This window comes from Campylobacter sp. BCW_4321 (assembly GCF_001763075.1).
Taxonomy (GTDB): Bacteria; Campylobacterota; Campylobacteria; order Campylobacterales; family Campylobacteraceae; genus Campylobacter_D; species Campylobacter_D jejuni.
The window spans coordinates 1-57,671 of sequence record NZ_MJYA01000026.1; the positions used below are offsets into that span (position 1 = coordinate 1).

The 57,671-nt window shown below is 30.0% G+C and carries 52 protein-coding genes and 1 pseudogene (1 of these 53 running past the window's edge); 28 read left to right on the top strand and 25 right to left on the bottom strand.

Features of this window, described 5'->3' with window-relative positions; translation table 11 throughout:
• The 12 genes from AJN58_RS04435 to AJN58_RS04490 form a co-directional block, all read left to right on the top strand.
• Window positions 1–1,727: DUF2972 domain-containing protein (locus AJN58_RS04435; RefSeq protein ID WP_070292030.1), on the top strand; the 1,727-nt coding region annotated here is incomplete at its 5' end.
• 63 nt (window positions 1,728–1,790) lie between these two features.
• On the top strand, window positions 1,791–2,576 hold the full coding sequence (locus AJN58_RS04440; RefSeq protein WP_044779512.1) for a class I SAM-dependent methyltransferase: 786 nt from the start codon (window positions 1,791–1,793) through the stop codon (window positions 2,574–2,576).
• A gap of 14 nt (window positions 2,577–2,590) precedes the next feature.
• Complete coding sequence (locus AJN58_RS04445; RefSeq protein ID WP_044779513.1) at window positions 2,591–3,361, top strand: class I SAM-dependent methyltransferase; 771 nt, start codon at window positions 2,591–2,593, stop codon at window positions 3,359–3,361.
• 15 nt (window positions 3,362–3,376) lie between these two features.
• The gene (locus AJN58_RS04450) at window positions 3,377–5,716 is read left to right on the top strand and encodes a PEP-utilizing enzyme (RefSeq protein WP_070292032.1); all 2,340 of its coding nucleotides are present in this window, start codon (window positions 3,377–3,379) and stop codon (window positions 5,714–5,716) included.
• On the top strand, window positions 5,707–6,309 hold the full coding sequence (locus tag AJN58_RS04455; RefSeq protein WP_044779515.1) for a gamma-glutamyl-CDP-amidate hydrolase: 603 nt from the start codon (window positions 5,707–5,709) through the stop codon (window positions 6,307–6,309). Before AJN58_RS04450 ends, AJN58_RS04455 begins: the two co-directional genes overlap by 10 nt.
• 1 nt (window position 6,310) lies before the next feature.
• Entirely contained in the window at window positions 6,311–7,072 is a 762-nt protein-coding gene (locus tag AJN58_RS04460) for a CTP:phosphoglutamine cytidylyltransferase (RefSeq protein ID WP_044779516.1), read from the top strand.
• Window positions 7,062–7,574, top strand: a complete 513-nt coding sequence (locus tag AJN58_RS04465) for a cytidine diphosphoramidate kinase (RefSeq protein ID WP_044779517.1) — start codon at window positions 7,062–7,064, stop codon at window positions 7,572–7,574. Before AJN58_RS04460 ends, AJN58_RS04465 begins: the two co-directional genes overlap by 11 nt.
• Window positions 7,571–9,640, top strand: a complete 2,070-nt coding sequence (locus AJN58_RS04470) for a capsular polysaccharide biosynthesis protein (RefSeq protein ID WP_070292034.1) — start codon at window positions 7,571–7,573, stop codon at window positions 9,638–9,640. The genes AJN58_RS04465 and AJN58_RS04470 overlap by 4 nt, the downstream gene beginning before the upstream one ends.
• The gene (gene kpsS / locus AJN58_RS04475) at window positions 9,637–10,821 is read left to right on the top strand and encodes a capsule polysaccharide modification protein KpsS (RefSeq protein ID WP_044779519.1); all 1,185 of its coding nucleotides are present in this window, start codon (window positions 9,637–9,639) and stop codon (window positions 10,819–10,821) included. The genes AJN58_RS04470 and kpsS overlap by 4 nt, the downstream gene beginning before the upstream one ends.
• Before the next feature lie 71 nt (window positions 10,822–10,892).
• Complete coding sequence (locus tag AJN58_RS04480) at window positions 10,893–12,014, top strand: hypothetical protein (RefSeq protein ID WP_044779520.1); 1,122 nt, start codon at window positions 10,893–10,895, stop codon at window positions 12,012–12,014.
• Complete coding sequence (locus AJN58_RS04485; protein WP_044779521.1) at window positions 12,011–13,372, top strand: cytochrome P450; 1,362 nt, start codon at window positions 12,011–12,013, stop codon at window positions 13,370–13,372. Before AJN58_RS04480 ends, AJN58_RS04485 begins: the two co-directional genes overlap by 4 nt.
• Entirely contained in the window at window positions 13,369–13,788 is a 420-nt protein-coding gene (locus AJN58_RS04490; protein ID WP_002862076.1) for a hypothetical protein, read from the top strand. Before AJN58_RS04485 ends, AJN58_RS04490 begins: the two co-directional genes overlap by 4 nt.
• Here AJN58_RS04490 and acpS read toward each other — a convergent pair whose 3' ends face one another.
• Both acpS and fliL read right to left on the bottom strand, forming a co-directional pair.
• Window positions 13,789–14,136 (bottom strand): holo-ACP synthase, encoded by a 348-nt coding sequence (acpS, locus tag AJN58_RS04495; RefSeq protein WP_044779522.1) that lies wholly within the window; start codon window positions 14,134–14,136, stop codon window positions 13,789–13,791.
• On the bottom strand, window positions 14,136–14,672 hold the full coding sequence (gene fliL / locus AJN58_RS04500) for a flagellar basal body-associated protein FliL (RefSeq protein WP_002855429.1): 537 nt from the start codon (window positions 14,670–14,672) through the stop codon (window positions 14,136–14,138). Before fliL ends, acpS begins: the two co-directional genes overlap by 1 nt.
• 102 nt (window positions 14,673–14,774) lie before the next feature.
• Between fliL and pgmL the strand changes: the two are divergent.
• Together pgmL and AJN58_RS04510 are read left to right on the top strand one after the other, a co-directional pair.
• Window positions 14,775–16,164, top strand: a pseudogene (gene pgmL, locus AJN58_RS04505) (phosphoglucosamine mutase PgmL).
• A gap of 47 nt (window positions 16,165–16,211) precedes the next feature.
• Window positions 16,212–16,589: a DUF1090 domain-containing protein gene (locus AJN58_RS04510; protein ID WP_070284087.1), complete on the top strand. Its 378-nt coding sequence runs from the start codon at window positions 16,212–16,214 to the stop codon at window positions 16,587–16,589.
• Window positions 16,590–16,619: 30 nt separating this feature from the next.
• Here the strand turns inward: AJN58_RS04510 and rsfS are convergent, their stop codons facing one another.
• Both rsfS and nadD read right to left on the bottom strand, forming a co-directional pair.
• Entirely contained in the window at window positions 16,620–16,946 is a 327-nt protein-coding gene (gene rsfS, locus AJN58_RS10325; RefSeq protein ID WP_002855339.1) for a ribosome silencing factor, read from the bottom strand.
• Between the two features lie 27 nt (window positions 16,947–16,973).
• Window positions 16,974–17,519 (bottom strand): nicotinate (nicotinamide) nucleotide adenylyltransferase, encoded by a 546-nt coding sequence (gene nadD / locus AJN58_RS10330; protein WP_044779525.1) that lies wholly within the window; start codon window positions 17,517–17,519, stop codon window positions 16,974–16,976.
• A 59-nt stretch (window positions 17,520–17,578) separates the two neighbouring features.
• Between nadD and gap the strand changes: the two genes are divergently transcribed.
• Genes gap through AJN58_RS04545 form a run of 5 tightly spaced genes read left to right on the top strand, consistent with a single transcriptional unit; the run spans window position 17,579 to window position 22,775 of the window.
• Window positions 17,579–18,577, top strand: a complete 999-nt coding sequence (gap, locus tag AJN58_RS04525; RefSeq protein WP_002868484.1) for a type I glyceraldehyde-3-phosphate dehydrogenase — start codon at window positions 17,579–17,581, stop codon at window positions 18,575–18,577.
• Window positions 18,578–18,579: 2 nt separating this feature from the next.
• Window positions 18,580–19,782, top strand: a complete 1,203-nt coding sequence (locus tag AJN58_RS04530; RefSeq protein WP_044779526.1) for a phosphoglycerate kinase — start codon at window positions 18,580–18,582, stop codon at window positions 19,780–19,782.
• A complete protein-coding gene (locus tag AJN58_RS04535) occupies window positions 19,779–20,450 on the top strand; it encodes a triose-phosphate isomerase (protein WP_044779527.1) in 672 nt (223 codons plus the stop codon). Before AJN58_RS04530 ends, AJN58_RS04535 begins: the two co-directional genes overlap by 4 nt.
• A gap of 3 nt (window positions 20,451–20,453) precedes the next feature.
• Window positions 20,454–21,278, top strand: a complete 825-nt coding sequence (gene fabI, locus AJN58_RS04540) for an enoyl-ACP reductase FabI (protein WP_002870612.1) — start codon at window positions 20,454–20,456, stop codon at window positions 21,276–21,278.
• Window positions 21,279–21,281: 3 nt separating this feature from the next.
• Window positions 21,282–22,775: a hydrogenase small subunit gene (locus tag AJN58_RS04545; RefSeq protein WP_070210767.1), complete on the top strand. Its 1,494-nt coding sequence runs from the start codon at window positions 21,282–21,284 to the stop codon at window positions 22,773–22,775.
• Here the strand turns inward: AJN58_RS04545 and feoB are convergent.
• The 7 genes from feoB to AJN58_RS04580 all read right to left on the bottom strand — a co-directional run bounded on the left by feoB (window position 22,772) and on the right by AJN58_RS04580 (window position 30,622).
• Complete coding sequence (gene feoB, locus AJN58_RS04550) at window positions 22,772–24,613, bottom strand: ferrous iron transport protein B (RefSeq protein ID WP_044778873.1); 1,842 nt, start codon at window positions 24,611–24,613, stop codon at window positions 22,772–22,774. The two genes, AJN58_RS04545 and feoB, sit on opposite strands and share 4 nt — an antisense overlap.
• Window positions 24,610–24,834 carry a ferrous iron transport protein A gene (locus AJN58_RS04555; protein WP_002779147.1) on the bottom strand — a complete coding sequence of 75 codons (225 nt, stop codon included), beginning with the start codon at window positions 24,832–24,834 and terminating at the stop codon, window positions 24,610–24,612. Before AJN58_RS04555 ends, feoB begins: the two co-directional genes overlap by 4 nt.
• Before the next feature lie 81 nt (window positions 24,835–24,915).
• Window positions 24,916–26,256, bottom strand: a complete 1,341-nt coding sequence (locus AJN58_RS04560) for an MmgE/PrpD family protein (protein WP_070292036.1) — start codon at window positions 26,254–26,256, stop codon at window positions 24,916–24,918.
• A 7-nt stretch (window positions 26,257–26,263) separates the two neighbouring features.
• The gene (purB, locus tag AJN58_RS04565; protein WP_002862063.1) at window positions 26,264–27,631 is read right to left on the bottom strand and encodes an adenylosuccinate lyase; all 1,368 of its coding nucleotides are present in this window, start codon (window positions 27,629–27,631) and stop codon (window positions 26,264–26,266) included.
• 9 nt (window positions 27,632–27,640) lie between these two features.
• The gene (locus AJN58_RS04570) at window positions 27,641–28,804 is read right to left on the bottom strand and encodes a trans-sulfuration enzyme family protein (protein ID WP_002862062.1); all 1,164 of its coding nucleotides are present in this window, start codon (window positions 28,802–28,804) and stop codon (window positions 27,641–27,643) included.
• A gap of 12 nt (window positions 28,805–28,816) precedes the next feature.
• Complete coding sequence (dcuC, locus tag AJN58_RS04575) at window positions 28,817–30,256, bottom strand: C4-dicarboxylate transporter DcuC (RefSeq protein WP_044778871.1); 1,440 nt, start codon at window positions 30,254–30,256, stop codon at window positions 28,817–28,819.
• A gap of 3 nt (window positions 30,257–30,259) precedes the next feature.
• A complete protein-coding gene (locus tag AJN58_RS04580) occupies window positions 30,260–30,622 on the bottom strand; it encodes a RidA family protein (protein WP_002862060.1) in 363 nt (120 codons plus the stop codon).
• 167 nt (window positions 30,623–30,789) lie between these two features.
• On the opposite strand from AJN58_RS04580, the gene AJN58_RS04585 reads away from it, so the two are divergent.
• The gene (locus tag AJN58_RS04585) at window positions 30,790–31,446 is read left to right on the top strand and encodes a transcriptional regulator (RefSeq protein ID WP_002859670.1); all 657 of its coding nucleotides are present in this window, start codon (window positions 30,790–30,792) and stop codon (window positions 31,444–31,446) included.
• Here AJN58_RS04585 and AJN58_RS04590 read toward each other — a convergent pair whose 3' ends face one another.
• Together AJN58_RS04590 and AJN58_RS04595 are read right to left on the bottom strand one after the other, a co-directional pair.
• A complete protein-coding gene (locus AJN58_RS04590) occupies window positions 31,447–31,917 on the bottom strand; it encodes a Cj1386 family hemin-binding protein (protein WP_044778870.1) in 471 nt (156 codons plus the stop codon).
• 56 nt (window positions 31,918–31,973) lie between these two features.
• Window positions 31,974–33,398, bottom strand: coding sequence for a catalase (locus tag AJN58_RS04595; RefSeq protein ID WP_044778869.1), 1,425 nt, complete (start codon window positions 33,396–33,398; stop codon window positions 31,974–31,976).
• A gap of 170 nt (window positions 33,399–33,568) precedes the next feature.
• Here AJN58_RS04595 and AJN58_RS04600 point away from each other — a divergent pair, with 170 nt between their 5' ends.
• From AJN58_RS04600 to fldA, 3 genes are read left to right on the top strand one after another with little or no spacing between them, the layout of a single operon-like run.
• Window positions 33,569–33,883: a DUF2325 domain-containing protein gene (locus tag AJN58_RS04600; protein ID WP_002855637.1), complete on the top strand. Its 315-nt coding sequence runs from the start codon at window positions 33,569–33,571 to the stop codon at window positions 33,881–33,883.
• 2 nt (window positions 33,884–33,885) lie between these two features.
• Window positions 33,886–34,581 (top strand): hypothetical protein, encoded by a 696-nt coding sequence (locus AJN58_RS04605; RefSeq protein WP_044778868.1) that lies wholly within the window; start codon window positions 33,886–33,888, stop codon window positions 34,579–34,581.
• On the top strand, window positions 34,581–35,072 hold the full coding sequence (gene fldA, locus AJN58_RS04610; protein ID WP_002855629.1) for a flavodoxin FldA: 492 nt from the start codon (window positions 34,581–34,583) through the stop codon (window positions 35,070–35,072). The genes AJN58_RS04605 and fldA overlap by 1 nt, the downstream gene beginning before the upstream one ends.
• A 44-nt stretch (window positions 35,073–35,116) precedes the next feature.
• Here the strand turns inward: fldA and AJN58_RS04615 are convergent, their stop codons facing one another.
• Genes AJN58_RS04615 through selA form a run of 4 tightly spaced genes read right to left on the bottom strand, consistent with a single transcriptional unit; the run spans window position 35,117 to window position 39,536 of the window.
• Window positions 35,117–35,647 (bottom strand): hypothetical protein, encoded by a 531-nt coding sequence (locus AJN58_RS04615; protein WP_002930951.1) that lies wholly within the window; start codon window positions 35,645–35,647, stop codon window positions 35,117–35,119.
• A 5-nt stretch (window positions 35,648–35,652) separates the two neighbouring features.
• On the bottom strand, window positions 35,653–36,363 hold the full coding sequence (locus AJN58_RS04620; RefSeq protein WP_002855861.1) for a thioredoxin fold domain-containing protein: 711 nt from the start codon (window positions 36,361–36,363) through the stop codon (window positions 35,653–35,655).
• 48 nt (window positions 36,364–36,411) lie between these two features.
• Window positions 36,412–38,217, bottom strand: coding sequence for a selenocysteine-specific translation elongation factor (gene selB / locus AJN58_RS04625; RefSeq protein WP_002893949.1), 1,806 nt, complete (start codon window positions 38,215–38,217; stop codon window positions 36,412–36,414).
• Window positions 38,214–39,536 carry an L-seryl-tRNA(Sec) selenium transferase gene (gene selA / locus AJN58_RS04630; RefSeq protein WP_044778867.1) on the bottom strand — a complete coding sequence of 441 codons (1,323 nt, stop codon included), beginning with the start codon at window positions 39,534–39,536 and terminating at the stop codon, window positions 38,214–38,216. Before selA ends, selB begins: the two co-directional genes overlap by 4 nt.
• Window positions 39,537–39,613: 77 nt before the next feature.
• On the opposite strand from selA, the gene AJN58_RS04635 reads away from it, so the two are divergent.
• Window positions 39,614–41,275, top strand: a complete 1,662-nt coding sequence (locus tag AJN58_RS04635; RefSeq protein ID WP_044778866.1) for a 4Fe-4S dicluster domain-containing protein — start codon at window positions 39,614–39,616, stop codon at window positions 41,273–41,275.
• Here the strand turns inward: AJN58_RS04635 and AJN58_RS04640 are convergent.
• Both AJN58_RS04640 and AJN58_RS04645 read right to left on the bottom strand, forming a co-directional pair.
• On the bottom strand, window positions 41,268–42,077 hold the full coding sequence (locus AJN58_RS04640; RefSeq protein ID WP_044778865.1) for an alpha/beta hydrolase: 810 nt from the start codon (window positions 42,075–42,077) through the stop codon (window positions 41,268–41,270). The genes AJN58_RS04635 and AJN58_RS04640 overlap by 8 nt on opposite strands.
• Complete coding sequence (locus tag AJN58_RS04645) at window positions 42,074–43,369, bottom strand: MFS transporter (RefSeq protein WP_044778864.1); 1,296 nt, start codon at window positions 43,367–43,369, stop codon at window positions 42,074–42,076. The genes AJN58_RS04640 and AJN58_RS04645 overlap by 4 nt, the downstream gene beginning before the upstream one ends.
• Before the next feature lie 166 nt (window positions 43,370–43,535).
• Here AJN58_RS04645 and rdgB point away from each other — a divergent pair, with 166 nt between their 5' ends.
• Window positions 43,536–44,138 (top strand): RdgB/HAM1 family non-canonical purine NTP pyrophosphatase, encoded by a 603-nt coding sequence (gene rdgB, locus AJN58_RS04650; RefSeq protein WP_044778863.1) that lies wholly within the window; start codon window positions 43,536–43,538, stop codon window positions 44,136–44,138.
• Window positions 44,139–44,169: 31 nt separating this feature from the next.
• Here rdgB and AJN58_RS04655 read toward each other — a convergent pair whose 3' ends face one another.
• Genes AJN58_RS04655 through mqnE form a run of 6 tightly spaced genes read right to left on the bottom strand, consistent with a single transcriptional unit; the run spans window position 44,170 to window position 50,814 of the window.
• The gene (locus AJN58_RS04655) at window positions 44,170–46,641 is read right to left on the bottom strand and encodes an efflux RND transporter permease subunit (RefSeq protein ID WP_044778862.1); all 2,472 of its coding nucleotides are present in this window, start codon (window positions 46,639–46,641) and stop codon (window positions 44,170–44,172) included.
• Window positions 46,641–47,210, bottom strand: a complete 570-nt coding sequence (locus tag AJN58_RS04660; protein WP_002862046.1) for an ABC transporter substrate-binding protein — start codon at window positions 47,208–47,210, stop codon at window positions 46,641–46,643. The genes AJN58_RS04655 and AJN58_RS04660 overlap by 1 nt, the downstream gene beginning before the upstream one ends.
• A 9-nt stretch (window positions 47,211–47,219) precedes the next feature.
• Complete coding sequence (locus AJN58_RS04665; protein ID WP_070233721.1) at window positions 47,220–47,918, bottom strand: VacJ family lipoprotein; 699 nt, start codon at window positions 47,916–47,918, stop codon at window positions 47,220–47,222.
• Between the two features lie 44 nt (window positions 47,919–47,962).
• A complete protein-coding gene (locus AJN58_RS04670; RefSeq protein ID WP_002870634.1) occupies window positions 47,963–48,406 on the bottom strand; it encodes a phosphoribosyltransferase in 444 nt (147 codons plus the stop codon).
• A 14-nt stretch (window positions 48,407–48,420) separates the two neighbouring features.
• A complete protein-coding gene (locus AJN58_RS04675) occupies window positions 48,421–49,740 on the bottom strand; it encodes an NCS2 family permease (RefSeq protein ID WP_044778860.1) in 1,320 nt (439 codons plus the stop codon).
• A gap of 9 nt (window positions 49,741–49,749) precedes the next feature.
• Window positions 49,750–50,814, bottom strand: a complete 1,065-nt coding sequence (gene mqnE / locus AJN58_RS04680) for an aminofutalosine synthase MqnE (RefSeq protein WP_002862042.1) — start codon at window positions 50,812–50,814, stop codon at window positions 49,750–49,752.
• Between the two features lie 143 nt (window positions 50,815–50,957).
• Between mqnE and AJN58_RS04685 the strand changes: the two genes are divergently transcribed.
• The 3 genes in view from AJN58_RS04685 to AJN58_RS04695 are tightly spaced (at most 4 nt apart) and all read left to right on the top strand, a layout consistent with a single transcriptional unit that may run on beyond the window.
• Window positions 50,958–53,306, top strand: coding sequence for a nucleotidyltransferase (locus AJN58_RS04685; RefSeq protein WP_044778859.1), 2,349 nt, complete (start codon window positions 50,958–50,960; stop codon window positions 53,304–53,306).
• Window positions 53,307–53,310: 4 nt separating this feature from the next.
• A complete protein-coding gene (gene glmS / locus AJN58_RS04690) occupies window positions 53,311–55,107 on the top strand; it encodes a glutamine--fructose-6-phosphate transaminase (isomerizing) (protein ID WP_002871078.1) in 1,797 nt (598 codons plus the stop codon).
• Between the two features lie 2 nt (window positions 55,108–55,109).
• Window positions 55,110–57,671: the 5' portion of a S8 family serine peptidase gene (locus AJN58_RS04695; RefSeq protein WP_002871079.1), read on the top strand. It continues 564 nt past the right edge of the window; 2,562 of the gene's 3,126 nt are visible here — the first part of the coding sequence; it begins with the start codon at window positions 55,110–55,112; the stop codon falls past the right edge of the window.

Below are 57,671 nucleotides of genomic sequence, written 5' to 3' on the forward strand. Positions count from 1 at the left end.
GGGGGGGGTACATAACATTATTTAAAAAACTTTATAAAATTAAAAAACAACACAAAAAAGAACAAAAAATTTATCAACAAAGCATACAAGTTTTTCCTCAACTCAAATATCCAAGTTTAGAAACATGCAGTGATTATGAGCAAGCTTTAAGATATAAATTTCATTTATCCTATATGCTAGGTGAAGTTTTAATCAAGGCTGATAAAACCTGGTATAAAGGAAGTGGATTTAAACTAAAAAATGATATTGAAAAAGCTAAAAAAGAATTCCAAATTTTTAGAGAAATTTTTAAAGAATTCGATCAGATTAGCTCTAGCATCCTTGAAGGATTGATAGATAATAAACAATTATTTTTAAAAAAATTTCTAAGAATAAAAAATATATTAAAAATTCATCAAGACTATAAAACAATATTAGATAATATCTTTCACAATTTTAATTATTTTATACAAAATTTTGATCTTATAGAAGAATGGTTGTTATCAGATGATTTTAATGAAAGATATAAAAAAGGAAATCATCCTTACCCTTCTTTACTTGATCCTAAGAAACTAAATGATGAAAATGAAAAAATCAATTATCATAACATACCTGCTGAACTTGCATGGGATATGAATTTACCCTTACCTGATGGGTATAAGTTTGTGTTTATAAGATTTAGTTTATCTGGTGGTGCAGCAATGTTTTCTTTTTTTGATAAATGTAAAGTTGATACATGCGTGTCGAGTGTAAAATTAAATTTTATTAAAAATTTAACATATAAAGATATATATAATAAATTCAAATGCATTAAAGACGATTATTGTATCAGTATTTTTGATGATATAGCATGTAAAACCATTGAAAGATCTAAATTATTATATTTTATAAAGAATGATAAAAAAATTTTAATACTTGTTAGAGACCCTATAGAAAGATTAAAACACGCTATTAATCATGGAGATTATAAATATGACCACCAAAGATTTAATGAAAATATAGATACTAGAAAATCTATAGAAGATGAAATAAATAGATCGTTTTATTTTTTTGATGATAAAAATTGTAATTTTTATGATTTTGTAAAAGGTTGTATAACTTGGCCTACATATAATTATAAAAAAATAATAAACCCTATTTTAAATACGAATGAAATTTTATACTTAGATATGAAAGATATTATGCCAGATAAAGCGTTTGACACAATGTTAGAATTGTCTAAAATTTTAAATTTTAATCCTCCAAAGTTAAAAGATAAAGATTTTTTTCAAGGAATAAAAAATAGTGATTATAGGTTTCATATACCTGTTTCATTATGTTTTTATAAAAATAATCATATTTTCTTTAAAATATATGTATGTTTAAAAAGTAATGATAGTAAAAGTTTAATAAATATTAATAAAGAATTAATAAAAGTTAATCATATATTGTTAAGAGATCTTTCTTTTTTAATAAATCAAGAAGATATTCATAAAATAGATAAATATTATAAACACATAATTACGCAATATCAGATAAATTTTTTAAATATTTTAGAAAAAAGAATAAAATATATTCAAAAAAATAAAATAACAGCCGAACAAGTTTTAGTTTATCTTCATAAAAATAGTGAATTAAAAAAAATATTAAAACAAATTTTAGATGAAGAATTAATTCATATTAAGCAACATTGTCCAGATATAATAGCTTCTTGGAAGTATTATCAAGAATTTGAAAAAATGTGTAAGGAGTTAGATGGTAATATTTAAGAGATTTGTAAATTAATAAAAAAAAAGATATAATTATGTTTTAATTTAGAGAAAGGAATCAATATGAAACAAGGGGATTTTACAGATGTTGCAAAGCATTATCATAATAGACCTGCTTATAGTCCGTTTTTGCTTGAAAAACTTGTAGCTTGTATCAATGATAAAAATAAAAATTTAAGAGATTTGAATATTGTTGAAGTAGGAGCTGGAACCGGAAAACTTACTAAGATGCTGGGAGAAATGTTTGGATGCCAAATTAGTGCTGTGGAGCCAAATGATAATATGCGTAAAGAAGGGCAAAAATTTACACAAAATTTATCAAATATTTCTTGGCACAAAGGAAGTGGTGAAGAAACCTGCATGAGCAATAATCAAGCTGATTGGGTCATCATGGCTAGTTCTTTTCATTGGACAGATCCTAAAAAATCTCTCCCAGAATTTAATCGTATATTGACAGGGGGGGGGTATTTCACTGCGATTTGGAATCCTCGCCACATTGTAGAGGGTTCGGTTTTTGATGAGATCGAAAAGGAGATTAAACATATTGTTCCAGAGCTTGCTCGTGTAAGCAGTGGGGTACAAAATGTTAAAAAATGGGAAGAAATCTTGGTAAGTACTGGAGATTTCAAAGACTGCTTTTTTATGGAGTGTGACTACAAAGAGTTTTGGGATAAAGAGCGTTATCTTGGAGCTTGGCATTCTGTAAATGATATACAAGCACAAGCAGGTGAAAAAAGATGGAAGGAAATTTTAGAGATGATAGAAGCTAAAATTTCTCATATGCAAAGTATAGAAATTTTTTATAAAATAAGAGCGTGGACAGTTGTAAAAAATAATAAAAAATCTTAAACAAGGAAGATGTTATGATAAAAAATGAAAAACTAGTAGAACAAGTGTGGGATTATACCAAGCATGCTAAATTTTATAGCTATAGACCAAATTATGCTCCAAAAACTATAGATATGCTTATTAGTTTAGTTGGAAAAAAAGATATTAAAGTCGCTGATATCGGTGCAGGAACAGGAAATTTAAGCATTATGCTTTTAGAAAGAGGATGTAAGGTAGTATCTGTAGAACCAAATGATGCGATGCGTGAGATCGGGATAGAAAGAACTAAGGATCAAAAGATTGATTGGGTTAGGGCAACAGGCTTAAACTCAACACTCCAAAATAGTGAATTTGATTGGGTGACTTTTGGTAGTAGTTTTAATGTAATGGATAGAAATGAAGCCTTAGAAGAAGCGCATCGCTTATTAAAATCAGAGGGATATTTTTCTTGTATGTGGAATCACAGGGATTTAAACGATCCTGTGCAAAAAATAGCTGAAGATACTATTGTAGAATTTGTACCAAATTATACAAGGGGAACAAGAAGAGAAGATCAAAGACCAATTATAGAGAGTCGAAAGGATCTTTTTGATAATATTGTTTATATTGAAGAGGATTTTTATTTTCATCAAAGTATTGAAAATTATATTAATGCATGGAAAAGTGTTAAAAATCCTTACTGGGATTTGGAGACTGATGAAGGAAATGAACTTTTTAATAAAATTAGTGATAAAATTTCACAAAGACTTCCTAAGGAATTTAGCATAAAATATACCACTCGTTGTTGGAGTGCTAAAAAAATATAAAACTAAGGAAAAAACATGGCGGAGTTAAATTTTAAAACCAAAGCACAAAATTTAAAAAATTTACAAACAAAATTAAAAAAAGCAAAAGTTCTACCTTTGGTTTTAACTTCGCTTGAAGAATTAATATCAAATGAAGATAAAGTTTTACAGGACATTCAAACTTTAAAGGCTAATAGACTCATTATAAGAAGTTCTTCTTTAAGTGAAGATAGTATGAAAAACTCCAATGCAGGTGCTTTTCTTTCTTTGGCAAATATTAAAGCTGATTCTAAAGATGAGTTATTAAAAGCTTTATATGAAGTTGCCAATTCTATGCCATCAAAAAGTGATGAAATTTTAGTTCAACCTATGCTTGAAAACATTACTCTTTGTGGAGTTGGTTTTAGTGTTGATAAGGATAATTTTTCCCCTTATTTTTGTCTTCAATATGATGAAAATGGTTCAAATAGCTCTATTACAGATGGAAGTAGTAAGAGTGCAAAAACTTACTATCATTACAGAGATTATTTAGAATTTAAAGATATTAGACTTCAAAAAATTATAGAACTTATAAAAGAATTAGAAGTTTTATATGACTGTTGTTTTTTAGATGTTGAATTTGCATTTGCTGTTCAAGATGATAAGGAAGAACTTTTTTGCTTACAAGTGCGTCCTTTGGTTATGCATGAAAAAAATAATTTATTTCATTCTTTACCAAAAGAAGCTTTATATAGATTTTATAAACGTTTTGAGTCTTTAAAAGAATCAAGATCTAGAGTTTTAGGAGATAAAGCCATTTTTGGGGTAATGCCTGATTGGAATCCAGCTGAAATCATAGGGTTAAGGCCTAAGCGTTTAGCTTTTAGTTTATATAAAGAAATCATTACGGATAATATCTGGGCGTATCAAAGAGATAATTATGGTTATAGAGATCTAAGATCCCATCCTTTAATCCATTCTTTTTTAGGCATTCCTTATGTAGATGTAAGATTGTCTTTTAATTCTTTTATACCAAAAAAGTTAGATGAAAATATCGCGCAAAAACTTGTCAATTTTTACTTAGATAAGCTTAATAAAAATCATGAATTGCACGACAAGATTGAATTTAATATTGTTTATTCTTGTTATGACTTTAATAGTTCCAAAAAATTAGAAGAACTTTTAAATCATGGTTTTAATGAAAATGAAATCAAAAGATTAGAATTTTCGTTATTAGAACTTACAAATAAGATTATTAATCCTAGATCAGGGCTTTATTTAAAAGACATACAAAAAGCTTATAAGCTAAAAGAAAGATATGATAGCATTATTAATTCTAATTTTTCTTTAATTGATAAAATTTATTGGCTTATTGAAGAATGCAAGCGTTATGGAACCTTGCCTTTTGCGGGAGTGGCTAGGGCTGCATTTGTAGCAATGCAACTTTTAAATTCTTTAGTTGAGATTGATTTTATAACTAAAGAGGAAAAAGATGATTTTTTAAATTCACTCAATACAGTGAGTAAAAATTTAAGCAAACAAACAAACCATCTTAATTTTCACAACAAAGATCAATTTTTGAAAGATTTTGGACACTTAAGAGCAGGAACTTATAATATTTTATCTCCAAGATATGATGAAGATTTTGAACTTTATTTTGATGTGGATCAAAAAGATAGTAAAGTTTATTTACAAGATAAAGCTTTTGTTTTTTCAGAAGAAAAGACAAAAGCTTTAAATGCTTTACTTAGAGAACATGGGCTAGAGATTAATGCTTGTGAATTTTTTGATTTTTTAAAGCAGGCTATCGAGGGTAGAGAGCTCGTTAAATTTGAATTCACTAGATTGCTTTCTAAGGCTATAGTTTATATAGAAGAATTAGGCAAATATTATGGTATTGAAAAAGAAGATTTGGCTCATCTTGATATAAAAAGCATTTTAAATCTTTATTCTAGTCTTTATTCTATAAATCCAAAAGAGCAGTTCATGGAAGAAATTAATCGTAATAAAAAAGAATATGAACTTACACAAGCTATAAAACTTCCTTCTTTGCTTTGCAATGCTGATGAAATTTTTTCTTTTTATAATCATAGTATTATTCCAAATTTCATCACACAAAAGAGCATCACTGCATTTACGGCGAAAGAAAATGATAAAGATTTAGAAGGAAAGATTGTTTTAATTTATGCAGCAGATCCTGGGTATGATTATTTATTTACAAAAAATATAGCAGGACTTGTTACATGTTATGGGGGTGCTAATTCACATATGGCTATCCGTGCTTCAGAACTTGGAATGCCTGCTGTTATAGGAGTTGGAGAAGAAAATTTTGAAAAATATTTAAAAGCTAAAAAAATCAATATAGAATGTGAAAGTGAGCAAATATTTTGTTTATAGGTATTACTCAAAGACTTATTTGCAATGAAAATTATTATGAAGAAAGAGAATGTTTGGCTTTGGATTGGGGAAAATTATTTAATAAAGATTTATTTAAAAATTTTACTCCTCTTCCTCTTAGCTATGAAATAGATTTTTCTCATTATAAACATCTAATAAAAGCTGTGATATTAAGCGGTGGTAATGATTTAAGTTTTTATAGTCCTAATGTTTTATCTAAAAAGAGAGATTTATACGAAAAGCAAGTTATAGAAATTTGTTTAAAAGAAAAAATACCACTTTTAGGAATTTGCAGAGGAGCTCAGATGATAGCTCATTATTTTAACAGCCATATAAGTCCTTGTGAAAATCATATAGGCAAACATGAAGTATTTTTCTCAAAAGAAAAATTTATAAGTAATTCTTTTCATAATTTTGCTATTGAAAAATTAGGTGAAGATCTTGTAGAACTTTGCTTAGCAAAAGATAATACTATAGAAGCTTTTAAACATAAGTATGAAAATATTTTTGGTATAATGTGGCATATTGAAAGAGAAAATGGGCTTAATAATATTCAAATTTTAAAAGAGTGGTTTAGTTTAATCAAGGAATAATATGAATGCAATTATCTTAGCAGCAGGTTTTGGATCAAGGCTGATGCCTTTAACAAAAGATCAACCAAAGTGTATGGTTGAGTATAAGAATAAAAAAATAATAGATTATGAAATCGAAGCTTTAAAATCAGCAGGTATAAATGAAATAGCTGTTGTGGGTGGATATTTAAACGATGTGCTAAAAAATTATCTTAATAAATATGATATTGAGCATTTTTTTATTAATTCAAAATATGATAAAACCAATATGGTTCATACTTTTTTTTGTGCTAAAAATTTTATGTTAAAATGCATCGAAGAAAAACAAGATTTGATTATTTCTTATGCAGATATCGTTTATTTTCAAGATTGCGTGCAAAAGCTTATAAATGCCAAAGAAGAATTTGCTATAGTAGTTGATAAGTCTTGGCGTAAGCTTTGGAGCAAACGCTTTGCAAATCCTTTAGAAGATGCTGAAACATTAAAGATGGCAAATGGTTATATTATAGAACTTGGAAAAAAAGCTAATGCCTATGATGAGATAGAAGCTCAATATATAGGACTTTTTAAATTTTCTTATCAATTTCTTTCCGAAGTTATTGCTTTTTATGAAATGCTTGACCGAGATATTTTATATGATAATAAAAATTTTGAAAATATGTATATGACAAGTTTTTTGCAGGCTTTAATTGAAAAATACAACAACGCAAAAGCAGTGAAAATTGATGGCAATTGGTGTGAAATTGATTTTATGAGTGATTTAGAGGTGCAAATTGAAAAATAATCCTTATATTATTTGGCTTACTGGTTTAGCTGGAAGCGGAAAAACAACTATAGGTCAAGCTTTGTATGAAAAATTAAAACTAAAATATAAAAACCTTATTTATCTCGATGGAGATGAGTTAAGAGAAATATTAGGACATTATGCATACGATAAACAAGGTCGCATAGATATGGCTTTGAAAAGAGCTAAATTTGCAAAATTTTTAAACGATCAAGGTATGATAGTTATTGTCACTACGATTTCAATGTTTAATGAGATTTATGATTACAATAGAAAGCAATTAAAAAATTATTATGAAATTTATATAGAATGCGATATGCATGAATTAATGCAAAGAGATCAAAAAGGACTTTATACTAAGGCTTTAAATAAAGAAATTGATAATGTAGTTGGTGTTGATATAGAATTTGATAAACCAGAAGCTGATTTAGTGATCAATAATTCTTGTCGAAATAATTTAGAAGAAAAAGTTGAATTTATAATAAAGAAATTGGCATTGTGAAGTATTACTCAATATCAAAAAAACTTATCGCTAATGCTAGGAATTTTTACAGTATTTTTTTATATAAGAGAAATTTAAAAATCAACAAAGATGATCTTTTCTTTGGCTGGGGACGCAAAAAATCAGGTTTAAAAGCTATGAATTTAGCAAAAAAACATAAGGCTAAATTCATACTTTTAGAAGATGGATTTATTCGCTCATTAAATTTAGGAGTTGAAAATAGCCCAAGTTTTTCTATAGTTAAAGATAATATAGGCGTTTATTATGATGCAACAGCACCTTCAAAGCTTGAAAATCTTTTAAATACTTATGAATTTAAAGATGAAGAAATCAAGCAAGCTAAAAAAGCTATAGAGCTTATCAAAAAATATAAAATTAGCAAGTACAATAACAATCTTGATATTCCAGATGATTATTTTCAAAAAGATGAAAAACGCGTTTTAATCATCACTCAAACAGCCAATGATGCCTCTCTTGAATTTGGTTTTGCTAAAGATTTTAAAACTGTCGATATGATAAAAGATGCCATAAAAGAAAATCCTGATTCTAAAATTTATATAAAAATCCATCCTGATGTTTTAAGCGGTAAAAAACAAAGTGATTTAGTTATAAATTTCTTGCCTAAAGAATGTATTTTAATCACTGAAAATTTTAATCCCATAGCCTTGCTTGAGTTTTTTGATAAGGTTTATACCAAAACTTCTGGTATGGGTTTTGAAGCTTTGATACAAGAATGTGAGTGTATTTGTTATGGCATGCCATTTTATGCAGGTTGGGGTCTAACAAAAGATAAATTAGAGTGTAAAAGAAGGATGCAAAAAAGAAGTTTAGAAGAAGTTTTCTATGCTGCTTATATACTTTATAGCGAGTATTTTAATTCTTATTTAAATCAAAAAAGTAATATTTTTGATACTATTCAAACTTTAGCAAAATATAAAGATATAGAAAAGGTAAATTCTAACAGGCTTTTTATGCTAGGCTTTACCTTATGGAAAAGGCATTTTATCAAGCCTTTTTTTAAGGCCAAAGATAATGAAATTATTTTTTTAAATTCTATTAAATCTTTAGTTAGATACAAGCTTAAAGAAGATGATAAATTTTTTATTTGGGGTAGAAGGATAGATTATAATATTCTTAAAAGCACTCTTATAAAAAAAGCGCAAGATGAGAATTTATCTCATTTTACTCCTAAAATTTCTTTAGTAGAAGATGGTTTTATTCGTTCGATTTCATTGGGTTCTGATCTTACGCGCCCTTTTTCTTTAATCGTTGATGATAAAGGACTTTACATTGATCCAAACAAACCAAGTAAACTAGAAGAGCTCTTGCAAAACGAAATCTTTGATGAAAATATGCTAAATAGGGCGAAAAATATTATAAAAACCTTACTTGAGAACCGCTTTTCAAAATATAATGGTTTAAAGCATGAAGACTTAAAAATCAATGCCAAAATAGGACAAAAGATTATTTTAATCCCCGCTCAAGTTGAAGATGATGCTTCGATGATTTTAGGAGGTTTTGGTTTATCTACTCTTGATTTGCTTAAGGAGGTGCGTGCTAAAAATCAAGATGCTTATATCATCTTTAAACCTCATCCCGATGTGTTAAGTGGCAACCGTGTGGGTTTAAAAGATGAAACACTCATCTTGAAATTTTGTGATGAGATTGTAAAAGATTGCAGTATTGATAGTGCTATAAAAATTGCCGATGAAATTCACACTATTACTTCTACAAGTGGTTTTGATGCTCTTTTAAGAGCTAAAAAAGTTTTTACTTATGGCATGCCTTTTTATGCGGGCTGGGGTTTAACAAAAGATAAACATAAATGCAAAAGAAGAACAAGAAAACTAAGCTTAGAAGAGCTTGTAGCAGGTGCTTTGATCACATATCCAAGATATATAAATCCTAAAACAAAAACTTTATGTGAAATTGAAGTTTGTTTAGATATAATGCTAAATTTACAAAAAGATTATTTTTCAAAAAAACATACAAAATTGGCAATAGATTTTAAAACTTTTATGCTTAGAAAAATAAGAAGATTTTATGAATTTTTAGCAAAGAAATGAGATTTAGCACTAAAATTAAAAAAGAATTTAGCGGTAAAAATGTTTTACTCTTGCAAGGACCTGTGGGAAATTTTTTTCATCATCTTGCAATGAAAATGAAAAAAAACCAAACCAAAGTTTTTAAACTCAATTTTAACGGCGGAGATTTTTTTTTCTATCCTAGTGGAACGAGGTGTAAGTGTGATGAAAAAGATCTTGAAAATTTCTATAGGGATTTTTTTCAAAGTAAAAAAATCGATACTATTTTAATGTATAATGATTGTCGCATTATACATGCTAAGGCTATTAAAGTGGCTAAAGAATTAGAAATTGAAGTATGGATTTTTGAAGAAGGGTATTTAAGGCCTTATTGTATTACTTTGGAAAAAGATGGAGTGAATGCAAATTCTTCTTTACCGCGTGATAAAAATTTTTATCTTTCTCAAAATATTTTTACCAAAGAAAGTATAAAAGAAATTCCAGGTGGATTTAAATTTATGGCTTTTGATGCTTTTTTGTATTGGTTGTTTGCTTTTATTTTGGCTCCATTTTTTAACAACAAACTTCATCATCGTACTTTATATCCTTTTGAATTTTTATTTTGGTTTAGATCTTTATATAGAAAATATCTTTATAAGATTACAGAAAAAAAACTAAATGAAAAGATTTATAATTTAGAAAAAAAGTACTTTTTGGCGATTTTACAAGTTTATAGCGATACGCAAATTAAATATCATTACAAAAAAAGCATAGAGCACTTTATAGAGCAAACCATACTTTCTTTTGCAAACCATGCAAGAGCTAAATCTTATCTAGTTTTTAAACACCATCCCATGGATAGGGGTTATAAGAATTATTCTAAACTCATAAATGATTTAAGTCAAAAATATCATGTAGAAGGAAGGGTTTTATATGTTCATGATACCCACTTGCCAGTTCTTTTAAGAAAGGCTTTAGGTTGTATTACTATAAATTCAACAGTAGGTCTTAGTGCTATTTTAGAAGGCTGCCCGACTAAGGTTTGTGGCAATGCTTTTTATGATTTTGAAGGCTTATCTTATCCAAAGAAGCTTCAATTTTTTTGGCGTGAAGCTCATGCTTATAAACCTAATCCTATTTTGGTATGTAATTTTAAGAAATACCTTTTACAAACCAATCAATTCAACGGCAATTTTTACAAAAATTTCTTTTTAGACAAATAAGACTAAAAAGCTTTGATTAAGAGAGCTTTTAAAGCAAAGTTGTTATAATTAAAAGTAAAAAGAAATATTGTATGAATAGGGAAGTATTTTATATAGCAGGATATGATCCTAAAAGTTATAGATTTTATTATGATTTATTTAAAAAAAACCTAAAAGATTATTCCCATGCTTTTAATATTAAAGCTGATTTAAGTAAAATTGAAAAAAAAGAGCAATTTCCTTTTTTTCAAATTTCTTGCGAAGGAGTACAAACTAAGTATCATTTTTTAACATGGAATGATATTGTTAAAAAAAATTGGTCAGAAAATTATAAAGATGCCTTAGCGGATTGTTATAGCTTTTTTAGAATTTATACCATTACAGGACTTTTTATCAAATTTGGCAAAGAGTCGATTTATCAACTTATCACAGGTTATTATCCTTTTTTTTATGTGTTATTTTCTTTACTATTTTCTTTGGTTTTGGCTTTTGGAAGTTTTGCTTTTTTTCAAAATTATATGCATTTTTCTTTAGCCATCATCATAGGATGTTTTTTAGGGTTTTTACTAAATCATTTTTTATTTAAATTAGGTAAGAAATTAGCTGTATTTTGGATAGCAAGAATTTGTGCTTTTTGTGCTACTTGGCAAGATAAAAAAATAGGCATTATGCAAGAAAGAATCAAGCTTTTTGCAAATGTTATAGTAGATAAGCTAAAACAAAACGAAAGCAAACAAGATTATGAGCTTATTTTGGTAGCACATAGTGTTGGAACTATAGTTTGTATAGAAGTTTTGGAGTATATTTTGAGACAAAATTTAGATTTATCTTTGCTTCGTAAATTAAAAATTCTTACTTTAGGAGAATGTATACCTTTAGTGAGTTATCAAAAAAAAGCAGATGAATTTAGAAAGAAGCTTGAATTTGTTTCAAGGTTTGATTTAAAATGGTATGATTACACATCGATTATTGATGGAGCATGTTTTCCTCAAGTGGATTTTTTCTGCACGAGTGGTGTAAATGCTAAATTTACACCCCCATTTTTAAGTACTAAATTTCACACTTTATATGAAAAACATGAGTATAAAAAAATAAAAAGAGATAAAAACAAAGCGCACTTTTTATATCTTTATAGTATTAGTGTTAAAGGTGATTATGATTTTTTTTCTTTCATCATAATGCCTAAATTTTTAGAAGAAAAGGTAAAAATATGAGTGAATGTCCCTTTTTTCCAAAACCTTATAAAAATAAAGCTTCTACACTTTTAACTTTTTTGTTAAAGCGTAGATCTTGGCTTGATGGGCTTTATGAGCGTAGTTATAAAATGCAAACAGGCTATGTGAAGATGCCAAATTTTGATCTTTATGTTATAAATGACACTAAAGAAGTTAAAAGAATGATGGTTGATGAGGTTAGAGAATTTCCTAAAAGTGCATTTTTGCATGAGCTTTTAAGTCCGCTTTTAGGGGAGAGCATTTTTACTACAAATGGTGAAGTTTGGAAAAAGCAAAGAGAGCTTTTGCGTCCAAGTTTTGAAATGACTCGTATCAATAAAGTGTTTAATCTTATGAGTGAAGCTGTGGCAGATATGATGGATCGTTTTAGCAAGTATCCAAATCATGCTGTTATCGAAGTAGATGAAGCTATGACTTTTATTACCGCTGATGTGATTTTTCGCACCATTATGTCTTCAAAACTCGATGAGGAAAAAGGTAAAAAAATCTTAAATGCCTTTGTGACTTTTCAAGAGCAAAGTGTGCATACAGCCATGCGTCGTATGTTTCGTTTTCCAAAATGGCTTTCTTATGTTTTAGGAGATCGTAAGCGTGCTAAGGCCGGAGATGTGATTAGGCAGGTTTTAAGTGACATCATAAAGCCAAGATATGATATGGCAGATAATGCAGAATTTGAAGATATTTTAGGATCTTTGCTTTTAGTAGTGGATGCGGATACAAATAAGCGTTTTTCTTTTGAGGAAATTTTAGATCAAGTGGCTATGCTTTTTTTAGCAGGACATGAAACCACAGCAAGTTCTTTGACATGGACGCTTTATTTGCTTAGTCTTTATCCTAAGGAGCAAGAAAAAGCTTATGAGGAGATTACTCAGGTTTTACAGGGTGGAGCCATTGAAATTTCGCATCTAAGACAGTTTAAATACTTAACAAATATTTTTAAAGAATCTTTAAGACTTTATCCTCCTGTTGGATTTTTTGCAAGAGAGGCAAAAAAAGATACCCAAGTTAGAGATAAGCTTATTAAAAAAGGTTCTGGGGTGGTGATTGCTCCTTGGCTGATACACAGACATGAAGAATTTTGGACAAATCCACATGGATTTAATCCTTCTCGTTTTGAAAGAGAATACAAAAAAGATGCTTATTTGCCTTTTGGTGTAGGGGAAAGAATTTGCATAGGACAAGGTTTTGCTATGCAAGAAGCGATTTTGATTTTGGCTAATATTTTAAAAACTTACAAACTAGAACTTGAAGAAGGTTTTGTACCTGATGTAGTAGGCCGTTTAACAGTGCGTTCGGCTAATGGTATGAGGATAAAATTTAGCAAAAGAGAGTTATGAAAAGAGTTAGAACTAAAATTCGTGCCAATTTTCGTCGTCGTGTAAAACGCACTTTAAAAGGAAGCTTAAAAGAAAAATTAGCAGGGACTATTCTGCTTTGTGCAATAGTACCTTTAGCAGTTTTAGGATATCTTTTTATCGTGATTATAGGAACTTTTTTTAATACCGCACGAGCAAGACAGGGTGTTAGAGCCTTAGATCATTTTGTAAATGCAAGCTTGTTTAATGGCTATGCTTGGGAGAGCGTTTCTTCTCATGCGTGGCGTGAAAGAAATCGTAAAAAATGGGCAAGGATTGTTATAAAAATCACAGATTTTTTTCAAAAAGATCATTGTAAAAGAGCAAATAAAAGAGAACAACCTGTGGTAGATTTCATACTTTCAAGAAATTTAGACAAGCAAACTATAGGAAAATAATCAAACTATAGCCACTATGGCTATAGCAAAACCATTATCATGAGAAATGCTTAGGGAAGTTTGAGTGATATTAAAATTTTTTGTAATTTTTTGAGAATATTTTAATTTAGGCGCGTTTTTTTCATCTTTTGATATTTCAATATCAAAAAAACTGCATAATTCACAAATTCCAATACCCAAAGCCTTGCTAGCAGCTTCTTTAGCAGCCCAAAGACCTGCTAGAGTTGCTGGATTTTTAATGAGTATTTGTTCTTTTGGGCTTAGAAATTTATCCAAAAAATTTTTGCCATGTCTAGAATGAATTTTTTCTATCCTAGAAATGGCGATGATATCACAGCCTACACGCATTAAGAAACTACAAAATCCGTAAAATAAACATTTTTAATAAAGCCATCGGTTAAAATTTCATTGATTTTTCCAACTAGCTCATCTTTTAAACGTTCTTTGCCTTTTTGTGTACTTACTTCTTCAAAAGTTTTAGCTGTTAATGTACGAATAATAATATCACGAATCACCGGGACTTTTTTATCAAGTTCAGGTTTTAAAAGTTCGCTATTTTGTTCTAGTTCTATAGTGCATTTTACATATCTTGAGCCGCTATCGCTAAGTAAATTTAGGGTAAAAGGATCAAGTGGGTACATAGGACCTATATTAGCAAAATCACTACCTCGCTGAGTAGGAGCTGAAACTTTAGGTTTATCAGCTTTTGCTTCTTCTTTTGGAGCTTCTTTGACTTCACTTTCATCACTTGAACTGCTTGAAATAAGCCAAGCAATCACTCCCATAATACTAAGAAGTAAAACAAAAAGTAAAATAACAATAATAATTACAAGTGAACCGCCTTTTTTCTTTTTCGTTTCTTCGTTTTCTAATTCTTCATCCATAAATTTTCCTTCATTTAGTGAAATTAATGTAAAATTGTAGCAAAAATTTCTTTTCTATCCAAATTTGCTTTAGAAAAACGATAAATTTAGGTCAAAGAAGAGATGAATTTAAAGGAAAAAAATGTTAGATGTGATTTTTAGAGAATATGATATAAGAGGGCTTTATGGCAAAGAACTGAATGAAAAAAGTGTTAAGGCTATAGGTTTTTGCTTGGGACAAACCATGCTAAATAAAGGCTGTAAAAATGTAAGTGTGGGCTATGATGCAAGATATAGTGCAAATGAACTTTTTAATTATCTAGTGAGTGGACTTAACAAAGCAGGGATAAAAATCTATGATATAGGGCTTGTGCCAACTCCATTGGGATATTTTAGTCTCTATGAGGGCTTGAAATTTGATGCAAATGTTATGATAACAGGCTCTCATAACCCAAAAGATTATAATGGTTTTAAAATCACTATCAATAAAGAAAGTTTTTTTGGCGTGGAATTAAAAGAGTTTTCAAAAGAAGTTTATAAGCATTTAGATGATGAGATTGAAGAAAATTTAGAAGTAGAAAAATACGATATTTTAAGCCTTTATGTGAAATTTATGTGCGAGCAATTTAGTTTTTTAAAGGATTTTAATTATAAATTTGGTGTTGATTGCACAAATGGTGCGGCTGGAGTGGTGATAAAGCCTTTAATCAAGGCTTTAAATTTAAAAGCTTATATAATGTTTGCAGAGCCTGATGGACAGTTTCCAAACCATGCTCCAGATCCTACAGAAGAAGAAAACTTAAGTGCGATTAGAGAGTTTTTAAATCAAAATCAAGATTATTCTTTAGCTTTTGCTTTTGATGGGGATGCTGATAGAATGGTTGCTTTGAGTAAAACTCATGTATTTTGTGGGGATGAGCTTTGTTATTTGTTTGCTAAAAATATTCCTAATCCACGCATTTTAGGTGAGGTAAAATGTTCTAAAAATCTTTTTGATGAAGTGGCTAAATTTGGAACTATTTTTATGGGAAAAACAGGACATTCTAATATCAAAAAAATAATGAAAGAAAAAGATATTGATTTAGCTGCTGAAGTGAGTGGACATATTTTCTTTAAACATAGATATTTTGGTTATGATGATGGAATTTACGCATTTTTAAGAGCCTTAGAACTTGTTTATAAAGGTTTTGATTTAGAAAGTATGATTAAAGCTTTACCAAAACTCTATACTACACCTGAAATTAAAATTCCTGTAAATGAAGAAGAAAAATTTAAACTTGTGGAAGAATTTCAAAAAGAGATTGAAAAAGGAGCTTTAAAAGGTGTTAAAAGTCTTTGTGAAATCGATGGAGCTAGGATAGATTTTGGCGATGGATGGGCTTTGCTTCGTGCATCTAACACCAGCCCTTATCTTATCACACGCTTTGAAGCAACTTCTTTAGAAAGAGCAAAAGAGCTTGAAAGTATGGTATTTACTTTATTTGATGATATAAAAGCTAGGCTTAAGAATTGATGAGATAATATTTTGCGATTTAAATTTATTTTAAAAAGGAATTAAAAATGAAAAAAATACTTGTTTTACTTTCGTTATGTGCCTTTGCTTTTGGTGCAAGTGAATGTGATAGAAAAATCGATCGTATCAATAAAGAAATCAGTTTTTCTAAAGCGCATAATGATACAGCTAGAACCTTAAGCTTAGAGCTTGCTTTAAAACAAGTACAAAATGATTGTACTAAAGATCCTATGTTTTATGATAAAAAGTTAGAAGCTAAAAAACTTAAAGAACAAGAAGTGGAAAAAATCGAAAAAGAACTTGATGCTTTAAAAAAACAAAAAGATTATATGAGTAAGGCTGAGTATAAAGCTAAAAAAGAAGCTTTAAAAGAACAAAAAGAGAAAATCAAAAAAGAAATTAAAGAATATATTGATAATCTCTAAAAATTAAAAGGCTAATTAAATTTAGTCTTTTTAAACCCTACCTTTTTTAAGATTTTCTAATAATTCTTCTATATTATAAATTCCTCTGTGTTCTGGTGTTAAAAGATGGATTAAAATATCACCAAGATCAATCACGCTCCATTCTTCACTACTATCTATGTTTAAAAATTCCTCACCTTTGGCTTTAAGTTGTGTTTTAAGCTCATCGATCAAAGATAGAGCGTGTCTTTCTCCTAAAGTAGCTGCGATAATGACATATTTTACAAAGTATTCTTGCTCGCTCATGTCAATGGTTTTGATATCTTCAGCTTTTTTTTCATCTAAAATTTTAACGATTAAATCTATTCTTTCTTGCATTATTTTCCTTTAATTTTTGAAATTGTATCAATTTTTTTGTAATTTTTCATAATATTTTTTTACTTCATCTTTAATTTCTTCACAAACTTCATTTGTATTTAAAGTATTGCGTATGAAAGAAGAAGCGATTTTTTTATCGGTTTTTAAATCTTTGAAATTCTTAGGAATTTCTATATCATTGCGATTAGCAATAACAAATTCTACCAAAGAATTAAGTTTTTCAAAATCATGCCAAAGATGAAGTTTTTCTAAATGATCAGCACCAATTAAAAGATAAAATTTACTAGGATTATAAAACTTATAAAGATACTTAACACTTTCTATGCTAGGAACAGGGCGTTTTTGCTTGGTTTCAAAATCACAAATTTCAACTTTTGGCAAATGCCCCCAAAGTTTTTTAACCCATAAGAATCTTTGCTTTTCATCAGCACTAAAACTTTGTTTAAAAGGATTGATATAAGTAGGCATAATAATAAGCTTATCAATATCTAATTTTTCCAAAGCCTCTAAAACAACGCTATTATGACCATTATGCGGCGGATCAAAACTGCCACCAAAAAGTGCTATCTTCATTAAAATTTTAACCTTTTTTTTGTAGAATATTAACATTATATTTTGCAAAAGGAAATTAAATGGCTGTAAAAGTTGCTATAAATGGTTTTGGACGCATAGGCAGATGTGTTGCAAGAATCATCTTAGAAAGAAATGATATTGAGCTTGTGGCGATAAATGATACTACGGATATTGAACTTACAAAATACCTTTTTAAATACGATACAGTACATGGTGAATTTAAAGGCAGTGTTGATAGTGAAGGCGATGATTTAGTGGTAAATGGTAAAAAAATCAAAGTATTTAAAAGTCGCAATGTAAAAGATCTTGACTTTGCAAAACACGGCGCACAAATTGTTTTAGAATGCACAGGGGCGCATTTAACTATGGCAAAATGTCAAGAATTTATAGATATGGGAGTGCAAAAAGTGATCATGAGTGCTCCTGCAAAAGATGATACACCTACTTATGTTTTAGGAGTAAATTCAGAACTTTACAAGGGTGAAAGCATTATTTCTAATGCAAGTTGTACAACAAATTGTTTAGGTCCTGTTTGTCGTGTTTTACAAGATAATTTTGGCATAGAAAAAGGACTTATGACAACAATACATGCTTATACAAATGGACAAAGTATTATTGATGCTAAAGCTAAAGATAAACGCCGTTCTCGTGCTGCAGCACAAAATATCATTCCAACTTCTACAGGTGCAGCAAAAGCTATGAAACTTGTTATGCCTGAACTTAATGGCAAGCTTCACGGACAAAGTATGCGTGTGCCAGTGATTGATGTATCAAGCGTGGATTTAACTGCACAACTAAGCCGTAAAGTTAGCAAAGATGAAATCAATGAAGCTTTTAGAAAAGCTGCAACTACAAATTTAAAAGGCATTTTAATGGTGGATGATGATGAAAGAGTTTCAAGCGATTTTATCACTTGTTCTTATGGAGCTATTGTGGCAAGCGATTTAACTCAAGTGATTGCGGATGATTTTATCAAGGTAATTGCTTGGTATGATAATGAATGGGGCTATTCAAGTCGTTTAGTAGATATGGCAGTATATATTGCAAATAAGGCTTAATCATGAGTGATATTATTTCTATAAAAGATATTGATTTAGCTAAGAAAAAAGTTTTTATAAGATGTGATTTTAATGTTCCTCAAGATGATTTTTTAAACATCACTGATGATAGACGCATAAGATCAGCTATTCCTACGATAAGATACTGTTTGGATAATGGTTGTAGTGTGATTTTAGCCTCTCATTTAGGGCGTCCAAAAGAAATTAGCTCTAAATATTCTTTAGAACCTGTGGCTAAGCGTCTTGCTAGACTTTTAGATAAAGAAATTATTATGGCAAAAGATGTTATCGGCGAAGATGCAAAAACCAAAGCTATGAATTTAAAAGCGGGTGAAATTTTACTTCTTGAAAATTTGCGTTTTGAAAAAGGCGAAACTAAAAATGATGAAAATTTAGCCAAAGAACTTGCTTCTATGGTTCAAGTTTATATCAATGATGCTTTTGGAGTATGCCATAGAGCACATTCTAGTGTGGAGGCTATTGCTAAATTTTTTGATGAAAAACACAAAGGTGCAGGATTTTTACTCCAAAAAGAAATTGATTTTGCAAGCAATCTTATCAAACATCCAGCACGTCCTTTTGTAGCTGTTGTTGGAGGTTCAAAGGTGAGTGGAAAACTTCAAGCATTGACAAATTTATTGCCAAAGGTAGATAAATTAATCATAGGTGGAGGTATGGCATTTACTTTTTTAAAAGCTTTAGGTTATGATATAGGAAATTCACTTTTAGAAGAAGAACTTTTAGAAGAAGCTAATAAAATTCTTACCAAGGGTAAAAATTTAGGAGTGAAAATTTATCTTCCAGTAGATGTTGTAGCCGCTCCTGCGTGCTCACAAGATACGCCGATGAAATTTGTTCCAGTACAAGAAATTCCAAATGGTTGGATGGGTTTAGATATAGGACCTGCAAGTGTGAGACTTTTTAAAGAGGTGATTTCTGATGCGCAAACGATTTGGTGGAATGGACCTATGGGTGTTTTTGAAATTGATAAATTTTCAAAAGGTAGCATTAAAATGAGTCATTATATCAGCGAAGGACATGCAACTTCTGTTGTTGGAGGCGGTGATACGGCTGATGTGGTTGCGCGCGCAGGTGATGCAGATGAAATGACTTTTATTTCTACTGGAGGTGGCGCTTCTCTTGAACTTATAGAAGGTAAAGAACTTCCAGGTGTAAAAGCTTTAAGATCTAAGGAAAATGAATGATCTTTGCTGCAAATTTAAAATGCAATCACACAAGAGCAAGCTTTAAAATTTATGCTGAAATTTTAAATAAAACTATGGGAGCAAAATGTGATGATATTATCGTTTTCCCACCTAGTGTAGCATTTTTAGAAAATGAAAATAACTTCATACAAGGAGCCCAAAATTTTTATCCTTGTGTTAATGGAGCTTTTACAGGCGAGCTTGGAAAAGAGCATTTGGACGAATTTGGGATCAAATGTGTTTTAATCGGGCATTCTGAAAGAAGAGCTTTAGGAGATGAAGAATTTATTAAGGCTAAATTTGATTTTGCTAAAGAGCATGGTTATAAAATTGTTTTTTGTATAGGTGAAAATTTAGATACAAAAAATTCAGGCAAGACTTTAGAGTTTTTAAAAAAACAACTTGAAATTATTGATTTAAATTATGAAAAACTCATTATTGCTTATGAGCCTATTTATTCTATAGGAACGGGAGTGAGTGCACAAAGTATAGATATCGCTAAAGTGCTTGAATTTTTAGCGAGTTTAACCAAGGCGCCTTTGCTTTATGGTGGAAGTGTGAATGAAAATAATATCAAAGAAATTTTAAGTGTAAAATATTGTGGCGGAGTTTTGATAGGCTCTGCAGCTTTAAAAGTAGAAAATTTTATAAAATTAATCAAAGGATAAAAGATGATTATGAAGGGTAAAAAAGGCCTTATTGTAGGGGTTGCGAATAATAAATCTATCGCTTATGGCATAGCAAAAGCATGTTTTGATCAAGGAGCCGAGCTTGCTTTTACTTTTTTAAATGATGCTTTAAAAAAACGCGTAGAACCTATAGCACAAGAGTTTAATTCTAATTTTGTTTATGAGCTTGATGTAAATAATAACGAGCATTTAGATTCTATCGCTGAAAAAATCAAAAAAGATTTAGGTGAGATTGATTTTGTAGTGCATGCGGTTGCTTTTGCTCCAAAAGAAGCTTTAGAAAATTCTTTTTTAGAAACTTCAAAAGAAGCTTTTGATATAGCTATGCAAACTTCTGTGTATTCTTTACTTTCTTTAACACGTGCGCTTTTACCTATTTTAAAAGATAAGGGTTCGATTTTGACTTTAAGTTATCTTGGTGGGGTTAAATATGTACCTCATTATAATGTTATGGGTGTAGCAAAAGCTGCACTTGAAAGTTCTGTGCGTTATCTAGCAAGAGATTTAGGGGTAAAAGGAATCCGTGTTAATGCTATTTCAGCAGGTCCTATTAAAACTTTAGCAGCAAGTGGAATAGGAGATTTTAGAATGATTTTAAAATACAATGAAATTAATTCTCCTTTAAAACGCAATGTTAGTATAGAAGATGTAGGAAATTCGGCTATGTATTTACTTAGCGATTTAGCAAATGGTGTTACAGGTGAAATACATTATGTTGATGCAGGATATAACATCATGGGTATGGGTGATGTTGAGAAAAATGAAGAAGGGCAAACTGTTCTTTGTTGGGATAATCAAAAAGGATAAAAAATGGCAAAGCTTAGCAATGAAGAATTAAAAAATATACTTGAAAATCGCATTAAAAAACTTGAGAATTCTACTTTAAAAGAGGATAAGGTTATCAATGAAGAAAGTGTAAAAATTCTTGCTAGGCATTTATCTTTAGGCAATGAAATTCCAGCTCTTGCTCAAAGATTTTTTCAAATCGCACCTAAAACAAAGTTAGTATGGCTTCATCTTTGTGAATGTACAGGGTGTAGTGAGAGTTTGTTGCGTTCTGAGTTGCCAAGTTTTGATGAGCTTATTTTTGATTTTTTTTCTTTAGAATATCATGAAACTTTAATGGCAGCAAATGGCACTAAGGCTGAAGAGCTTTTAGAGCATGTTTTAGAAGAAGATTTTATTTTAGCGGTTGAAGGTGGTGTTGCAGCCATTGATACCTTTTTTCTTACTATAGGAGCGCAAGGAGAGAGTGGCTATGAAATTTTAGAAAAACTAGCCGCTAAAGCCAAGGCTATCTTTGCAGTGGGTACTTGTTCAAGTTATGGTGGTATTCAGGCTGCCTATCCAAATCCTAGTAAAACTTGTGGTATTAGCGAAGTTTTAAGTCAGAAAGTAGTAAATATTCCGGGTTGTCCTCCAAGTGATATAAATATCATTGCGACTTTAAGTTTTTTTGCTTTATTTGGAGTTTTGCCGGAACTTGATGAGCAAAATCGTCCTGTGTGGGCTTATGGTAAATGTTTGCATGATATGTGTGAAAGAAAGGCGAAATTTGAAAGTGGGATTTTTGCTGAACATTTTGACGATGAAGCTGCAAAGAATGGAGCTTGTTTATTTAAGATAGGTTGTAAAGGACCTTATACTTACAACAACTGTCCTAAAGTGAAATTTAATGCTAAAACTTCTTGGCCAGTGGCTGCAGGACATGGTTGTATAGCCTGTAGTGAGAAAAATTTTTGGGATGAGTTTGGGAATTATGAAAAGCCTATGGCAAATATTTTTTCTTACGCTAAACTTTGCAATGAAGAGTTAAAACAAGAATTTTTTCTAGAAGTGCAAATTAAAATTTTAGAACAAATAGATTTTGAATTTGAAAGCAATATAAAACTTATTTTACAAAATATAGCTAAAAATAAATTAGGTGCTTTGCTTGTAGAAAATTATAAAAAATCTTTTGAGAAAAACTATGCTTTTATAGAACAAAATTTTGATGAAAATCCTATGTCTTCAAAAGATTTTTGGAAATATCTTGAGATGAGTTTTATTTTGGTTAAAGGCGCATTTTTAAAAGATAAGAATGATTTTTTAATTGCGGCAAAAAATTATGCTTTTAAACATGCAAGTCCTTATGATTTTAAGTTAAATATAAACGCTGAAAAACCAAAGCTTGATGTGAGTAAATCTTTTCGTATGACTTTAATCTATCTTTGCGGTGGGCTTGATTTTGAAGGTATTGCTTATAGTATTTTAAAAGCTTTTGAAGATAATATTACTAAAATTTCATCATTAAAAGCAAGTTAATTTAATAAAATTTTAGCAATATGAAGCCCTATAAAAGCTACTATATAAGCACTTGTGCAGGTAAAAAGAAAGAGAAAGAGAGTGTATTTTAGCTTTCCACTTTCTTTTGAAAAAACTATAGTTGCTGCAAAGCAGGGATTATAAATCATTACAAATAAAATAAAAGCCACTGCACTTGGTATAGGTATGTTTTTAGCGATAATTCCTTTTAAATCATTATTTGTTTCATCTACATCTTTTCCTAGTGAATAAAGCACGCCCATAGTTGAGATCATCACTTCTTTAGCAGCCAAACCACTGATTAAAGATACGCTTAATTTCCAATCTAACTCAAGGGGTTTAAAAATAGGTTCTATGCCTTTGCCAAATTGTCCTAAATAACTTTGTTCTATAGCTCTTTCTTGAGCATTAAAATCATTTAAATTTTCTTCACTTTTTGGAAAATTGCTAGCAAACCATATGAGCAAAGAGGCCAAAAGTATGAAAGTTCCTGCTTTTTTAAGATACATTTTGGCTTTATTATAAACCATAAACCAAACTAAATGCCAATTTGGCATACGATATTTTGGCATTTCCATAACAAAAGGTTCATCAAGTCCACGAAATGCTGTCATTCTTAAAAATTTTGCAGCACAAAGTCCTAAAATCGCACCTAAAATATAAATTCCAAAAAGATAATTTCCTGCTTTTTCACTTGGAAAAAAAGCACCGATAAAAAGCACATATACAGGAAGTCTTGCCCCGCAACTCATAAAATTGATCACAAAAAGAGTTAAAAGCCTATCTCTTTTGTTCTTAAGAGTGCGTGTAGCCATAAAAGCAGGTACCGAACAACCAAAGCCAGTGATTAGTGGAATAAAACTTTTACCATGCAAACCAAATTTATGTAAAATCCCATCAAGTAAAAAAGCTACTCTTGACATATAGCCTGTGGTTTCTAAAAGAGCTATGCCTAAAAATAAAATCATTATATTAGGTAAAAAAAGTATCACAGCACCAACACCTGCGATAATCCCATCAGCCAAAGCTGAAGCGATAAAGGTATTAGAAATATTGTTTTTAACAAATTCACCTAAGGCATTAAAGCCTGATTCTATATAATCCATAGGAATTTGTCCTAAGCTAAAGGTGAGTTGAAATAAAAGCCACATTAAAAATAAAAATATAGGTAAGCCAAAGAATTTATGGATAAGTAAGGCATCGATTTTTTTGGTTAAATTTCTTTCTTCTTTTTTGTGTGTAATAATTTTTTTTGAAAGTTCATTAATAAAATATAATAAATCTTCTTTTTCTGGACTTTTTTCGCAAAGCGGAGTGTAAAATTGAGATCTTGGAATAAATTTACTTTCAAATAAAATAATAATTTTTTGCAGCAAAAGTTCTAAATTTTCTTTTGTTTTTGCTGAAATTTCAACAACTTGACTTTGAAATTCTTGGCTTAAAACAAAAGTGTCAAGCTCTATACCTTCTTTTTTGGCTTCATCGCACATATTTAAAGCTAAAAGCATTTTTTTATTAAGGCTTAAAAGTTCTGCACTAAGGATAAGATTACGTTCTAAATTGGTGGCATCTAAAACATTAACAATAACATCATAGTCATTTTGATTTAAAAAATGACGTGTGATTTTTTCTTCTTCGCTATATCCATCCAAAGAATAAGTTCCTGGCAAATCAATGACTTCAAATTCATAGTTTTTGTAAAAAGTTTTTGCACTTGCTTTTTCTATAGTAACTCCGCTAAAATTTCCTACTTTCATATTGGCTTTGCAAAGCGCATTAATAAGAAGACTTTTGCCTACATTAGGCTGACCTACAAGGGCTATCTTGATTTTTTTCATATAAGATTCACTTCTATGGTTTTAGCTTCATCAGATCTTAGGATAACACAACTTGTATCAAGTTCTACCATTATGGTGGCATTTTTTAAAGAGGAGTGAATTTTTTTCAAGTTTTTATTTTTAATAAATCCAAAGCTTAAAAGTCTATTTTTGAGTTCTTTGTGAGCGTTTAAATTGACAATAATAGCCTTTTGTCCATCTTTTAACTCGTTTAAAGTCATTGTAATTCCTAAATTAATAATAAATATTATAATAAAAAAGTGTAATGAAATTATCCTTCTTGTAAAAAGAAGGATAAATATTTAAAAAGAAAAGTGGTTTAAATTTTCTAGATTGATGATTTGATCTAGAATTTTGTTAGCTTTAGCATTATCAAGGTAAATTTGTGCATTGACTAAAAATTTAGCTTTTAATTCTTCAAAACTTAGTGGATTATCAAAATTACCTTTATTGATAAAAACATCTTTTTGGATTATGCGTCCATCTTGCAAACTGGCTTCTAAATGCCCTGGAAAATATTTTGGAAAGCCTTGAGATTTCCTTTTTTCGTAACTGATTTTTTTAGCAAATTCTAGTACTTCTTCACGCTTTAAATTTTCATAAGATTCAAGAGTGATTTTACCATCAAAGAATCCTAGAGCCATTAAAAAAGGCATGGAAAATTTAGCTTCATAAGCGCTATTTGGAGTATATTTTGCTTCCAAAGGATCGCAGATAAAAGAAATAGGAACTTCATCTACAAAGCAATGAATACTTTTAATTTCATCAGCTTTTAAACCATCATTTTTTAAAGCAATAGCACAATCAATAAGCCCATGAGCAAAATGACAACTTGGATAAGGCTTGATTGAAACTTGCATAGTTTGCCAAATTTCTCCTAAGGCTTTGCTAAGTTCTGTTTTATCGCATTCTTCTTCTATGCCAAAACATTTAAAGATATTGTCTCTACCTTCAAAAATACTCAAAGGCCCACTCATATTGTTTTTGGCAAAATGAGCTACCATAATACCGTTTTTAATAGCATTGGCAATATGTAAAACTTTTGAATTAGATCCATTGGATAAAAACTCATTAACCCCACTTGCAAAACTTCCTGCAAGTCCTAAAGCATTGATGATTTGTTCTTTGTTAAGATCTAGCAAGATTGCACTTGCACTCACACTTCCAAAAATTCCTGCAATAGCAGTGGTATGAAAACCACGCTTATGAAAAGTGCCTTTACTTGCAATACCTACTCTAGCTGCAATTTCCCAGCCTATTATAAAAGCTTTGATGATTTTTTTTGCATCTTGGCTAACATGAAAACCATAACTTAAACAAAGTGGAGTTAAAATCGCACTTGCATGCAAAATCGCCTCTGTATGCGTATCGTCAAAATCTAACGCATGAGAAGCAATGCCATCTAGCATGGCTGCGTATATAGGATCTAATTTTTGATCATTTACCCAAATAGAAGTATTTTTTTTTGTGCTTAAATTTTCAAAAGCTTTAAAAGCATTTAAAACACATTCTTCTTTGCTTGCTGCTATAGCTGTTCCAAGGCTATCAAGCATAAGCTCTTTAGCTCTTTGAACAACTACATTAGGGATATTTTCATATTTAAGATTGAAAATAAAATCCACTAAAATTTCACTATAGAACATGATTTTCCTATTTTAAGATAGCGCTATTTTTGATTTTTGCCAAAAATTCATCTACAAGTTTTGGTGCATATCCTACATAGGTTGTTGCATCAAGCAAAGCATCAATTTCTTTTTCTTTCAATACCTTAGATACTCTTTTATCTGCAAGTAAAACTTCTTTAAAAGTTTTTTGTTTTTCTATACCTAGCATAGCATTTTCATAAATAATTTCATGGGCATGTTGTTTTCCATAATGATCGCTTAATGCAAACATAACACGCTCGGCTAAAACAAAACCATTAAGAGTATTTAAATTTTTAAGCATTTTATCTTTTTTTACTTCTAAATCGCTAAGAGCGAATTTCATATTTGCTAAAACCACAGAAAGCATTAAAAACATTTCAGGTAAAAGCTTCCATTCCATTTTCCAAACTTGACCATCTCTTTCATGTTCATGTCTTTCAATATCACTTAAAATGGCTAAATTTGCCTTAAAAGCATTGCTTACTGTAACTGCATTTTCGCTTACTGCAGGATTTCTTTTGTGTGGCATAGTGCTTGATCCTACTTGTCCTTTGCCAAAAGGTTCAGCAACTTCATCAATTTCATTATGCGAAAGGATTAAAATTTCATGAGCGATTTTGTTAAAGGTTGCGTTGATATTACCTAGTACAAAACCAAGTTCTATAAAGCGATCACGTGCGCTCTGCCAAGAAATATTAGGCACATCAAGTCCTAAATTTTCTAAAGTGAGTTTTTCTACCTCATTGCACTCATCACTTAAACTTGCTTTAGTTCCTACAGCGCCTACTATACTACCTACATAAAGTCTTTTTTCAAGTTCAAGTATTCTTTCAAAATGACGCTCAAGTTCACTTAACCAAATAGCTACTTTATGTCCAAAAGTAATAGGCAAAGCCTGAAGTGCCAAAGTTCTTCCCATCATAGCAGTATTTTTATGGGTTTTAGCTAGTTTTGCTAGGGCTTTTGCGATAGCTTTTAATTCGCTTTTTATAAGAGTCATTGCTTCTTTAAATTGTAAAACCAGTCCTGTATCGATGATATCTTGAGTGGTTACTCCAAAATGTACATATTCGCCTAAATTATTATCGCAAGCTTTTTCTAATCCTCTTACAGTAGGAACTAAAGGGTGTTTGGTCTTTTTAAATTCAGCAAAGATAAAGTCCATATCCATAAATTTATAATGAGCTTTTTTTGCGATCTCATCAGCTGCTTTTTTAGGGATAATTTTAAGTTTTGCTTGTGCTTTTGCTAAAGCTGCTTCAACATCGAGCCATTTTTGTATGCGGTTTTGTTCGCAAAAAATAGCACGCATTTCCTGCGTGCTCCATGAGTCTGCTAGTAATCTATGATCAAATACGCTAATTCCTGTCATCTTATCTCCTTATTTTTTAATACTATCAAAAGCTTGTGTTAAATCAGCAATTAAATCTTTAGTATCTTCAAGACCTATATGAAATCTTACAAATGGCCCTCTTGCGCTTAGGTCTGTTGCAGTTCTAGGTGGAGTAGTTACGGTGGCTAAGCTTTCATATCCACCCCAGCTAGCACCAATTGAAAAGTATTCTAGTTTATCTACAAATTTAATAGCATCATCTTTGTTATAACCTTCTGCAAATTCTATGGTAATCATACCATTTGCACCTTTATGATCACGCATGAAAATTTCATGATTTGGGTGGGATTTGAGTTTTGGATAGAAAATTGTTTTAATTTCTTTTCTGCTTTGTAAAAACTCTACAATTTCATCAGCACTTTTTTCATGAGCTTTCATTCTCACATCTAGTGTTCTCATACCACGAAGCACTAAGTAAGCATCATCAGGACTTGTTGTAAAGCCTAAAGTTTCTGGAAGTTTGTCAAAATTTTTCCATTCTTTTTCGTTGATTACTACTATACCCATGGTTACATCAGAGTGTCCGCTAAGATATTTTGTAGCGGCGATAACTGAAATATCCACCCCAAGTTCTAAAGGATTTAGAAAATATCCACTAGAATAAGTATTATCAATGGCTACAGGGATATTATGCGCATGGGCAATTTTGCAAAGTTTTGGTAAATCTATGATTTCATAAAGTATAGAACCTGGACTTTCACATAAGATAAGCTTGGTATTAGGCTTGATTTTTTCTTCTACATCACTTGCATCAGCTTTTAAAAAATCAATTTCAACACCCATTTTTTCTAAAAATAGTTCGCAAATCGTTCTTACAGGCCCATAAATTGCATCAGTGATTAAAAAATGCGCATCTTTGCTTGCATAGTTTAAAAGTACCATAGCTAATGCTGCAAGTCCTGTTGGGAAAAGTTGTGCTCTATAGCCACCCTCTAGAGTGCAAATAAGTTTTTCAAGTTCAAAATTGGTTGTTGTTCCTCTAGCTCCATAACTTAAAACACGATCTGTTTTTCTTAATTCTCTGTATTTTTGCCAAGTTGCGTGATCTTTAAAAAGTATGGTTGATGCACGCATAAGTGTAGGATTAACTGATCTTACTTCAGCGCCTTGATCACCTCTGCCACAATGAATAAGTTTAGTTTTTGAGTTCATTTTTTTTCCTTTTTAAAGATAAATATAAGTCATAATAACATTTACAATAGTCGCTACAAGCATAGGAATAGCTGTTCTTTTAACCACGGCAAAAGGACTTACTTTTGCAATAGCTGAGATAGCTAAGATTGCTGGTGCAATAGGACTAACACATCTTCCAAAGCCCGTCATGATTTGAATTGGTGCTATCATGGTGATAGTTTCAACTCCAAAGTGTTTTGCTATATTTGGGATAAGTGGAGCAAAACTAAAAAATGCTGCATTTCCTGAACCCATTAAGAAAGCACAAACTGCAAGCAAGATTGAAACGACGATAATAATAGCCAAAACTCCAAATCCTGCATTTTTGCAAAATTCTATTAAAGTATCTACAAAACCTACAGATAAAAGACCACTTGCAAATACTTGACCACAAACGATGAGTGAAACTGTGATAACAAATAAATGTCCCATTCCTTTAAAGAAAATCATAATAGAATTAAGAGTTTCTACTATACTTTTATAGCGTATCATTTCAAAAATAATAGCCACAAAAGTTGAAATAACCATTGCTACTGGAACATTCATTTTAATTGCGGTACTAGCAGCTGCTTTGACTTCTTCAGCACTATTTATTCCCATTAAAACCAAGATGCTATCGAGTACTGAACTAAATCCTAGGATTAAAACCAAAGGAATTATAGGTAAAATCGCATAAATTCTAGGAGGTTTTTTAAGTTCTTTTTCTTTGCCTTCATTTTCATTTAGTTCTTTTTCAATTTCTTGTGCATTGAAGACAAAATTATCTTTTTTGTCAAAAAATTTATTGCAAAGATATATTGCAATACCTACAGCTATAATGATAGGCAAGGTTGTAGGGAGTTGATAATGAACAAAATAAATTGCAGGATCAATTTCAGCTACTTTTGACGCCATGATCACATTTCCACTCCCAGGCCCATGATCGATATATTGACAAATAGCAATCACACTTAAGGCAGAAAGTTTTGAAACACCAGAGCGTACAAGTATAGGATACATAGTAACCATAAGTAAAAGTGCCAAGCCTGCGTGAGAAGGGATGAAAAGAACTAAAAATTGCACGATAAAATAAGCAACTATGAGTAAAACATAAGGAGATTTTACGGCTTTTAAAGGTTTTTCAAAAACTTTAAAAAGTGCATAAGAAGCCCCTACATGATCCATATAAGCAGAAAAACCTGCTATAGTCATAAGTGTAAGTCCAAGCCCTGCTAATGTACTTGACATGGTTTGATTAAAAACTTGAAAAATATCAAAAAAACCTAAATTTAAAGAATCTTTGGTAACAATGTGTGGAGAAAGTCCAAAAATAGCAGCTAAGGAAAGTAAAAGCAAGCCACTTAAAAGCAATGCCATGTGAGCATTGATTTTTTTATAAAGCATAAAAACAAGTAAAAAAATGCTGAATAGAGATAAAACAATACCTAGCATATTTTAGCCTTTTTGAGCGATAATCTCTATCTCTACTTTAGCTTTTTTTGGCAGATCTTTTACCGCAAAAGCACTTCTTGCTGGATAAGGATCTTTAAAAAATTCAGCATAAATTTCATTAAATGCTATAAAATCATTAATATCAGCTAAAAAGCAAGTGGTTTTAATCACTTTATCATAACTGATACCATTTTCTTCTAAAATAGCACCGATATTTTTCAAAGATTGTTTGGTTTGTTCTTTGATATCATGGCTTTCTATTTCGCCTGAATCAGGGTTGATAGGAAGTTGTCCTGATATAAATAAAAGTCCATTTGCTTCTCTGTAAGCTGAGTATGGACCAATAGCTTTTGGATAGTTTGACATGAATTCTCCTTTGTTGAATATAGATTAAGCAGAGTGAATTTTATCACTACAATAATAACTTGTCAATAGTTTATTATTATAATAATAAAATTTTATTTTTTAAGAAATGTTTTAAAGTATAAAGAGTAGAATTTAATATTATATTAATTTTTATTGAAGGCGGTTTTATGGATGAGGGACAAAAACAACAATTTATAAAGTTGACATATTTTTTAGGAGAAGTCCTAGGTGAGCAATATGAGATAGTGTTTCATGTAATTACTGAAGATGGAGCTTATATTGCGGCAATTGCTAATAATCACATTAGTGGGAGAAGTTTAGATTCTCCCTTGACTGCTTTTGCAAGTGAGCTTATGCAAAATAAAAAATATTTAGAAAAAGATTTTTTATGTGATTATAAGGCTCTTGTTGGAAAATCAAAATTAATTAGAGGATCTACTTTTTTTATTAAAAATCATGATAAATTAGTAGGTATTTTGTGTATCAATCATGATACTAGCATTATGAGAGATTTAATATGCAAGATGATTGATTTAGAAAAAATTGGAGATATGGGTGATATTTTAGGAAATATTAGTTTTTCTCAAAATGATTCAAGCATAGAAACATTAAGTCACTCAATAGAGGATATTTTAGTTCAAAGTGTAGATTCTAGTTATTTAAATTCTGATTATCAATTAAGCATTACTCAAAAAGAAGAAATTGCTGAAAAGCTATATGAAAAAGGTATTTTTAATATAAAAGGAGCGGTTCCTATCGTAGCAAAATTTTTAAAAATTTCAGAACCCAGTGTTTATAGGTATCTGAAGAAATTTAAAAAATAACTAAAATTTTTTGATAAATTTTAGTATTTTTAGGCTCATTTTCTTTAAAAAATTATTTTTAGATTTTTTGAGTAAAAATTCTGCCACATCTTTGCGTCCAAACATAATAGCAAAAGTATAAGGTGTCATTCCTAAACCATTGTTTTCATCAATATTTGCTCCATATTTAACTAAAAGTTCACACATAGGTAAGTATCCTTTAAAACAAACTCCTGCTAATGGGGTTTGTCCACGATCGTTTTTTTCATCTACTTTTGCACCTTTTTCTAAAAGCATTTTAGCACTTTCATAAGAATTATTATAAGCTGCAAGCATAAGCAAGCTATCTCCTTTATGAGTTTTTAAATTTACATTTAAACCTGCTTCTATCATGATTTTAAGATTTTCATATTCATTATTTCTTGCAAAATTAAAAGCCATTTTACAAAGCTCTTCAAATCTTTTTTCTTCTTCTAAACTAAGAGTTATCATTGTTTTTCCTTAATTATTATAATCTTTAGTTTGCCACCAAAAGTGGCAAGTAAAAATTATTTTTCTAAAGCTTTCTTAATTCCTTTTGCATAATCAGGTGAAATTTTTTCAAAATGTTCTAAAGCTCTAGTGATAATTTTTTCATCAACTCCTTCCATAGAAGCGGCGATATTATGAAAAAGTTGAGTTTTTTGATCATCATTCATAAGATTAAATAAAGCTCTTGGTTGAGTATAAAAGTCATTATCTAGTGGAGCATATCTTTGTGCTACGCCTTCTAAGACTAAATCAGGTTCAAGATAGCTTTTATCTTCTTTTGGGCTGTTATCATAGCTGTTTGGTTCATAATAAGCTGCATCATTTTTATAATTATCAAAATTCATAGCACCAGCGACATTGTAAGTATTCACTTCGCTTTTTGCACGATTTACTGGTAAAAGATGATAATTAGTTCCTATTCTATATCTTTGTGCATCAGGATATGAAAAAATTCTAGCTTGCAACATTTTATCGGGGCTAAAGCCAATTCCAGGAACGATATTGCTTGGACTAAAGGCAGCTTGTTCAACTTCATTAAAATAATTTTGAGGATTTTTGTTTAGAATCATTTCACCTATATCCATCAAAGGTACAAGACTATGAGGCCAAATTTTTGTTAAATCAAAAGGATTAAATCCAAGCTTTTCTATATCTTTTTCAGCAAGAATTTGAACTTGAACTTTCCATTTTGGAAAATCTTTATTTTCTATAGCATTATAGAGATCTCTTTGATGGCTTTCTCTGTCTTTTGCTATAAGCTCAGCAGCTTCTTGGTTGGTAAGATTTTTAATCCCTTGTTGGGTTTTAAAATGGAATTTCACCCAAAATCTTTCATTTTTATCATTAATAAAACTATAAGTATGGCTTCCAAATCCATGCATATGACGATAACTTGCAGGAATTCCTCTATCACTCATAAGAATGGTTACTTGATGTAAGCTTTCAGGACATAAACTCCAAAAATCCCAAGCAGCATTATTGCTTCTTAAATGTGTTCTTGGATCTCTTTTTTGAGTATGGATAAAATCAGGGAATTTATAAGCATCACGGATGAAGAATGTCGGAGTGTTATTTCCTACCAAGTCCCAGTTTCCTTCTTTGGTGTAAAATTTAATAGCAAAACCTCTCACATCGCGTTCAGCATCTGCTGCACCTGCTTCACCTGCTACTGTTGAAAAGCGTAAAAATAATGGAGTAACTTCGCCTTTTTGAAAAATTTTAGCTTTGGTATAAGCACTTAAGTCTGCTGTAATTTTTATTTCGCCATAAGCTCCACTTCCCTTAGCATGAACGGTTCTTTCTGGAATTCTTTCTCTATTTTGATGAGCAAGTTTTTCAAGTAAAAGATAATCTTGCACAAGTAAAGGTCCTTTTGCGCCTGCGCTTAATGAATTTTGGTTATCGGCTATAATGTTTCCAAAATCGTTAGTCAATTTTTTCATTGTTTTCTCCTAAATAATAAAATTTATTAATTAGTAAATTATATCTATTAAAAATTAAAATTAACTGAATAATTGCATTTTGTTGATAATAAATTTCAAAATAAATTTAGTTTTTTTATATTATAATAATAATTATCAAAATATATTTTAAAAATCACAAAGGAGAATTTATGTCAGTTTTGGTTATTGGTGCAGATGAAATCACTCCTATTAGAGCTGTTTTACATGATTTAGGTGCTAAAAAAATAGAACACTGGGATGCGCGTAATGAAAATAGAGTTAATCGCAAGCCGATTCCTTGTGATACAGAATGTATAGTAATGTTAACAAGCTTTTTAAATCATAATACTATGAAAAAAATCAAAAATGAAGCTAAAAAGCGCAAAATTCCATTAGTTTGTGCAAAAAGAAGCGTAAGTTGTGTGTATTGTGAATATTGTAAAATTTTTAATCTTAATAAAGAATTTTCTTGCTATAAAGGTTAAAGATGTTATTTGGATTTGATGATAAGCGAGAATTTATACCGCAAATTTATCGCTATTTAAACAATCAAGAACTTATGTTGACTTTTTTAACTCAATATAATGCGAGTGTTGATAGCGCTCTAAAAATTCCTCTTTTATATGCAAAAAATACCAAGAGTTTAAAAATGATATTTGGAAATTTTTTACATGATATAATGCATGTTTCATTTGGTAAGATTCAAAATATAAATATCAAGCTTAATGTATACGCTTTTTACTTTCAAAAAAGAAAAAGCTTGATTTTTAATACTAAAATATCTAAGAATATCGATCTTTTAAGACTTTTAAGAATTTATCTTTATGGTATTTGTTTTGATGCGCAAATTTTATTTAGCTCTTATGTTTATGATAAGGTTTCTTTTCAAAATAATGGAAAAAATATAGATCAAGATGGTGATCTTATTATAATAGATAAGAAATTTGCAATTTTGCCACTTTGCAAAGAGATTAATACACATAATTTAGAAATTGAAAATGAAATTTATGAATTATTGAATTTAATAAAAGAAAATAATTTTGAAAAATTTTATATTGTTTGTCCGCGTAACAAAAATTTCACACATTTTATTGAAATAAAACATTTTTTGTGTGATTTAAACAAAACTATGTTAAAATTAGTTCCGTATAAAATATCAAATCAAATTATAAGGAGAAAATAATGTCAGTAGCAGTAATCTATGGTAGTGCTATGGGAAATACAGAAGGAGCGGCTAATACAATTGCTTCAAAACTTGGAATTAGCGATGTTTTTAATATCTCAGATATTGATGCAGCTAAAATGAATTCTTACGATAAATTAATTTGTGGAACTTCAACTTGGGGAAGTGGTGATTTACAAGATGATTGGGATGGTTTTGATTTTTCAGGGCTTAGTCTTGGTGGAAAAACTGTAGCTGTATTTGGTATGGGTGATAGTGAAAGTTATTCTGACACTTTTTGTGGCGGCATGGGTAAATTAGCTCAAAATTTAAAAGATGCAGGTGCAAATTTGGTAGGAGAAGTTTCAACTGATGGTTATACATTTGAAGCAAGCGATGCGGTTGTAGATGGTAAATTTGTTGGACTTGCTCTTGACAATGATAATCAAGAAGATCAAACTGAATCAAGAATTGATGCTTGGGTAGAACAAATTAAACCTTATTTTGCTTAATAATTCTTAAAATCAAGAGTCTTTATACTCTTGATTGTCTTTTCTTAAAAATAAAAAAAACTCACTATTTGATTTATAATTTTATTTTCTAAAGATAATTGACAGCGTTCTTTATTTCCAAGATAAGCCGTTCTTGCAAGAAGACTTGTTTTTTGAGAATTGTGATTTTTAGAGTTGATTTGTAAATTAACCTGCATAGTATAGTAGTTTTCCACCATCCATTCTCCATCGCTTTCCAAAGGATCAAAATCATAAAAAAATCTTGCTGAAGTTGTGATTTTTTGAGCATAAGAATGCTTTTTCATATCTACAAGATTGATTAAAATTTCATAATCTGCATTCTCTTTTACTTCTTTTAAGCCTAAATTTTTAAGTTTTAAAGCCAAATCTCTATCCAAAGTAGTTTGAAGTTGGCTAGGATTTTGAAAGGAAATTTTAAAACTTTGTTGTTTTTGTGATCTGATAAAAATGCCTTCATTGCTTGTTTGAATAAAGCTTTGTATGAAAGTTGCATTGGTGCAAGCACTCATAAAGAGTGCTATAAAAAAGCTTAAAATTAAAGCAAATTTAGACATTAGGTTTATTTAATAATAGTTGGAGTAGCGCTAAGACCTAATGAGCGATATTTTTCATATAAGGAAAAAACTTCTTTTAATTCTGCATCACTTACTTTTGGATAATTTTTGATATTTGCATCATAGTATTTGTTTAAAATTGCGATTTTTTCTTTATCATTTTTTGCTTTTTTTGCTTCTTTGTAGATTAGAGCGGATTTTTCAAAAGCAGATTTTCCATGTACTGGAGTTAAAATATAATTAACTTGATAGTTTTTAAGTTCATCATCAATTTGAGCTAAATGTTCTCTACAATAAGGGCATTCAGGATCCGAAAAAACATAAATTGCAGGTTTATTTTTATCTCCCAAAGCTATTACCATGGTTTCTTTTTGTGCTACAGCTTTAGCATTTTTTGTAAAATTTTCTCTTGCTTCTTGAAATTTTTTCATTTCATATTCTTGAGCATAGGAAATTCCCGTTTTCAAATCGATAAGATCAGGGGTAATAAGACTATCTTTTGTAAAAAGAATGTTTTCTTGTTTTTGTCCATTTAATTCAACGCTTACAATAACACTTTCAAAACCCGTATTACCAACCTTTTGACGATTTGATACACTAACGGTAGCATTTGGAAATTGTGCTTTAATGCTTTTTGAATAAAAATCACTAATTTCTGAATTACTTGCAGCAAACAAAGATGCTGAACAGGCAAGAATTAAACTTAATTTTTTCATAGTTTATAAATCCTTTAAATAAATTATGTTTAATTCTATAATGATTTTCTAAATGTTTGTTAAAAATCTTTTTTCAGCTTCTTTACTTACTTGAGGAAATTTGTCTAAGTATTCTAAATAAGCAATAGCATATTTTCTTGAAAGATTAAAATATTCTTTCATACTTTGCACATCAAGACTTTGATTTTTTAATAAATTTAAACATTCTTGCATAAGTTTTTCAAGAGCTTGTTTTTCTATAAAAAGATTGTGTGAAAGTCTTACAACCAAGCCTTTTTGGGTAAGTTTTTTGAGTATATTATCTCCGCTTTTTCTATCAAGTTCTAAAAAATCATAAAGATTATAAGGAGCTTCGGGTTTAATACCTTGTTTTTTTAAAATTTCATATAATTGATTATTATTTTTTTCTTGAAGTTTTTCAAAATCTATGCCTTTTTTAAAATAAATTCCATTTTGAAAATCCAATAAATTTGACATTTCTTTAAGTCCGAGTTCGCAAAAATTTTCACTTGCCCAAGTAATCCTTAAAGCTAAAGAATGTGCTGAAAGCATGGCATAAGGATTTTTTTCAAGTATGAATTTGATGAAATTTTTAATTTCTTCTAGACTTTGTAAATGATATACATTAAGATTTTTTTCATCGACAAATACTTGATTTAATTCTTTTGCTAATTTCAATGCTTTTTGATGAGAGAGTTTAAATCTCTGATAGCTTGAAAGCAAACCAAAGCCGTATTTATGTGCGTCTTTTAAGAAAGAAAAGGCTGCTTTAAAATCTTTATTTTTCAAAAACATTAAAAATTTATTTTTTTGTTCTTTTTTTAAAGGTTCGCTTAAAGGATTTAAAACCTTACCACCGCCTATAACACGATTGTTTTGTAATAAAATAAAAGCCTCATCAAAACTTAAAAATACATTTTTATCAAAACTAAAATGCACAAAAAATTCATCATTTTCTAGTTTTTTTAATATATTTATTTTGCATTCTATTTGTCTTGAACCCACGCAAAAAATCATTTTGCTATTTTGTAAATTTTTTGCTTTAACTAAAGCATCGCATTCTTTAAAGGCTTTAAAATAACCTTTTTTACTTAGCAAATAACCTTTTTTCAACTCTTTATAATCACAATTTAAACTTAAAGCCACACGGTTACAAGCTTTGATTTGCTCTAAATTAGTATCGTGGTTTTGTATATTTTTAACAATGAGTTCTTTTTGAGTGTCTAAACAGATGATTTTTTCATTTAAAGTGATACTTCCTTCATTAAGACTGCCTGTAACGACAGTTCCTATGCCTTTTAGAGAAAAAACTCTATCGATATAATAATGAAAAATCAGTTCTTCATCGTTTTCTTTGTTTTCTATGGTATAAAGATAATTTTTTAATTCTTCTATGCCTTGATTATTTTTTATACTGGTGTGAAATACTTTTAAAATGGGATAATCTAAATTTTTTAACTCTTCTAAAATTTCTACACTTTTTTGCTCTATATTTTCACAAAGATCGCATTTGCTAAGTACTAAAATAATATTTTTAATATCAAGAATTTTTAAAATTTCTAAATGTTCTAAACTTTGTTCTTTTAAACCCTCGTTAATATCTACAACAAATAAACAAACACTAAAGCCAAAAGCTCCACTTACCATAGTTTTAACCAAATCTTTATGTCCTGGAACATCGATAAAAGAAATGTTTTTATCTTTTAATTTAAGATTTGAAAAACTTAAATTAATGGTGATTTGTCTTTCTTGTTCTTCTTTTAAACTATCGCCTTCAAAACCATTTAAAGCTTTAATGAGTGAAGTTTTTCCATGATCAATATGTCCTGCAGTTCCTATAATAACAGATTTCATAAGTTTTCCATTTGATTGATTGTAAGAATAAGTTTTTGAAGTTCACTTTCTTGTATAGTTCTAAAATCAAGAACAAATTCATCATTTTCAATGCGTCCTATGATATTTTCTTTTCTAAATCGAGTTTGTAGTTTTAAAACATCTCCTTGAAAAGTTAGTATATAAGTATCTAAACTTTTATCAGGCATAGAACCTCCACCTACTAAACTTTTGCTTTTTTTAAGCTGGGTTTGAAATTTTAATTCTTTTTGCACTCTTAAAGCTTTTTTTTCTATAAAGGATAAGTCATCATTTAAAAGTTTTAAGGTAATAATTTTTTCATAATCTTTTTGCAAATAAGCTTTTAAGCTTTCGTTTAAAAAAGATAGAGTTAATTTATCCACTCTTAGCATTCTTAAAAGTTGATTTTGTTTAAGCTTTTCTATGAGTTCTTTTTTTCCAAGTATAATGCCTGCTTGCACACTACCAAAAAGTTTATCTCCGCTAAAACTTAAAATATCACATTCTTGCACGAGTTTTTTGATTTTAGGTTCATTTTTAATCAGTTTTTCGTTTAAATTTTCACACCAGCCAGAACCTAGATCATAATAACTCAAAAGCCCTTTTTCTTTTGCTAGTTCATGTAGATCTTTTATATTTACTTCACTGTGAAAACCCATAAGAGCGAAATTAGACTTGTGGGTTTTTAAAATTAGAGCGGTATTTTCACTGATAGCTTGTTCATAGTCTTTTAAGTGTGTTTTGTTGCTAGTTCCAACTTCGCAAAGCTTTACACCTGCAGCTTTTATCACTTCAGGTATACGAAAACTTCCGCCAATTTCTACAAGTTCTCCTCTTGAGCTTATGACTTCTTTATCATAACAAAGAGAATTAAGTACTAAAAAAACTGCCGCAGCGTTGTTATTAACCACTAAAGCATCTTCGCATTCAAAAAGCATTTTAAGTTTTTCTAGCACCAAAGCATAGCGAGAGCCTCTTTTTCCATTTTCTAAATCAAACTCTACATTAGAATAATTACAAATGATATCTTTACACGCTTCATAAAGTTCTTCATGGATTACACTTCTGCCAAGGTTTGTGTGTATAACGACTCCGCTTGCATTAATCACACTTTGTAAGTCTTTGCGGTAAAAAGTTTTGATTTCTTTTTTGATTTCTAAAAGTAGTTTATTTTTAGAAATTTCATCTTGGGAAAAATTTTCTTTTAGTTTTGCGACAACTTTTTTACAAAAAAATGCTTTGATATAAAAAGGATAGGATTTTAAGCTCTCATCTTCAATAAGAGTGTTAATTTGTGGAAAAGTTCTCAATTTGTTCATCTTAAGCCTTAAGAAAATATTTGGTTATTTTAACATAGAATTTATAAAATGATGTTTTAAAGAGATTAAGGAAGATGATGCAAGATTTTGTTTATATAAAAAATGATGTTTTAATCCCTTTGCCTGATGCTATTGAAATTTTAGATCAGGCAAATGATAAAGAAGCATTGGTTTGCAATGATAAAAATCAAAAAGCACAAATTTATGCCCCTGAGATTAATTTTTATCTTAAAAATTCTCAAGATGAAATTTTAGAGCAAAGTAAAAATGTTTTAACGCTTTATGAAGCAAGAGCTAGCGTTTATGACTTAGGGCTTGATTTGGAACAAAGCAAAGAAGTGAAAAATCGTTTGATTTTAGTAGATAGCGATACTCAAACCGTAGAGTTTTTAAAAGAACATGGATTTAAGGTTATTGCTTTAAGCAGTGCAGAAATTTTAGCTGTTTTTGGAAGTGTAGGGGAACTTTGTGCTGTGGTTAAAAATCAAGGCGAAGAAGTGGAAATAGATTTTGATTTTTTACTTTTTAAAGCTGAGAATTTAAGCGTTGTGCGTAAAGATTTTACAAGACAAAGTGGATGTTATAATCTTTTAAATTTTGAAAATCTTGAAGTATTGTTAGAGTTTTTGCAAAGCAAAAGTCCAAAATATCATTATAAAACTTATATTAGCTATAATGCTAGCGTGTGTCAATACCACGAAAGACGCAGTGAGCATTGTGCAAAATGTGCTGAAATTTGTCCTACTGTGGCGATTTTAAAAGATGATGAAAACAAACATTTGGAATTTTCTCAAGTGGATTGTTTGGGTTGTGGAGGATGTATTAGTGTGTGTCCTAGCGGATCACTTGATTATGCTCCTATGCCAAGAGAAAGTTTTTTTACCCTTTGTGAGTTTTATAAAGATAAAAAAATTTTAATCATTCCTAAAAAAATGTCTTTAGAAAATTTGAATCTTGCTTTACCAAAAGATGTTTTACCCTTTATGATAGAGGGTGAAAAATGGCTTTCTTCTATGCATTTTTTAACGCTTTTGCAAAATAGTGGAGCAAATTTGGTTTTTTATACGGATTTTGTATCTCGTGGTAGCAACGAGGCTATTGTACTTTTAAATACTTTTTTTGAGAGAAAATTTCAAAAAAAAGCTATTTTTGTTGCCAAAGATGAAAAAGAATTGCAAAATGTTTTAAAAGAGCAAGAATTCATACAAGATTTAAAATATGATTTTCATAACAACACCTTAACTACAAGAGAAAATTTTGCCAAAAGAATGCAAGAAATGATAAAAAATGAAGATTTTGGCGGTATAGAAAGTGGCGAATGGTTGCGTTATGGTAAGATAGAAATTAATCCTAACACCTGTACGCTTTGTCTTTCTTGTGTGGGTGCCTGTAATGTAGGAGCTTTAATCGCTGACAAACAAGAAAATGCTTTGAAATTTAATGCTTCTCTTTGCACGACTTGTGGGTATTGTGAGTTAAGTTGTGCTGAAAAAGATACTTTAAAATTACTTCGTAGTGGAATGGAGTTTAGAGCTTCTTATTTTGAATATCAAACCATGGCAAAAGATGAGCTTTTTGCCTGTATAGAATGTGGTAAAGAATTTGCCACCAAAAAAGCTGTAGAAAAAATAGCCAATTTAATGAAACCTAAATTTGGTAATGATGAGAATAAAATCAAAACACTTTATTGTTGTGCAGATTGCAAGGCAAAAGTGATGATAAAAGCAATGATTAATTAAGATCAAGAAGCTTTTTCATCCACAGCATAGCTTTAGATATGACACTTCCATGAGTTTCATTTTTAAAAAGTTTAAAATGAGTTTTACAATTAGTTTCTTTGGATATTTTTTCGCTAAGTTTTTGAGCATTGATCTTAGCTACACCTTTGATAATACTTGAATTTGTTTCCAATGAACCTAATCCGATGTAAATTTTAGGGCAAGTTTGTAATTTTATGATATTAGGTAAAAACTCACTATTATCCCACCATAAAGAAGGTGAAATAATAAAATAATGACTAAAAATCTTACTATCATAAAGAAGTGTATCAATGGCAAAAAGTCCTCCAAAAGAATGTCCAAAGAGAATTTGATGGCTAAAATCAATAGGATACATTTTATTGATATAGGGGATGAGTTGGGTTATTAAGAAATTTCTAAATTCTTTACTACCTCCACCTTGTTTATTTAAATTTGTTGTAGGCGTATAATCTTTAGTGCGTTTTTGTATATCAAAAGCTAAATTATTATCATAACCTATTCCAATAATTAAAAGATTTTCTTTGACAGGAGTGTTGAAAAGATTTAAAAAAAGAGGAAAAAAGGCATTTCCATCGAGTAAATAAATGATTTTATATTTATAATTTGAGTTTTCATTCTTGTTTTTAGCTATAAAAATTTTATATATTGTGCCATTATAATTAAATTTGACATTTTCTAAAATAAAGTTTTGTTTTGCTTGTTTTGAGAGCTTGGGTATCTCTAGACTTGGTTTTGCAAAAGCTAGAAAAAAAGAACAGAATAAAAATAATATTTTTTTCATAATTTTTCTTCTAATTCTTTTTTATTTGTAAGTTTACTATCAAATTTAACAACAAGATTTTTAGAGTTTTTATAAATATCTACAACTCCTAAATTTTCGCTAAAAGTACTGAAATTTAAAGGTGTTTCTAAAGGTAGATAAAGGTTTTTAAAATCAGCTGGATTTTTTAAGAAAAATAATGCCACAAGCCAAATTAGAGCTAAAACCACTAAAATAATAGCCAAAAGATTTAAGGCATCTAGATGTAAAAATACCCCTCCGATAATACCGCCTATAAAACTTCCACCATATCCAAAAGCATTAAACAACCCTAATGCTGCACCTTTTTCATGAACTTTACAAAATTTTGATGCGCAACTTTGCATAATAGGTTCGTGTAAATTAAAACCTATAAAAAAAATCACAACTGCTATGATAAAAAAATCCATAGAATTACTAAAAGCAAAAAAAAGATAAGAAAGTATGAAAAAAACAATTCCTAAGAGTAAAATTTGTTTAGCTAAACCTCTTTTTTCACCTAAACTTCCAGCAAAGCCCATAGCGATAAAACCTGCTACCATAGAAGCGCTATAAACAATCCAAAGTTTATCAGAAGCAAAGCCTAAATGTTTTACTAGGATAATAGGAATACTTAAAAATGCTATACTCATAAGCATTTTTTGCATGAAATTAGTAAGATTCATAAGGGCTAAATTTTTTTGTTTAATAAGATGAAAAAAAGGAGTTTTTTCATTTTCATGAGTGATTTTATTTTCTTTAGGTACAACGGTATAAAGTAAAATTATACATAAAAGAGACAAAGCCGCACTAAGATCAAAAAGACTAGATAAACCCCATTTTGCACTCATTAAAGGAGAAATGACCATAGAAGCTGCAAAACTAAGTCCTATAAAAGAACCCATTACCGCCATGGCTTTACCACGATTTTCTTCTGTGATAAAATCACTTATCATTGCTGTAGCCACAGCTCCAATAGCTCCTGCACCTTGGAGCATTCTTCCTAAAAGCATGGTGTAAATATTTTCCGCAAAAGAGCAGATTAAAGAGCCTATTATAAAAATAATCAGTCCAATGAGCATGGTTTTTTTACGACCAATTTTATCACTTAAAATCCCAAAAGGCATTTGTAAAATCATTTGGGTTAAGGCATAAACACCAATTAAAAGTCCCACTAAAAATTCATTAGCGCCTTCAAGTTTTAAAGCATAAAGACTTAAAACTGGCAAAACTATAAAAAGCCCAAAAAATCTTGTTCCAACTATGAAAGATAAGGGTAAAACATTATTTAGCATTATCAATTTCCTATTAAATTTGAAATTTAAATTAGGATAATTTTACTATGAAATGGATTAAGCATTGATTAACATCGTTTTATCATTTAATATTTAAAAGCTACGCACAAGGATAAATTTTATAAAATCATATTTTTGTTTTTGATATTATTTTGGAGCTTTTGTTATGAAGATTATCCTAGCTACGAGCAATAAGCATAAGGTTTTAGAACTTAAAGAAATTTTGAAAGATTTTGAAATTTATGCTTTTGATGAAGTTTTAACGCCTTTTGAGATTGAAGAAAATGGAAAAACTTTTAAAGAAAATGCTTTGATTAAAGCAAGAGCGGTTTTTAATGCTTTGGATGAAAAGCAAAAAAAAGATTTTATCGCTTTAAGTGATGATAGCGGCATTTGCGTAGATGTTTTAGGAGGAAATCCAGGAATTTATTCTGCTCGATTCAGTGGTCAAGGTAATGATAAAAGCAACCGTGATAAGCTTGTAAATGAAATGATAAAAAAAGGTTTTAAACAAAGTAAGGCGCATTATGTTGCTGCTATTGCTATGGTAGGTTTGATGGGGGAATTTAGCACGCATGGAACAATGCATGGAAAAGTGATTGATACAGAAAAAGGTGAAAATGGTTTTGGTTATGATAGCCTTTTTATTCCAAAAGGTTTTGATAAAACCTTAGCCCAGCTTAGCGTGGATGAGAAGAATAACATCTCTCATCGTTTTAAAGCTTTAGAGCTTGCAAAAATCATTTTAAAGATTTTAAATAAAGGATAAGAAATGAAAAATTTTTTAAAATATATAGCTATTATTGTTTTAATATATGCTCTTTATGTTGGTTTGGAAACTTGGCTTTCTTAGAATAAATAGTGATTAAAAAGCTTGGTAATAAGAACAAACTTCCACTTAAAAGCAAAATCATTACAAAAACGGTTAAAATTCCAAAATAAATTGTTGGAATGAAATTACTACTCATCATCACGCTAAAACCTAAAACTATGCTAATGGTGGTATAATAAAGTGCCGAACCTATACTAAGGTGAGAAATCATAATGGCTTCTTCTAGGCTTTTGTTTTTAATTTCTTCTCTAAAACGATAAATATAGTGCAGGGCATCATCAACGCCTATACCTATAGCAATAGCAGCTATAGTAATACTCATCATATCCAAAGGAATACCTAAAAGCCCCATAAGAGCAAAAACCACACTTAAAGGAATAACATTTACCAATATAGCCGCAACTGAAAATTTTAAATCCCTAAAAACAATGATAAAAAGTATGAAAATAGCTAAAATTACAAATATAAGAGTATCAAATTGTGATGAAAAAAGACTTTGAAGCATATTATTATAAAGCACCATTATGCCTGTGATTTGCACTTCTACTCCATCGTTTTTTACAAGCTCGTTGAGCTGTTTTTTAAGATCTATTAAAAACTCATTACGTCTTAAATTCGGATCAGAATCAATAATACGCATACTAAATCTTAATTCATTATTTTCTATACTTACAAAAGGTGAGAGCAAGTCTTGTTTAAATTTAGCAGGTAAATTCTCATTTAAAAACGCAAGAGCAAAATCATCTAAATCTTTTCCATCGTTGATATTTTTCCCTAGGGTTAAAAGACTATTAAGACTTAAAACTGAACCTACAAATTCTTTGTTTTCTAAAAATTCATGAACTTTTTTTGCAATGCGTGTTTTTTTGGAGTCAAACCAATAAGTTTCTTGTGTGGCTAAATTTTCAAATTCGCTTTCAAAACTATCAAGTGCATCGCTTGTATTTTGATCGTTTTTATTATTTGGAAAACGAATGATTACTTCTAAAGGCAAGGTTCCACCTAGATTTTTATCAATAACCAAAAGTCCTTTTTTGATTTCACTACCATCTTTGAAATAATTTACAAAAGAATTTTCAACTCTGAGTTTTGAAATGCCTATTAAAGCTAAGATTATAGCAAGAACTGAAATTCCATAAATCATGCGACGCTTTCTAGGATCAAGAGCGGTTTTGGCGCAAAAGGCTAAAAGATTAAATTTAAATTCTTTTTTATGATAATTTTTTGGTTTTAAAAGAACTAAGATGCTTGCTAAAAACAAATAACTAAAGATAAGAGCTAAACCTATACCTATACTCATCATAATACCAAGTTTTATGATAGGTTCGATATTTGATAGGATTAAAGAAAAAAATCCTATCATCGTTGTAACAATGGCATAAAGGCTAGGATTTGCTTTGGCTAGTAAGGTTTCAAGCACTATGCGCTCAACTTTAGCTTTGGGATGATTTTGGGTGCTTTCGATAAAATGCGTGATCAAATGAACAACTACACTTAAGGTGATAATTAAAACCAAAGCAACGTAATTTGATGAAATAACCGTGATTTGAAAATTTAAAAGTGCAAAAACTCCACTAGCTGCACTTAAGCTTATAAAACAAATAAAAAGAGGTAAAAAAACAAAGCGCCATGAACGGAAAAAATAATAAAGTGCAAGTCCTAGTAAAAATACAAGAGAAACACCATAAAGCACAAGATCAGATTTTATATAAGCTATCATATCATCAGCGATCATGCTTACGCCACCAAGGTAGAGCGTATCTTTATTTTTTTCATAATTTCGAACTATGCTTTTAATAGTATCTAGACTTTGTTTCGTGATAACTTTTTGCTTGTCTTGATGTTCTTTTATGGCAAGACGAATTCGATCTTTTTCTTTTTCATTGGTAGCAAGATCGCGTTTTTCTACAAGATCATTATAAACTGTATCAGGCTTTAAGTAAATAATAAGCCCTGTTACTTTTCCATCTTTTGAGATGATATTATTTTTATAAAAGGGACTATTTAAAATTTCATTTTGGGCTTTTGTGCGGTTTATGTCTAGGCTTTCTATGTTTGGGATATTTTTTAAAAGTTCTTTTAAATCCGTATTTTTTGAACTTTGAAGCAAAGGGGCATTGATGATACTAAAAACGCGTTCTACTAAAGGGGCTTTTTCTAATTCTTCATGAAGTTTTTTTAATTTGGCTAAATTTTCATTTGAAAAAGGTTTTTCATCATAGGGTTTAAAGGCTAAAAGTAAAAAATTATCACTTTTATAATGTTTTGAAATTTCTCTAAAAGTTTTTAAATCTGCATCATCTTCTAAAAGCAAACTTTCAGCACTTGCATCTACGCTAAGCTTAAAAGCAAAAAAGCTTAAAAACAGGCATATAAATAAGGTTCCAAAAAAAGTACTTTTTGGACGAGAAATAAAAAACTTTAAAAGCTTTGCAAACATTATTCTATGACAATACTTTCAAGTTTTTGAAGTAGGGCATCAAAGCCTTGGTTGGCTAAAATATCTCCAAATTGCGATCTATAAGTTTGTACTATACTCACACCTAAAACATCTACATCATAAATAAGCCAGTTGTTATTATCATTGTAAAATTTGAAAATGATATTTTTTTCTTCCCCATCTACTACCATAGAAGTGGTTAAAAAATAGCGTTTTTCATTTTTTAACTCACCATTTTTGACCTTTAAAACTTGATCTTTATAAAGACTGAGTTTATCGGTAAAACTTTTTTTAAGACTTGCTTCAAAGGCTGTGGTAAATTTTTCTTGTTCTTTTGGATTTAATTTAGAATAATTTTTCGAAAGACTGAGTTTTGCCATGAGTTTATAATCTATTATACTATCAAAAAGTTTAAAAATTCCATCAGCAGCTTGTTTTTTATCTTCTTTGCTATCTTGTAAAAGTTTTAAGCTTGCATCAATGTTTTTTTGCATAGTACTAGAAATTTCATCTAGCTGCAAGGCAAAAGCATTAAAAAATAAAGCCAAGATTAGAAATATTTTTTTCATTATTTTCCTTTATTTGCTAAGTTCATTGCGTCTTTGCTCGTAAGCATCCCGCAAGAATGGATATAAATTAGGCGTGTTGTGATAAATTTCATCAATTTCATCAAGTCTAAAACTAAGTTCATTGCCAAATCCATAAGCGCTTATAGCTATACTTGCCCAAGTAGGATCAATGTAAGCGGTAAAACTTGCATACCAAGTTGCAGGTAAAGCAAGAGTGTCTCTAAGATTACTAGGGCCAAGTATAGGTAAGACAATATGAAAACCGCTTCCTACGCCCCAGTGAGCCAAAACGGTTCCTAAGTCCGCGGGATGTTTTTTAAGACCCATTTTTGATGCCACATCCATAAGTCCACCAAAGCCCATAATGGTATTGGCGGTAAATCTTTTAAATTCTTCTCCCGCTTCTTTAAATTTAAACTGCAAAACATTGCTTATAAAACGCAAAGGAGTAAGTAAATTATCAAAGAAATTTCTTACTCCTAATCTTATAAATTCAGGGGTGATGGCGTTATAGCCCTTAAGAACGGGACGCAAACCATAATCATACAAAGCCACATTAAAGCTTGTCATAGCTTTGTTATATCCTGAAAGCGGATCGTTTACTTGATAGTTTTGGTATTCTTGTTCAAAATCATCTAAATTTTGTTCTTTAGCAAAAGCAAAAATAGTAAAAAAAATTAAAATAAAAGATATAAATTTTATTCTCAAGCAAAAACTCCTAAAAATTTTAAAAGTAAGATTATAGCAAATTTTTAATCAAGATTTATATCCCAGTAAAAATCCACCCATTCAGTAGCTTCTTTTACTTTAAAATCAGGCTCCAAAAGAGCGGTTTTTTTGTAAAAAATGGTTGCAATTTTAAGTTCTATATGGGGAAATTTTTCAAGCAAAACTTTTTTTATTTCTACTAAACTTTCTCCACTATCTACTATATCATCAATGAGTAGAATTTTTTTGTGCTTGCTTAAATCAGGAATGTTAAAAATTTCAATAGTATCAAGTTTTTTTGTATCATCGTAATGAATTGAGTTTAAAGCAAAAAGCTGACGTGTTTTTAAAGCTACTGCTAAAGAATGCCCCAAACTCATTCCTCCTCTTGCTATAGCTAAAAGTGCATCAGGGTTAAAATCTTTTTTAATTTCTTTAGCAAGAATTTTTACATCTTCTTTAAATTCTTCATAGGAGTAAAATATCATTATATATCCTTAATTTATTGTAGTGCCATAAGTAAAAAATTACCCAAAGATAATAAACTTAAAACTATAATGCCAAGATTGATTTTACCCCATTCGCGTTTAAAAATTCTTACAAGTAAATAAGAAAGAAAACCAAAAGCAAAACCTGTGGTAATGGAGTAAGTAAAAGGCATCATGATAATAGTAAAAAAGCTTGCTACAGCTATAGCATTATCTTTAAAATCTATATTTTTAACTTCCATAAACATTAAAATTCCAACCATTACAAGTACGGGGTATATTGCATTTGCAGGAATGGCTTTAAAAAGTGGCAGTAAAAAAAGTGTAAAAGCAAAACAAATAGCTACAACTAAAGCTGTAAGCCCCGTTCTTCCTCCGCTTTCAACCCCTGTAGTGCTTTCTACAAAAGCAGTAACTGTGGAAGTGCCTGTCATAGCTCCTAAGGCTGATCCTGTTGCATCTGCCATTAAGGTTTTGCTTAGTTTTTTTTCTCCATTTTTGGGATCATCAAAAATCTTTCCTCTTTCACCCACACCTGTGATAGTTCCTATACTATCAAAAAGTTGAGTGATAAAAAAAGTAAGAATTATAGGTATCATAGTAATATTTAAGGCACTTTTGATATCAAGTTGTAAAAAGATGGCTCCTAAACCATTTTCCATGCTAAAATTTGGCAAAGAAAAGATTTGCATAGGAAAACTTGCATTATCTAAATGAAAAATCCAAGCGATAATAGAGCTTACTAATACCCCCAAAATAAAAGCTCCGCGAAGTTTTATAGCCCAAAAAAAGATGATTAAAGCTAGGGTAAAAATTCCAAAAAGCACATGAGGGCTTTTGAAATTTCCTATGCTGACTAAAGTATCTTTATTATGCATTATCACACCCATTTGACTTAAGCCTAAAAATGCAATAAAACAACCTATGCCCGCACAAATTGCAAGGCGTAAATCTTTTGGGATATTGCGGATTACCCAAAGGCGAAAATGTGTAAAAGAAAGTATGAGAAAAATAATACTTGAAATAAAAACAGCTCCTAAGGCACTTTGCCAAGCTATGTTTTGACCTAAACAAACCGCAAAGGTAAAATAAGCATTTAAACCCATTCCCACACTCATAGCTACAGGAGTATTGGCAAAAAAAGCATTAAAAGCACTTGCAACTATGGTGATTAAAGCTGTTGCGGTGATTAAAGCTTCTATAGGCATTCCTGTATTTCCTACTATGCTAGAATTTACAGGGATAATATAAACGATAGCCAAAAAAGTAGTAAGCCCTGCTATAACTTCAGTTTTAAAACTCGTATTGTTTTCTTTGAGTTTAAAAAAGTCCATTTTTTCTCCTTAGTAGGTTTTTAGCTCGTTATATAAACTATCGCGTTCTACAGGAATAAGATTTGAAGTTTTTATCATATCGATAAAAGTTTTTAAACTTGTGCCTTTGGCAGATTTTGCACCACCTGCGCTTTGTATGCTTTCTTTTTCTATAGTGCCATCTAAATCATTAGCCCCAAATTCTTGTGCTACCATGGCTAAATTTAAAGTCATTGTTGCCCAGTAAGCTTTGATATTTTTAATATTATCAAGCACTAAACGAGCAATGGCAATGGTTTTTAAAATTTCTTCACTATCCATGATTTTATCAGTTTGTATAAAGCTATTATCCCTTTGCCAAACTAGAGGGATAAAAGCATTAAATCCACCGGTTTGATCTTGAAGATCACGCAGTCTTAACATATGATCGATCCTGTGATGTCTTTCTTCTATATGTCCAAAAAGCATGGTAGCATTACTTTGTTTGCCTTTTTCATGCCAAAGTTTATGAATTTTAAGCCAATTTTCACTGCTAACTTTTCCATGACAAATTTTCTTACGCACTTCTTCATCAAAAATTTCAGCTCCACCGCCTGGCATGGAATCAACGCCGTATTCAAGCATTTTTTCTATCACTTCTTCATAGCTCATTTTAAAACGACGATGTAAAAAATCAATCTCAGCAGCAGTCATAGCTTTTACATGAAGATTAGGATATTTTTCTTTTATCATTTTAAAAATTTCTAAATACCATTGCCAAGTTGTATCTTTGTTATGAGCTGAAACGATATGTACTTCTTTAGTTTCTCGTTTTACAGTTTCATCGACGATTTTCATGATTTCTTCATGAGTCATCAAATAAGGATTAGGATTTTTTCGGTGTGCTGAAAAGGCGCAAAATTTACAGGTATCTGCACAGATATTAGTTGGATTGATATGGCGATTGATATTAAAATAAACTTTTTTTCCATGAAGTTTGGTGCGTTTTTTATGGGCGTATTTGCCTAGGGTAAAAAGATCTAGATCCCAAAGTGCATTGGCTTCTTCTTGGTTTAATCTTTCTTCATTTTCTAGTTTGGTAATTAAATTTTTCATTTTAATTTTACTCTTTTGCTGTTTTTAAATAAAGCATTATAATTTTTGCTTACTGAAAAAGAGTTTATAGAAAAAGCCAAAATAAAAGATATTTTTGTTAAGATTATTATTAAAATATTAAAATTTAAAAGAGAGTGGAAATTTTGTTAAATAAAGAATTAGAAATTTTTAAAAAAAATCTTAGTTCCTATACCCAAAGTTGTAGAAAATTTTTTCTTAAGCAAGGGGCGTTTAGTTTATATCATTCTAAAAATATGGATAATTTCATAAAAAAAGCTTATGATATAGTTCTTAAAGATTATTTTGATGATTTTTCACCTCCAAGTGATAATATCCCTTTTTGTGTTTTAGCAAGTAAAGCATATGCAAACAATAGTCTTTGTTTTAATGAAAGTATTTCTTTGATTTTTGTTTATAAAGATATTAAGGCTTTTCATTTAAAACCTATGATTAAGGCTTTTATTGAAATTTTAAATGATACACATTTGCAAATTGACTCTGTTATCTTAGAATTTAATGGACTTTATAATGCTAGCAATGAGCTTAAGACTTCTATAATACAAACTCGTTTCATATGTGGTTCTAGGATTTTATTTAAAGGGATTAAGACGAAATTTGAGAGTATTTTAGAAGAAAATAAAAATGATTTTGCCAAGCTTTTGCTAGAAAATTTTAAAGAATTTGATATTCCATTTATAAAGCAAGAATTTAATATCTTAAAAGATTTTGGCGGATTAAATCATTTAAGATTCTTAGAGAGTTTGCTTGTTCTTTTTAAGACTTCTCCAAAAAATTATGCTTTAAATTTTATAGATGAAAAAAATTTAAGCGAGTTGCGTTTAGCTGGAGATTTTTTACTTTCTTTAAAATCAGCGATGAATTTATTAAGTGCTAAAGATGAGGATGAGTTTTTACTTATTAATGTTCATGATTTGAGTGAATTAATGTATAAAAAAGCTAAAAAACATTTTGGAGCAAATGAGTTGTTGGTTCAAAAGGCTTTGCAAAGTATGCATACTATAGGTTTTTATACACACTTTCTAGCAAAGCAAATTCAAGATGGATTAAATCATACCCCTAAACAAGAGTATAAATTTAAAACTCTTATAGAAGTTTTAGAATACTTATTAAAACTTGAAGATAAAGAGGTTATTTTCGATCTTAACTTGGTTTTTGCCCTAAGAAGATTGAAATACGGTAAAAAAGACATAGAAAAAGCTTTAATACTTTTTGAGAAAATTTTTTATAAAAGGCATAGTTTTTGTGTTTTAAAACTTTTGCTTGATAGTGGAATTTTAAAAGATTTATGCAAGCCTTTTTGGACAGTTCGTTTTTTAAGTGATGAAGAAGGAAATTATAGTTTTGATGAGCAAGTTTTTCTTATGTTAAGTGAATTTGAAAAATACGAAGATGAGCTTGAGATACTCCAAAAACTTAAAACCGATGAAAAAATGATTTTAAAGCTTGTGATACTTTTAAGCGCTATAGAAAGTGAAAATGAAATTTCTTTAGCAGGCATATATAGAGCGTATTGCTCCAAATTTGATTTAAAGAATGAAATTTTAGAATGGGGTCTTAAAATATTTAAAAACAATAATGCCTTAAAAGATCTTGTAGAAAAAGAAGATATATATAATCCTATTGTTGTAAGTAGTTTGGTTTCTAAATTAGAAAATTTAGAAAATTTAGAGCTTTTATACACTTTAACTTGGCTAAAGGCTAAGGCTTTAAATTACAATGCTTTTTATTTTAGAGTTCTTGATAAACTTTTAGAAAATGCAAAACAAGGTTTTGAAGATGAAAATCTACTTGAAGAAAGCGCAAGAAGAGTAAAAAAAGAATTAACACTTAAAAGAAGTAAGATTTTTTTAGAGCAAGATGAAATTTTGCAAGATAAAATCATACATATCAAATCAAATCTTTTTATTATAAAAAATACTTTTGAAGATATTGTTATGATTTCTAAATTAGCCAAAGAAAATGATTTTAAATTTTGGTTTAGCAATGAAACAAATCTTAGTTTGCAAATTGTTGCGCCACTTCATTTTAATATTGCTATTATTTTAAGTTCTTTAACAAATTTAAATCTTATTTTCATGAATTTTTTTGAACTTTTTGATGATAAAATTTATTTAAGATTTGAATATGATAATATTATCAGTGATGAGCAAAAACTAAAACTTTGCGAGCTTTTAAATTCAAATCTTTCTGGTTTTAATTTGAAAAAAATTAAAAAGCCAATCATTAAAAAAGATGAGTTAAAATTAGACTTAAATTATTCTAAAATGTATGCCAAATTAGGTCTTAATACTAAAGATCAGCAGGGTTTAATGGCGTATTTGATGAATGTTTTTAATGAACTTGAACTTGTTTTATGCGCAGCAAAAATTCAAACCATAAGACAAAGGACGCGTAATATTTTTATTTTTCAAAAGAATGAAAAACTAGAACATAGCGAGCAAAAGTTAGTTAATTTATTAATAAGTGAGTAAAAAAATGTGTGGAATCGTAGGCTATATAGGAAATAATGAGAAAAAACAAATTATACTAAATGGACTTAAAGAATTAGAATATCGTGGCTATGATAGTGCGGGTATGGCAGTGATGCAAGAAGGTGAGCTTAGTTTTTTTAAAGCTGTAGGAAAACTTGAAAATTTGGCGAATAAATGCACGGATTTTGAAAGTCAAGGTTATGGTTTTGCTATAGGTCATACAAGATGGGCAACTCATGGTAAGCCTACTGAAATCAATGCACATCCTCATTTAGGACAGTATTCTTGTGTGATTCACAATGGTATTATAGAAAATTATAAAGAAATCAAAGATAAACTTGAAAAAGAAGGCGTGAGTTTTTTAAGTCAAACCGATACTGAAGTTATTGTCCAGCTTTTTGAATTTTATGCAAGAAATTTGGGAGTTTTTGAGGCTTGGCAAAAAACCATCAAAGAACTTCGCGGTGCTTTTGCTACTTTGTTAGTAACAAAAAAAGATCCCAATCATGTGTATTTTGCAAAAAATGCTGCTCCTTTGATTATCGGTAAAAATGCAAATAAAGAATGGTATTTTTCTTCAGGTGATGCACCTTTGATAGGAAGTTGTGATGAGGTAATGTATCTTGAAGATTTAAGCTTGGGATACGCGAGTAAAGATGAGCTTGTCGTTTATGAAAATGATGTTTTAAAATCACTTTGTTTTTCTAAGCTTTCAGGCGATAAGGCTTATGCAAAAAAAGACGGCTTTCGTTTTTTTATGGAAAAAGAAATTTATGAACAAAGTCGCGTGATGAGTGAAGTGTTAATGGGACGTATTCAAGGCGATGAAGTCGTTTTTGATGAACTAAATAATGAAGATTTAAGTCAAGTAGATGAAATCACGCTTTGTGCTTGTGGAACAAGCTATCATGCTGCAATGGCAAGTGCTTATTTGTTTGAAAGAATTGCTAAAGTTAAGGCTAAAGTGGAAATTGCAAGTGAATTTCGCTACCGTGAAGCAATTATAAAAAAAGATTCTTTATTTATCGTTATTTCTCAAAGTGGAGAAACAGCAGACACTTTAGAGGCTTTAAAGATTGCAAAAGAGCAGGGCGCTAAGACTTTTGCAATTTGTAATGTGGATAATTCTAATATAGTGCGTTTAGCACACCTAAGTCTTTTAACTCGTGCGGGCATAGAAAAAGGAGTTGCTTCAACTAAAGCTTTTGCCACTCAGGTTTTAACACTTTGGATGCTTGCTATTTTTATGGCGCAAAAAAGAAATTTAAATGTTTCTGCTGAAATTAAAGCGCTTTTACATACTCCAAATTGTGTGAGTGTAAAACAGGCTTTACATGAAAAAATTCATCGTTTATCCAAGCGTTATTTAGATGGACATGGCTTTTTCTTTATAGGTAGAGATGTGTTTTATCCTTTGGCCTTAGAAGGAGCTTTAAAACTTAAAGAATTATCTTATCTTCACGCTGAGGGTTATCCTGCAGGAGAGATGAAACATGGCCCTATTGCTCTGGCTGATTCTAAACTTTATACTATAGCTTTAATGCCAAAGCATATGCTTTATGAAAAAACAAAATCAAATGTTGAAGAGCTTATAGCTAGGGATTCTACAGTGCTTAGCATTTCGCCTTTAGAATTTGATTTGAGTGATGATTTTATAAAAACCAATGAGCAAGATCACTATATGTGTGAATTTTTTGAAATGATGATAATTACTCAACTTTTAGCAATGGAAATTTCTATAAGACTTGGTAATGATGTGGATATGCCAAGAAATTTGGCTAAAAGCGTAACGGTAGAATAGAAATGAAAAAATTTTTTTGTTTAACTTTCGTTTGTAAACTTTTTGCTTTAAGTGAATTTGAACTTCATCATATTGATAAAGTACATAAGCTAGGGTATAGTGGAGATACTATTATAATAGGTGTAGCCGATGATGCTTTTAATCAAGATCATATTAGTTTAAAGGATAAGATTTTAAAGTCTACTTATCCTACTGATACAGCTGGGAAACAGCTTATACCTGATTTGCAAAAATCAACACACGGAAGTCATGTAGCAGGTATAGCTGTTGGAGCAAAGATAGACGATAGTAAACCTTATGGAGTGGCTTATGGGGCAAAATTTTATGGAGCTGGGGTATTTCCAAATGGCTCTTACACTCAAAATCCTAATATTTATAATTTTTTCAAAAATGTGAGTATTATTAATAATAGCTGGGGTATTAAATTTTATCCTTATTTTAATCTTAGAGCTTCAAATTCTGGATTAGTAGATTGTACTCAAACTAATCAAGGGAAAAGCTATAATATCTGTAATACTCCTTTGGAGTATGTTATGAAAGCAGATAAAGTTGCTAATGATATGATGAGGCTTAGCAAGGATAAGGGAGTATTAAATGTATTTGCTGCTGGTAATGAAGGAATTCTTAGCCCTGCTTTGCATGCGATTTTACCAAGTTATGATGAATCTTTAAGAGCTTGGTTGGCTGTTGGAGCTTTGGATGCAAATGAGATTACTTTAGAATCAGATGGGACTTTAACAATTAAAAGTCAAGGTTTGGCCGATTTTAGTAATGGTTTTAAGGGAGCTACGAATTTTTCTTTAGTTGCTGCTGGGGTAAATATTAATAATGTTGATTCAAGCACTAATGATAACTTTACAAAAAAAAGTGGAACTTCTATGGCAGCACCTATGGTGAGTGGAACAGCGGCACTGGTCAAGCAAAATTTCCCCTTTTTGGATGGTAAGCAAATTGCTGATATACTGTTAAGTACAGCAAATAAAAATTATAAGGCTCCAAAATTTACTGTTAAACAAGTAACCGATGGAACAAATCAACCTAAATTTCTTATTGTGTATATTTCGCAAGATCCACCTAAGATAGAAGATGAAATAAAACGGGATTTAAAACAGCTTTACAATGGAATGCAAGTTCAAGTTAATGGACAATGGATTGATTATAGTGATTATATTTGGGATAATAGAGATAGTGCGCAGTCGCAAAAACTTAATACTTCCACTATTAGTTCTATTAATGGAGTAGTTAGGGTTGAAAAAGAAGAATTATTTGGACAAGGAATTTTAGATGCACAAAAGGCGTTAAAAGGACTGAGTATTTTAGATGCAAACAGACTCAGTGACCAGGATGTATTAAAATATGATCAAGAACCTAATACAGCTTATTATACTATAAATACTGCAGGTTATGATGCTGAATTTTCTAATGATATTAGTCAAAGAAAATGGGATGAAAGTACTCATTTATCAAGCGCTATTAATAAACCTACACATTTAGCTAATCTTAACATAGGATTATCTAAAGAAGGTGAAGGTATTTTGATTATCAGTGGTCAAAATACTTATGAGGGTGCAACTTTAATCAAACAAGGAGAATTAAAGCTCAAAGGAAAAGTTAAAAATAATGCTTATGTAGAACAAGAAGCAATGCTAAGCGGTAATGGTATTGTAGGGCAAAATTTAAACAATAAAGGCATAGTTAGACCTGGAAATGAAGATTTGAGTGATTTAACCGTGCAAGGAACTTATACTCAAGAAGGAGTTGACTCTAAATTACAACTTGATTTTGGTAATTATAAAAATTCTAAACTGATTGCAAAAACTTATGATATTAAGAGCGGGAATTTAGAATATATTCCTTTACCTAAATACTATATCTTAAATAAGCCAGTGAAAATTAATTTAGGAGATTTGGAAAAAAGTTTATCATCTTTTAATCATGTTTTGGTGCAAAATACTTATGCTTTAAATTTTGATTTTGTTTTAAGTGATGATTTAGTGAGTATTAATAAAATCTTAATAAAACCTAATTTAAAACCCAATGCTTATGAAATTCCTAATACAAGCTTGGGAAATGCTTTAAGACAATTGCGATCTAGAGCAGACTTGAGTCGGACTTATCAGGAATTTTTTGCTTCTTTAGATAATGGAATAGATGTAAAGACTAAATTAAATAGAATAGAAGGTTCAGAGTATTTAAGCACTTTTAGTAATCATAATCAATCTAATTTGATACAAAATAACATATTGTTTACTCTTCATCCTCTTAATATTAATAATTTTGCACAAAACAATAATATGTTACTTGCTAGTGCTTATTTACCTAGAATTTTTAGTAATGAAGAATATTTTTGGCACCTTACTCCAAGCTATAAATACTATAAAGATAAAGATTTTTCAGGTCAAAAAACAGGTGCTAATATCTCTTTAGGAGAAAATTTCTCATCAGGCTTTTTAGCTTATGCTTTATCTCTTTCTAGCGCTAGATTTAATTTTAATAATGGTAGTGATTTGAAGAGTTATAATATGGACTTATTGTTTAATTATAACCATGATTTAGATTTTATA

What these genes read in the sequence shown, in the direction of transcription:
- AJN58_RS04675 (WP_044778860.1), bottom strand. Translation starts at nt 49,740, where the DNA reads ATGGACTTTTTTAAACTCAAAGAAAACAATACGAGTTTTAAAACTGAA.
- AJN58_RS04645 (WP_044778864.1), bottom strand. Translation starts at nt 43,369, where the DNA reads ATGCTAAATAATGTTTTACCCTTATCTTTCATAGTTGGAACAAGATTT.
- AJN58_RS04440 (WP_044779512.1), top strand. Translation starts at nt 1,791, where the DNA reads ATGAAACAAGGGGATTTTACAGATGTTGCAAAGCATTATCATAATAGA.
- AJN58_RS04580 (WP_002862060.1), bottom strand. Translation starts at nt 30,622, where the DNA reads ATGTCAAACTATCCAAAAGCTATTGGTCCATACTCAGCTTACAGAGAA.
- AJN58_RS04660 (WP_002862046.1), bottom strand. Translation starts at nt 47,210, where the DNA reads ATGAAAAAAATATTTCTAATCTTGGCTTTATTTTTTAATGCTTTTGCC.
- AJN58_RS04670 (WP_002870634.1), bottom strand. Translation starts at nt 48,406, where the DNA reads ATGATATTTTACTCCTATGAAGAATTTAAAGAAGATGTAAAAATTCTT.
- selB (WP_002893949.1), bottom strand. Translation starts at nt 38,217, where the DNA reads ATGAAATCTGTTATTATAGGAACTGCAGGACATATTGATCATGGAAAA.
- selA (WP_044778867.1), bottom strand. Translation starts at nt 39,536, where the DNA reads ATGAACAAATTGAGAACTTTTCCACAAATTAACACTCTTATTGAAGAT.
- AJN58_RS04460 (WP_044779516.1), top strand. Translation starts at nt 6,311, where the DNA reads ATGAATGCAATTATCTTAGCAGCAGGTTTTGGATCAAGGCTGATGCCT.
- glmS (WP_002871078.1), top strand. Translation starts at nt 53,311, where the DNA reads ATGTGTGGAATCGTAGGCTATATAGGAAATAATGAGAAAAAACAAATT.
- rsfS (WP_002855339.1), bottom strand. Translation starts at nt 16,946, where the DNA reads ATGCAAGAAAGAATAGATTTAATCGTTAAAATTTTAGATGAAAAAAAA.
- AJN58_RS04510 (WP_070284087.1), top strand. Translation starts at nt 16,212, where the DNA reads ATGAAAAAAATACTTGTTTTACTTTCGTTATGTGCCTTTGCTTTTGGT.
- fabI (WP_002870612.1), top strand. Translation starts at nt 20,454, where the DNA reads ATGATTATGAAGGGTAAAAAAGGCCTTATTGTAGGGGTTGCGAATAAT.
- fldA (WP_002855629.1), top strand. Translation starts at nt 34,581, where the DNA reads ATGTCAGTAGCAGTAATCTATGGTAGTGCTATGGGAAATACAGAAGGA.
- AJN58_RS04605 (WP_044778868.1), top strand. Translation starts at nt 33,886, where the DNA reads ATGTTATTTGGATTTGATGATAAGCGAGAATTTATACCGCAAATTTAT.
- AJN58_RS04620 (WP_002855861.1), bottom strand. Translation starts at nt 36,363, where the DNA reads ATGAAAAAATTAAGTTTAATTCTTGCCTGTTCAGCATCTTTGTTTGCT.
- AJN58_RS04535 (WP_044779527.1), top strand. Translation starts at nt 19,779, where the DNA reads ATGATCTTTGCTGCAAATTTAAAATGCAATCACACAAGAGCAAGCTTT.
- nadD (WP_044779525.1), bottom strand. Translation starts at nt 17,519, where the DNA reads ATGAAGATAGCACTTTTTGGTGGCAGTTTTGATCCGCCGCATAATGGT.
- AJN58_RS04585 (WP_002859670.1), top strand. Translation starts at nt 30,790, where the DNA reads ATGGATGAGGGACAAAAACAACAATTTATAAAGTTGACATATTTTTTA.
- AJN58_RS04590 (WP_044778870.1), bottom strand. Translation starts at nt 31,917, where the DNA reads ATGATAACTCTTAGTTTAGAAGAAGAAAAAAGATTTGAAGAGCTTTGT.
- acpS (WP_044779522.1), bottom strand. Translation starts at nt 14,136, where the DNA reads ATGCGTGTAGGCTGTGATATCATCGCCATTTCTAGGATAGAAAAAATT.
- feoB (WP_044778873.1), bottom strand. Translation starts at nt 24,613, where the DNA reads ATGAAAAAAATCAAGATAGCCCTTGTAGGTCAGCCTAATGTAGGCAAA.
- mqnE (WP_002862042.1), bottom strand. Translation starts at nt 50,814, where the DNA reads ATGAAAAATTTAATTACCAAACTAGAAAATGAAGAAAGATTAAACCAA.
- AJN58_RS04595 (WP_044778869.1), bottom strand. Translation starts at nt 33,398, where the DNA reads ATGAAAAAATTGACTAACGATTTTGGAAACATTATAGCCGATAACCAA.
- AJN58_RS04490 (WP_002862076.1), top strand. Translation starts at nt 13,369, where the DNA reads ATGAAAAGAGTTAGAACTAAAATTCGTGCCAATTTTCGTCGTCGTGTA.
- purB (WP_002862063.1), bottom strand. Translation starts at nt 27,631, where the DNA reads ATGACAGGAATTAGCGTATTTGATCATAGATTACTAGCAGACTCATGG.
- AJN58_RS04445 (WP_044779513.1), top strand. Translation starts at nt 2,591, where the DNA reads ATGATAAAAAATGAAAAACTAGTAGAACAAGTGTGGGATTATACCAAG.
- AJN58_RS04655 (WP_044778862.1), bottom strand. Translation starts at nt 46,641, where the DNA reads ATGTTTGCAAAGCTTTTAAAGTTTTTTATTTCTCGTCCAAAAAGTACT.
- rdgB (WP_044778863.1), top strand. Translation starts at nt 43,536, where the DNA reads ATGAAGATTATCCTAGCTACGAGCAATAAGCATAAGGTTTTAGAACTT.
- AJN58_RS04570 (WP_002862062.1), bottom strand. Translation starts at nt 28,804, where the DNA reads ATGAACTCAAAAACTAAACTTATTCATTGTGGCAGAGGTGATCAAGGC.
- AJN58_RS04600 (WP_002855637.1), top strand. Translation starts at nt 33,569, where the DNA reads ATGTCAGTTTTGGTTATTGGTGCAGATGAAATCACTCCTATTAGAGCT.
- AJN58_RS04480 (WP_044779520.1), top strand. Translation starts at nt 10,893, where the DNA reads ATGAATAGGGAAGTATTTTATATAGCAGGATATGATCCTAAAAGTTAT.
- dcuC (WP_044778871.1), bottom strand. Translation starts at nt 30,256, where the DNA reads ATGCTAGGTATTGTTTTATCTCTATTCAGCATTTTTTTACTTGTTTTT.
- AJN58_RS04615 (WP_002930951.1), bottom strand. Translation starts at nt 35,647, where the DNA reads ATGTCTAAATTTGCTTTAATTTTAAGCTTTTTTATAGCACTCTTTATG.
- AJN58_RS04555 (WP_002779147.1), bottom strand. Translation starts at nt 24,834, where the DNA reads ATGACTTTAAACGAGTTAAAAGATGGACAAAAGGCTATTATTGTCAAT.
- fliL (WP_002855429.1), bottom strand. Translation starts at nt 14,672, where the DNA reads ATGGATGAAGAATTAGAAAACGAAGAAACGAAAAAGAAAAAAGGCGGT.
- gap (WP_002868484.1), top strand. Translation starts at nt 17,579, where the DNA reads ATGGCTGTAAAAGTTGCTATAAATGGTTTTGGACGCATAGGCAGATGT.
- AJN58_RS04530 (WP_044779526.1), top strand. Translation starts at nt 18,580, where the DNA reads ATGAGTGATATTATTTCTATAAAAGATATTGATTTAGCTAAGAAAAAA.
- kpsS (WP_044779519.1), top strand. Translation starts at nt 9,637, where the DNA reads ATGAGATTTAGCACTAAAATTAAAAAAGAATTTAGCGGTAAAAATGTT.
- AJN58_RS04560 (WP_070292036.1), bottom strand. Translation starts at nt 26,256, where the DNA reads ATGTTCTATAGTGAAATTTTAGTGGATTTTATTTTCAATCTTAAATAT.
- AJN58_RS04640 (WP_044778865.1), bottom strand. Translation starts at nt 42,077, where the DNA reads ATGAAAAAAATATTATTTTTATTCTGTTCTTTTTTTCTAGCTTTTGCA.
- AJN58_RS04635 (WP_044778866.1), top strand. Translation starts at nt 39,614, where the DNA reads ATGCAAGATTTTGTTTATATAAAAAATGATGTTTTAATCCCTTTGCCT.
- AJN58_RS04485 (WP_044779521.1), top strand. Translation starts at nt 12,011, where the DNA reads ATGAGTGAATGTCCCTTTTTTCCAAAACCTTATAAAAATAAAGCTTCT.
- AJN58_RS04545 (WP_070210767.1), top strand. Translation starts at nt 21,282, where the DNA reads ATGGCAAAGCTTAGCAATGAAGAATTAAAAAATATACTTGAAAATCGC.
- AJN58_RS04450 (WP_070292032.1), top strand. Translation starts at nt 3,377, where the DNA reads ATGGCGGAGTTAAATTTTAAAACCAAAGCACAAAATTTAAAAAATTTA.